Below are 40,715 nucleotides of genomic sequence, written 5' to 3'. Positions count from 1 at the left end.
TTATTATTCTCTTTGGCAATGTCCTGCAATAACTGACTGACATTATCATCGGTTGTAAAGGTAATCGTTTGCATGTTATTCACCTTAATTATTTGATAGCTAATTGTTGGGTTACGCTATCGCTAACCCAACCTACGACTGCGTTTCCTGTAGCCAAGTTAGCACATGGTTGTTTGGTTGAGGTTTAGTTAATTCGGAAATAACGCAGGTATCCAACAGATATTTCATAAAAGAATATCCTTTATTTTTCTATAACTTCAATGCCTGCGGGTAAATCAGCACGATTAATATCCACAACATAATCACTAAAACTACGTGCTGGTGTTCCATTTTCATTAGCACGATTAATTGTGATGAGGTCGAATAGTTTGTGTGACGGCGCGTTACCCAATTTGTCTGCATGTTTGAACACAATCAGTTTTTGCGTTGCCATTTCGCCCCGCGCTGCTGAATGGTCATGTTCAAACATTTCGGTAAGCGATTTCCATAAAATTTCTAAATCTTCTTCGGTAAAGCCTGTCTTCTCAGCAAGTGATGCAGAAACAAAACCATGAGCGCGGTATAAGCCGTAGGGGATGATATGTTTGCGTCCCATTGTGCGCTCTTTTTCTACATCCTTTTCGTTGGTAACAGCCATACGGGTTATAGAAATTTCTTGGGGGAAAACAGGATCAATGGAACGTGCAAATGCCATTTGAATCGGGCCTCGTACTGTGCCGGTATTCACTTCCGTACTCATCACTGCACCAAATGTACGAACATCAAAAAAATGGTCACACATAAATTGAGTTAAGGCTTTGGCTTTGTCCGCTTCTTTGGGCAGTTTTTTTTGTTCGTGCTTTAAACCTTGCGCGTCATACGCCAATTTGTTTTGGTTATTTAGCACGGCTTTTTCCTGCATATAAATCGCATAACCTGCATTGTCGCCTTGCGTTAGCTCGACATAATTGCGAATTTTACGTTTTAAACAAACATCGGTCACTAAGCCTTGGTTGGTTTCTGGGTCTAAACGGGGCATATTACCTGCGTCTGGGTCGCCATTGGGGTTGCCGTCTTTAATGTCAAACAGTAAAACAAATTCGTAGCGGTTGCTGAGTGCGGTCATGGTGTTTTTCCTTAAAAAATTAAAAAGTAATTACGCTTGTTAGTCAGTAGGTTGCGCTGAAATATCGGTATCTTCGGCGACTGGATTTTCAATTTCTTCACCCGTTTTCGTTTTGATCTTACGAGTGAAGCGTTGATGATAATAGCCAATCGCAAACCGCCCTTGGTCTTGCAGATTCAAATTTTTAGGGTAGGACGTTTCCATGCCTTCTTTAATTTGCCCGACTTGCCAATCCAAAGAACTAGCTAATTTTTGCCCCGTTATTGTTTTATCTTTACCGTAGGGATAAGAATCTGTTTTTCGGATTTTAGAAAGATGATTCATCATATTACGTTCCAACATCGGAAAAACCAGCGCGGGCGTGGCAGAAGCCGCACCCCAATAACGGTCACGAATCGTGGCTTTAATCTCTTCCCCTAATGCTTTTTTTTGCATCTCTTCAATCACTGCAAACAACCGCCCCATACGGTAAGCGGGATTTTTTTCTTCAATATCTAAACTCATGGGTATCTCCTGAGTGGTTTTCTTATTTAAACGAATTTCGCGGTTAATCACCGCTTTACATAAAGCTACACGGGTGAAACTAACTACGCCATCTAAACGCATCCGTAGTAATACTTGAGATAACAGACTTTGCGGATAAAGTTGTCCTGTAAAAATAGCACGCGCAAGATTGCCCGCTAGTTGTGGTGAAATTTTATCCGCATCGGTTTTTTGTTTGCCGTTGTCGTTATAAATAGGCGCGGTTGCATAAGTGAGCTTCCAAATTTCAGGCAAAGCAGAACCAAACTGCGGTTCAAGGTGTAAATCTTGATAATGTTGCCCAATATGCCGTGCCATTTCATCAAGCGTTGTGGCATACCAAAAGCGAATGGCAAGACGGGCGGCATTGGGCGAAATACCTAAAACATAAAATTTAGTCGCGGGGTTAAGGTCGGGGCGTAATTCTTTAAGAGGAATGCCTTGTGCAACTTGCTGTAATACCGTGGCTAAACTTTGGGTTTCTTGTCCATCGGTAGGGCTGGCGGTTTCTTCGGTATCAGGATTAATCAAATTACCTAAAAAATCTTCTTCGGCTTCTACAGCAGTCTGTTTATTGGCGGATTCTGCCCAAAAAACCGTTATGGCATCACCGATTTTTAAGCGTTGTTTATTATTTTCGCCGCGACGCAATAGATGATTTAGCGCAGTTACATATTTAAAAGCAGCGTCTGTACCAACGCTGGAGTTTTTTCCCTTTTTCAATCCGTAAGATTCAAACGCATCTTTGTTAAATGAAACCAGTAATGCCCCAGAAGATTGCGCGTTATCCACGCCTTTAATAGGATTGTGCAAATCAGCTATTTTTGTCGTTGTTCCCTCAATCAAACATTGTCCGTCTGAAAGCTCACTAAGATATTGCTCAAGTATGCTGTTCCATTGTTTTTTAAATTCGTTACAGGCGTGGACATATTGATTGCCTAAACTATTAACTCTAAAAACAATATTGCTGTCTAAAAAATCTTTTTTATTCCATTCAGCCTCATACTCTTGTTTATGCTCATTCCAAAAGGCGGGGAATTTTTGTAGCACTTGCAAGGCTTTGGAATTTGTTGCATCAAACGCTTGTACGTTTTTCCAAAAGTCCTGATATTTTTCATCTAATTTATTTGGCTTTTCAGAAACGCCTAAAACGTAAGCGGTGTTATCCCAAATATAATTGGCTTTTACGCCTGAGGTTCTGCCTTCTGGATAAACAGGCACAATTAACGGGTTAGGTTGACGAATAGTTTTATTTTTAACTTGTTGAGAAAGGCGTATATCCTCAATCTGATAAATTGAACCATCGTCATTCAACACAATGCAATAACTGATTTTTTCCCAACTCCAACCATAAGCAGGAAGTACATTGTCTTGCTTGGCAAGCCGTTCATAATAATTAACCAACGCGTGAAGAATCATGCCAATACCTCCGAGGGAGCAGGTACGGTGATAATGCCGTTTGTCATGCTGGCACGAAAAAAATGCGGGGTCATGCCGTTTTTAAAATCAATATCCCACAACATCCAGCCTAAATCTTTTTCGCCGTTAAGTTGTTCGGCGCACTTTGGAATATCTGCTTTGTTTTCAATGAGTTCAAAATTAGCCGTAAATTCGCGTGTGCCTAGATACGGCTGATAAAAACATTGTCCGTCTCTGGCTCTGCGCCTAACCATATCAATATGCTTGCCTTCGTTGTCGGATGCTTCGGCGTGTTCTGTGAGTTCAAAATGCGCCTCAATGACATAACAAACGTTTTTTAAAATCACCGAAGCGCGTTGTTGCCGATTATCGCCGTCATCGACATAAAAAATCAGTTCACGCAAATCACCTTTTTTCATCGCTGAAGTCACACTGCTTGGTTTTGTCATACTTGACACTTCATTACGGCGGATATTTTCAAAGCGAATCGGTTGTAAAACATGAATGCGGTCGATAATCCACCGAATCGCAGGTTTCCAATGAATCGCCTCCACAATGCCGCGAGCGGCTGAAGGTGTCATTACATCGTAAGAAACGCGCTCTACTTTCATTTCAGGTCGGGTAAAACAGGCATTATCGCCCCAAACCTTTAAAATAATGCCTTTACTCATACTGTCTCCTGTTTAATTTGTAAATCCACATCACCGATGTTTAGTCGGTGATGACTCTCTTTCTTAAACATTTGTAGTTTCAACCCACACTATCTTTTTTCAGATAGCGACACTCACTAACATGAAGCTAGTGAATATAATGCTGTATTACTTCAAAAATAGTAAAACCAACACTTACAACCCCCATAATGGTTCTTGTCATTTCAGTTTTTGAAATTTGACCAGAAAATGACACATCAAGATAACCATCACTTTTTTCTTCAACTTTGAACAAAACCTGCTTCATGTTTTTCTCGCTCAATTTAAGAAGGCAACATCTTATCACAAAGAAAATCTTCTACAAATGTTTAATAGATTCGCTCTACAAAACGCACTCCTCACCACTCATTAACAACGGATTTGCTTTAAGATTGAAACCGATGTCTTCTTCATACATATTATCGCTTTCCAATACTAGAAATTGGTCGCCAAAGCGTTGTGCCTGCACATATTTCAATGCACCTAATTTGATTAATTGCCCCGCTGAGTGTTGCGGCACAGAAATGGTATAAACCTGTAAGTTTCTTGCTAATTTCCCGACGCTTTCCCATTCAGGCAAGTTTTCCAATTGTTCAATGTAATCAATTGCCAAATGGTCATACGGTACGATGACGGTTTTCATGGTAGTGCTAATCATTTTGAATTTTTGCGCCATCCAATCAAACGGTAAGTTTTGTAATTTGCTGTCTTGAAGTGTTTTTAAAATACCGTGTTTATCTAATTCGCTGTTCTGCCCCATTTCTTTTTGCCAATAAACACGAGAGAAATACTCTTTAATCGCTGATAATCCTAACAAGTCGTCCTTAAATTCAGCTAACTCCATGACTTCTTTCATTTTACTGGCATAGGTTTTTAGTTCATGCGGTGGTTTATGGTCTGTTGCGGTAAAAATCCAAACATGACTGTCTTCTTTTTTATTTTTACTTTCACGATTACAACGCCCTGCCGCTTGTGCAATCGAATCTAAACCTGCGTCAGAACGCATAACACACGGAAAATCGACATCCACGCCTGCTTCAATTAAAGAGGTAGAAATCACTCGACAAGGATTGCCGCGTTTTAATGCAAACCTGATTTTTGCTAATACGTTTTTGCGATGAACCGCACACATATAGGTTGATAAATGAAATGAACCTTCTAATTCAACAATGCCTTGATAAAGCACTTGCGCTTGTCTTCTTGTGTTGACGATACAGAGAATTTGCGCCTCAGTGTGTAAACGTTGAATAATTGCCGCATCATCTAACTCACCGATATGTGACACAGAAACACGCTGAAAATCTTTGTAAAGCTGTTGCGGATTAATACCGTCCTTGCTATCCGATTTGGCTAATTCGCGTACATTTTGAAAACCACCTTTAAAGCCGTCTTCCTTCTCTAGCAAAGCAGGTTGTGTCGCGGTACATAACACTATCGAACAACCATAGTTTTTTGCCAATTCATCAATCGCCGCCATACAAGGGCGTAATAAATCTAAAGGCAAGGTTTGCGCTTCATCTAAAATAATGACGCTATTGGCAATGCGGTGTAATTTACGACAATCGCTAGGACGATTAGAAAATAACGATTCCATAAATTGAACCGCCGTTGTGACAATAATCGGCGCATCCCAATTCTCCATTGCCATGTTGAGCTTGGTTCTGCTGTCAGGATTTTTAATATCAACATCATTAAATGCGCTGTGATGTTCAATGATTGCGTGCTGATAGCTTTCACCAAACTGCTTACGAAAAACATCCGCGTTTTGTTCAATAATACTGGTGAACGGAATCACATAAATAACGCGCCGCTTTTGATAAGTTTCAGCGTGGTCAAGGGCGAATGCCATTGAAGTCAAGGTTTTGCCGCCGCCTGTTGGCACAGTTAAACTGAACAAACCTGCTTCAAGTGTTTTCGCATTGTGTCGCACAGTGGATAAAATGATGCTGCGTTTTTGATTTATATCGCTGTCATTTTGCTGGAAAGCATTGAGTGACTGGTCAAATTGAGTTTTTAATTCCGCAAGACTTGGATATTGTCCTCGTGCTGACAACGGCTTGTTTTCTGCGATTTGGCAAAATTTTTCAGTATCCAAGCGGTCAGCATCTACCAAACAAGAAAAAATCATGCGTGATAAAAAACTAACTTGAAAAAAATTTTTGATTTTTAAAGGTGGGGTGGGTAGTTTTTCAGGCAACAACGGTTCAATTTCAGTTTGCCACGTTGTTTTTAACAAAGGTAAATCGGGCTTTTCAAGCCGTTTTTTTAACTCGTTGAGTTTTTTGTCATCACGATATTCACCATTGGCAAGCCCCGCATGATGCCCTGCTATGGAATAAGCAACAAAATAGCCGCCATCCTTGTATTTCTTCAATGCGATTTTTGCACCATGAGTAGCGTGGTCAACTCGTGGATGCTTGCCTTCAAGTCGCTGTTGAAACTCTACTGTATATTTTCCTAAATCATGTAGCAACCCAGCAACTTTGCCATATTCAGCACAATTAAAAGCCTCAGCGAACCCTCCAGCTAGTTCACCGACATTTACAAGGTGATCTTTCAACAATTGCCAGTCGCTTTTATCGCTTAGTTTTGTCGAGTGTGCGTAAAAAACATTATCGGTTTCTTCATTGTAGACTGGTTGGTTAATCATCAATTACCCGCCTTAGACAGTATTTTGCCGCATAAACGCCCTTTGCCGTATTTACTCAGCGCTTCCCATACCCATTGTGCGCCAGCCGTTGAGTGATCTACTTTTCCTTTTTGTGCTTTGGCATCAACATAATCTGCGTTATCAGCGTCAAACAACCCCGTGCCAGACTTAATGTAATCCTGAAAAGACTTACTGTATTTGCCAAAATCATGTAGCAGCCCAATCAATTCACCTGCTTCAGGTACGTTAATTTTTACAGCGAGTGATTTGGTAATTTCAGCAACTTCTAATAAATGTTCAGATACTGTTTGTTCACTTTTATCTAAAGACCGAACATGGGCTATGTAACTTGTGTTTGAGTGGGTTGTTGTCATTAATGAGGGGCAATGAAGGGCTAGTGTGATTAATTGATGTTGAAGCAAAGAGAGATAGTGGCTGATGGGCAAAAATGGGGTTTCTAATCTCGCTAGCCCCCGCCTATCCCTTTTCCGTAAAATATTTTTTCTTATCCACTTAAAAGTCGCCCAGTCTGCACGATAGACACGGCAACTTTTGATAAAGGCTCTCCCTTACCTTAAAGATGGTTACTATAATTTCATATTTATTTTACAATTTCAATTATTTTTATTTATTAATTTATATTATTGATATATTGGCTTATTTTACTTATTAAATTCGGGTTTTTGTAAAAAAATAAGACACTATCGAAGCAATAGCGTAGCTCAACCTAAAAATCATCAATCCGGCCGTCCGTAAGGATCGGTTTCGGACAAAAAAAGGGTGCGGGAGGGGCTCTGAAAATGATTTGTTTTTGAAAGGGGGATTAACTGGGACAGATTTTCATTTATGAAGAAAAATGAAGTTTACAGAAAGTTTGTATGATGAGGGTACACACCCTCGAAAGTGAAGCCCGTCTGATTTCGTTGCTGCCCAAATTTGGTCTACGTACATTATAGATGCCAAGCACCTGACAATTATTCGACACTATAGATTTGAGAGCATCACAACTGCCGACAACTTATTTGCCAAAGTAGCTGATACACTGAGATTTAAAGTCGATGTGCTTGCTTGATTACGACAATCTAACCCTAGGATCAACCAGCGTATAAGAAATATCAGTCAACAACAGCCCAATCACATACAACACCGACCCCAAAAATACCATTGCCCGCACAATAGCAAAATCCTGGCTAGTAATGGCATCAATGGTGTAACTGCCTAAGCCTGGAATACTGAAAAAAGATTCCATAATCAAGCTACCCATAAACAAGGTGGGTAATACCACCACCACGCCGGTTAATATAGGAATCATGGTGTTTTTTAAAACGTGGCGAAACAATGTTTGCGTTTCGGTTAAGCCTTTGGCGCGTGCGGTGCGGACATAATCTTTACCGACTTCTTCCAAAAATAACGTTCTATACCATCTCACGCCCGATCCTATGCCAGAAAATGCACCAATCAACACCGGTAAAATTAAAAATTTAATAGCCGAAAAGCCATCATCATAACCAGAAATGGGCACCAAACGCAGTAATTTGGAGATAACAAACTGTCCACCTATAATGTAAAACAGCGATGAAATCGACATTAACATCACACACAACACCGTACCCACCCGATCTAAATAACTCTGGCGAAACAAGATCATTAACAGCGCAAAGGTGATATCCACCAGCAAACCCACGCACAACGTAGGCAAAGCCACCGCAAGACTGGGCAATGCGCGTTCTTTAATATCCGCACCAATATTTCTACCGCTGTCAGAAGCGCCAAAGCGAAATAAAAACAAGCCTACCGATTTTTGATAAAAAATAGTCTCGGTAAGCTTTTTCTCAGCCGCGACCTCAGAATTCCATAATAAAGGCAGATTATAGCCATGTTGCTGCTTCCAATTTTCAACGGCTTGCTCGGTCACGTTTTTTTGCCCCAATTGCATACGCGCCATATCATTGGGGCTGTTAACGATAAAAAACAGCACAAACGTTAAGATGTTGATGCCAATCAACAACGGGATGGCATACAGCAATCGGCGCAGGATGTAATTAATCATTGCAAAGGCTCTCTGGTGTAACGGCGACAAGCGTAAATGGCCGGAATGAGCATCAGGACAAACAGGACTGCGCCCAATACTAATGGCCAAAAAATGGGTTGATTCCAATCCTGTCTTTTTTGGCTTCGGGCGACACTGTCTATGCGCAGATATTTCAGCTCATTATTAGCCATAGAATTAGCCTTTAAATTTTGATACCAGCTGTGAAACAGTGAAAACCTCTTGGGATGGAAACCAAATGCTAACGGCGCATCGTGGCGAAGGATTTCCTGCATTTGCTGAATAATCTGGTAGCGTTGTGGGCTATTGTCCATATTTCGCATAGTTTCAAATAACTTATCAAACGTCGGATTTTGATAATTAACGGCATTTTCACCGCCGTATTTTACCTTGCCGTTACCGCCATACAGCAAAAAAAAGAAATTTTCCGGATCGGGATAATCGGCATTCCAGCCCCAGGTAAAAATTTGTGCATTGCCTGCGCGTATCTTTTCTTGAAAACGGTTGTAATCAGTCGCTCGGATAATAAATTTAATACCCAATTTTTCCAGCTGTTTACGATACCAGGTTGAACGTGGACGGTCATCAATACTGGCTAATCCGGTATCAAAATACAAAATCAGCGGCTCTTTAGTTTTAGGGTCAATGCCATTGGCATAGCCGGCTTCTAGCATTAATTGCTTAGCCACATCGATAGATTTGTGCTGCAATTTACCATCCTTCCAATCATACAGATAAGGATTGTGGCTGTGTTTGCTTTCATCGTAACCGTAAATGCCTGGCGGTAAAAAACCTTGTGCAGGCAAACCACGGCCATTCATAAAAATAGCGATATACTCGTCGTAATCAACAGCAATGGTAATTGCTTGGCGTAATTTTCTAGCTTGTTCGCTATTGCCGCCAACCGTCGCATCCAGCATGTTAAAGCCCATGTAGGAAATTGAGGTTTCCACCGTAGTTTGTAATTTAATGCCTTTTTCTAACATAGACGGTGTTAAAGCCACGCCGCCACTGCCGGTAAATTGTATGGCCTGGTCAAAACTATCTGAGGCAATGCCAGAGGCATCAAAATAGCCTTGTAGAAATTTAGTCCAATACGGGATGGTTTCTTTTTCCAGCATATAAACCACTTTATCAATAAACGGCAGCGGTTTTCCAGCATCGGCCAGCAAGCCTTTTTGCTGATCTTCGCTTTCGCCTTCAGTTGGATAAGTTTCGAGGTGATAGTTGGGGTTTTTAAGCAGAATCATGCGCCGATTCGGATTGTTTTCGGCCAATAAATAAGCGCCGCTGCCGATAGGAAACCAGTCCAGACTGATATTTTTTTCTGCAAGCCCTGGCTGATTGTAAAACACATCAGCTTCCCACGGCATGGGGGAAAAAAACGGCATCGCCAACCAGAAAATAAACTGCGGGTATTTGCCTTTAATTCTAACTCTGTATTGATAAGGATTAATGACAGTTACGCCCGACATGGGAATGTCTTTAATGGCATTTTTAGGCTGATTGCTCACTTGCTTGGAAAAATCATCAAAACCGACGATGTAATTTTTCATGATCTCGGCAATCGGCGATTGTACTTTAGGGTGCGCCAGCCGTTTAATCTGATAAACGTAATCATCAGCGATAAGTTCACGCGTGCCGGTGTTTTTAAAATCCTTTAAGGTATTTGAAGCGGCGATTTGTTCGGCAGTTAAATGGTGATACTGATAAGTGTCTTTATCAGTTTTCGCTAAAGCCGGATGCGGCTGGTAACGGATACCTTTTTGTAGTTCAATGACATAATCGGTAAATGCAATCTCGCTATCTTTAGCAGTTTTGTCCAGTAACTCACCTTTCGCGTTGAGATAGCGAATCTCCGGCATTTTACTGGCGGCCAGCGGCACCAGCTCATAAGGCCTTTTTAAATAATGATATTGAAACGGCGGTTCATAAATCTGTGCAATAAACGCGTATTCATTAGATGTATAAGAGACAGCAGGATCCAGGTGCTTAGGGCGCTCATCAAACGATTGATATAACACCGATTGCGTGCCTTCATCCTCGCTATAAGGATTATTGAGCTGCGAGAATGTGCATGGAGCATAGAAAAAAATGATGGGTAGCAATAGAGCTTTGCAATAGTGCATAAAAACCAAAGGCCAAATAACACATAGATTAAGCGAAATGACGCTAGGTTCGCTACTATAATCAATGCAAATCCGGTGCGACTTAAGATTTACCTGGCTTTGCATCTGCAAAATAACCTATTACGCGTGGCTTACACTATTTTTTGTCCAATAGGGATCACAAATTAAAATACCAGCAAATTGCGAAGGAATTGGCATAATATGCACGGCCAAAAGAAAACCCCAAGACCAAAACATCAGCTACTTGGGGCTTTAGAATAAGTCAGCCTATAAACAAGGGGAAATTAAGCTGACTAAACGCTGTTTTACAGCGTTCAGAAAATTGGAAAAGAAGTGATGACGAAAGTTCCAAAATGACGGACTTTTATTTTATACTAAAAATTGAACACTGTTAATTTTTAGGCTTCAACCGGTAAATAACAATGATTTGACCAATGGATTGAATAAGCTCAGCACCGGTATCCTGGCATATTTTCTCGCTAAGCGTCTTGCGCTCTTCGCGTTCTGCGCGTATCCTGATCTTTATAAGCTCATGGCTATTAAGTGCTAGTTCAATTTCTGCTAGCACAGCACCCGTAAGCCCAGCCTGACCAATCATAACAACTGGATTTAGCGTGTGTGCTTGCGCTTTGAATTTTTTCCTGTCTATAGCCTGCATTCTTTATTTCTCGGAACTCAAAATTTCATTTTACAACAGAATTACTTTTTATGGCGCACAGTAAAAGTAGCAATCGATGGCTACAAGAACATGCTCAAGACGAATATGTTAAGTTAGCTCAGGTACTTGGCTACCGCTCGCGTGCCGTATTTAAGCTTAAAGAAATCCACGAGAAAGATAATATCCTTAAGCCTGGCATAAATATCGTCGACTTAGGAGCAGCACCCGGGGGCTGGTCACAGTTTGCAAAACCGCTGCTTAACAATAAAAACAAACTAATTGCGTTGGATATTTTGCCCATGGAGCCGATAGATGGCGTTGACTTTATTCAAGGTGACTTCCGTGAAGAGCAGGTCTTTAACCAATTACTGGCAACGCTTGATGGCGCAACAGTCGATTTGGTAATGTCGGATATGGCACCCAACATGAGCGGTAATAAAGCAGTTGATCAGCCGAGCGCTATGTATTTAGGGGAACTGGCGCTTGATACAGCAAAAGCGGTATTAACTAAAAATGGAACTTTCCTGGTAAAAGTTTTCCAAGGGGAAGGCTTTGAGGCTTTTCATCAAGAGGTTAAAAAACTTTTTTCGGTCGTGCACATTAGAAAACCAAAAGCATCAAGACCGCGCAGTAATGAAGTTTATATTTTAGCCAAAGGCTTTAAATATCCTGCTTGAGTCCCTATATTTCAGTGTTGTTATAAGGTCTTTTATAAATTACCAATGGAGCCAAAATACCAGGTGCCTTGATAGATAAATAACGACAGTCAGGCAGTTAAGTCCTGATATAATCATTCAGTCTTTTAAAATATGAACCATAACAGGTTCGGGGCGTGTAAATTGAACGATACGACAAAGAATATAATCTTATGGGTCGTCATTGCTATTGTGTTGATGTCTATTTTTAATAATTTTGCCCCTCAGAATGAGCGAGGCGATGCACCATTATCTTATTCGCAGTTTATTCATGCGGTAAAAGCTGGGCAAGTCCAGCAAGTCATCATTGACGAACATGTCATTAAAGGCAGAATGCAGGGCGGACAAAACTTTAGAACCTATGCCCCATCAGATACGCATTTGGTTGATGATTTACTGGCAAATAATGTCGAAATTAAAGCCGTTCCACCTGAACAGCCTTCATTAATCATGCAGTTACTGGTGTCCTTTGGCCCCATGCTGTTGCTTATTGGCGTCTGGGTGTTTTTTATGCGTCAAATGCAAGGTGGCGGTGCCGGTGGCCGCAGCGCCATGAATTTTGGCAAAAGTAAAGCCCGCATGCTGGAAGAAGACCAAATCAAAGTCACTTTTGCTGACGTTGCAGGTTGCGACGAAGCTAAAGAAGAAGTCGTTGAAATGGTCGATTTTCTAAAAGATCCCGCCAAATACCAACGACTGGGCGGTAAAATTCCACGTGGCGCGTTAATGATTGGCCCTCCAGGTACGGGTAAAACCTTGCTGGCCCGTGCTATTGCCGGTGAAGCTAAAGTCCCTTTTTTCACTATTTCCGGTTCTGATTTTGTGGAAATGTTCGTGGGTGTCGGTGCATCACGTGTACGCGACATGTTTGAGCAAGCTAAAAAACACGCACCGTGTATTATTTTCATTGACGAAATTGATGCCGTCGGTCGCCAACGTGGCGCAGGCCTTGGTGGCGGTAATGATGAGCGTGAACAAACCTTAAACCAGCTATTGGTTGAGATGGATGGTTTTGATGGCAATGAAGGCATTATTGTCATTGCTGCTACCAACCGAGCCGATGTATTAGACAAGGCGTTGTTGCGTCCAGGTCGATTTGATCGTCAAGTTGTCGTTGGATTGCCTGACGTTAGAGGCCGCGAGCAAATTCTGAAGGTACATTTGAAAAAAGTCCCTGCCTCGGATGATGTCATCGTTAAATATATTGCTCAGGGTACACCGGGTTTTTCAGGTGCTGATTTAGCTAACTTGATCAATGAAGCGGCATTGTTTGCGGCCAGAATGAACAAGCGCATGATTAACATGAACGATTTGGAAAAAGCCAAGGACAAACTGATTATGGGTGTCGAACGCCACTCGATGGTCATGAATGAAAAAGAAAAGAAAATGACTGCCTACCATGAAGCCGGACACGCTATCGTCGGCAAATTGGTACCCGAACATGATCCTGTATACAAAGTCAGCATTATGCCGCGTGGCCGGGCATTAGGCGTTACCATGTTCTTGCCTGAGCGCGATCAGTACAGTGCCAGCAAACAGAAACTGGACAGCATGATTTCAAGCCTGTACGGTGGCCGTATTGCGGAAGAAATGGTCTTTGGTTGGGAACAAGTCAGCACAGGCGCTTCTAATGACATTGAACGCGCCACTGAATTAGCCCGGAACATGGTCACTAAATGGGGCTTGTCGCAACGTTTAGGGCCTTTGGCCTACAGCGAAGAAGAAGGTGAAGTATTCCTGGGTCGTTCGGTAACGCAGCATAAAACAGTTGCCGAAGAAACCTCGCATACCATTGATGAGGAAATTCGCTCCTTTATTGATCGTAACTATGAACGCGCCGAAAAACTACTCCGCGAAAACATTGATATTCTTCATTCAATGGCAGAGGCGTTAATCAAATATGAAACCATCGATAAATATCAAATCGATGATTTAATGGCACGTATACCGGTTAGAGATCCACAAGGCTGGGATGATACCCCTTCGCCTCATGGCGGTGTTAAAACAGATGAATCCAAGGATAAAGCACCTGAAAAATCCATTGGTGAGACTGCTAGACAAAACTAGTTCTTAGTAGTTTCACTATTAAAAAAGGGGAGATCATATCTCTCCTTTTTTTTGAATCAATTAAAGTTAAATCTAAAATATCTAAAATATCTAAAATAGAGATCATGGTCAGTGATATTGCATAACAGGGATTAAAATCATGACAAAAAAATATTTCGGAACTGATGGCATCCGCGGAAAAGTAGGCGAACCGCCCATTACAGCAGATTTTTTATTAAAACTCGGCTGGGCTGCGGGGCGCGTATTTGCCAACAAAGGCGACAATTTCGTGCTGGTAGGCAAAGACACGCGTATTTCTGGCTATATGTTTGAATCAGCACTGGAAGCCGGTTTAACCGCTGCCGGCATGGGTACGCACCTACTTGGGCCTATGCCTACCCCAGGAATTGCTTATTTGACAAGAACACTCAGAGCACAGGCTGGCATTGTCATCAGTGCCTCTCACAATCCCTATTATGATAACGGCATTAAGTTTTTTTCAAAGCAGGGTACAAAGCTCCCGGATGAAATAGAACACGAAATAGAATATTATCTCGATTCGCCCATTACTACGGTAGAGTCCTCAAAACTGGGCAAAGCCAGGCGTTTGTCAGATGCGGCTGGCCGCTACATCGAATTTTGTAAAGCCAGCGTCCCTGCGACAATAGACTTCTTCGGCATGAAACTGGTAGTCGATTGTGCTCACGGCGCAACTTACCATATCGCCCCGCATGTTTTTAGCGAAGTGGGCGCAGAAGTCATTACTATTGGCGCTGAACCTAATGGCATCAACATCAATGATAACTGCGGGGCAACCCAGCCAAAGCTGTTGGCTGCCACCGTGCTGGCCCATAAAGCAGATTTGGGTATCGCGCTGGATGGTGATGGCGACCGGTTAATCATGGTCGATCACAAGGGCGAAATCGTTGATGGCGATGAACTGATTTATATTATTGCCAAAGCAAAAGTCGATGCTGGCCAGATGACAGGCCCGGTAGTCGGTACCTTGATGACTAATCTAGGCATGCAACATGCCTTACAAAAACTAGATATTGAACTCATCAGGGCAAAAGTCGGTGACCGCTACGTTATGCAGTTGTTAGAGGAACATAAGGGTATTTTAGGAGGCGAAAACTCAGGACATATTATTTGTCTCGATAAAACGACAACCGGTGACGGCATTATTGCCGCGCTGCAAGTGATGGCTGAAATCCAAAACAGTGGTAAATCTCTGCATGAATTAAAATCGGGCATGCAAAAATATCCACAAATTCTAATTAATGTCAAAACCAAATCCACTATTAATCTGGATACCCATGAAGGCATTCAAACGGCAGTAAAGGCCGTTGAAAAAAAGCTTGGAAAGGAAGGTAGAGTGTTATTAAGGTCATCGGGCACTGAGCCATTAATTCGAGTAATGATAGAAGGACAGGACGAAGTAGCGGTCACAAATTATGCACATCACTTGGCTGATAAAGTCAAAGAGGCAATAGGTGCTTGAATTTATAACCGTTAACTTATATCATACTCGGATTTATTCTATGGGGAGTAACGATGCGTAGATCGCTAGTTGTAGGTAATTGGAAAATGAATGGAACGCTTGCCAGTGCCGAAGCGCTTGCACGCGGTGTCGTTGCTGGCCTGGGTTCAAATGCCGACGTTGCCGTATGCGCACCTTATGTTTTCCTACCCAGATTACATGAAATTTTGAAAGATACTGACCTTGCATTGGGTTCGCAAAATGTCGCTGATAAAGAATCTGGTGCTTTTACCGGAGAAATATCGGCAGCCATGCTAAGCGAAGTGGGCTGCAAATATGCGTTAGTAGGCCATTCAGAAAGACGCAGTTATTACGGTGATAGCAACGCATCCGTGGCTGCCCGTTTTTGTCAGGCGCAGTCTAAGGGTATTGTGCCTATTTTGTGTATTGGTGAAACGCTGGAACAGCGTGAGCAAGATCAAACCTTTGCTGTCATTGACGAACAACTTCAGGCGGTTATCGACGTGGCGGGTATTGCTGCGTTTGCAAGTGCTGTGCTTGCCTATGAGCCGGTATGGGCGATTGGCACGGGAAGAACAGCGACCGATGATCAGGCACAGGAAGTACATTATTATATTCGCCAATATTTGGCGTCAAAAGATCAATCCATTGCTGATAACATGCAAATTTTGTATGGTGGCAGTGCAAAGCCAGACAATGCCAAAGGCTTGTTTGCTATGCCTGACATTGATGGCGGACTCATAGGCGGCGCATCCTTAGATGCGGATTCCTTTTTACAAATTTGTCGTTCGGTTTAAGGCGCTTAAGCTGTTATGTATCAAGTAATTATTGCGGTTCATGTATTATTGGGATTGGGCATTATCGGTTTGGTAATGATGCAGCAGGGCAAAGGTGCTGACGCAGGTGCGTCTTTTGGCTCCGGCTCTGCGGGTTCTGTTTTTGGTGCGCAAGGCGCAGCATCGTTTTTATCCAGAACCACGGCCATTTTGGCGACCCTCTTTTTTATCACCAGCTTAGGCCTCGCTGTTATTAATGGCCATAAAGGCGCTGCTTACGATATTATGAATACGCCGGCAGTAGGCGACACACCTAATGTACCTGGTGTCTCCACTACGCCAAGTATCCCTAGCGTTCCTAGCACTCCAAGTGCTGATACAACCAGCACTGCGGATGATATTGTTAAGCCGCCGTCTATGTCGCAAACCGCAGCTGAAGCGAAAGCTGCAACACCTGCTGCTGTCGAGACTCCAAAAGAAGAGGTGCAGGCCGTTCCAGCAGCTAAGCCAGCAACCCTAGAGAAAATTGAAGTTCCTAAGGCTGAACCGATTAAAGCGGTAGACGATAAAGCAGTGGATAATAAAAAAGAACACAAAAAACACGACAAAAAATCCAGTAAACACAAAGAGAAAAACAAAGAGTAAACAGATATTGCCGATGTGGTGGAATTGGTAGACACGCCATCTTGAGGGGGTGGTGACGAAAGTTGTGCCGGTTCAAATCCGGCCATCGGTACCAAATTGTAATATCAAGCAGTGCCAAGTGATACCAAAACCCGCAAGTCGAAAGGCTTAGCGGGTTTTTTATTGTCCCACGCAGTACCACGCTGTATCATGAAAGCACCAACAAAGTGTTGGTGTTTATGTTGGTGCTTCCATTTACACCCCTATCAGACACCAACAAAACGAAACCAAACCCTTAAGCGGCGGTGCTTTCAATCATGCTTACCGATATTGAAATTAAAAAGGCCAAACCCAAAGACAAAGCTTATAAGCTTTCAGATGCCGGTGGCTTGTATTTGGAAATTACACCCAGTGGCGGCAAATTGTGGCGAATTGCCTACCGCTTTATTGGCAAACAAAAAACGCTTTATTTAAGCAACTACCCCGCCATTACCTTATCTGAAGCCCGAACCAAGTTAGACGAATTAAAAAGGCAGTTGGCGAATAATATCGACCCGTCATTACTAAAGCAGACAACAAAAACAGCACAACAGGTCGCAGCGGCTAACAGTTTTGAAATAATTGCCCTGGAATGGCATAAATCGCACATGAAAGGCAAAAGCGAGGGACATACCACCAAGGTGCTGACCAGATTTACTAATGATATTTTTCCGTGGTTAGGGAAACGACCCATTACCGAGATTGAAGCCCCTGAAATTTTAAAAGTGTTACGGCGGATTGAACAACGTGGAGCCAACCAATTGGCACATGACGCAAAAACCGTTATTGGGCAAGTATTCCGTTATTCCATAGCCACGGGTAGAGCAATAAGAAACCCGGTACCGGATTTACAAGGCGCATTATCGCCCGTCGTGGTTACCCATAGAGCCGCCATAACCGAACCACAACAGATAGGCGAACTATGGCGTGCGGTAGATGGCTATCGTGGAACATTTGTTACCAAGTGCGCTTTTAAATTGTCGTTTTTAGTCATGTTGCGGCCAGGCGAATTAAGAAAAGCCGAGTGGAACGAAATAAACCTTAAAAATGCAGAATGGCGCATTCCAGCGGCAAAAATGAAGATGCGTGACGAACATATCATTCCATTATCAAAGCAGGCTATAGCCATTTTTGAAGAGATTCAGCCACTCACCGGCGGCGGCAAGTATGTTTTTCCGTCGGTGCGTAGCAATGCCCGTCCAATGTCAGAAAACACTATCACCGGTGCATTGCGGCGGCTTGGTTACACAGGGGAGGAAATGACCGCACACGGTTTTAGATCAATGGTATCCACCCGATTGAATGAGGCGCATTTGTTCCATCCAGATGCCATAGAGCGGCAGCTTGCCCATGGTGACCATAACAAGATCAGGGCGGCTTATAACCGTGCGGCGTATTTACCGGAAAGGGCAAAAATGTTGCAATGGTGGGCTGATTATATTGATAGCTTACAGATGGATAACGTTATCCCTTTTCAGGGAAAGGCGGGGTAATGTGGGATGAGAGCGGGAGGCCGTCCCTCCATTCATTCTGTTCTTTGAACCATGACACGTGGAAGCCGATTTTCCACGCCTCGCTCTCAAAAATGTGTAGCAGGGCCGGATTCGAACCGGATAATGCCTCCGCTTTCGCGTATACAACCATTCCCGTTGGAAACACCCGCTACACTGTAATTATTGCATAAAACCAGTTTAACCGCGCCTAGCCCGACGGGGCAAAAGTGGGAATTCTTTCACCCATTGGCGCGGTTTCTTTCTGAAAGGTCAATCATTGGAAAGGAATGATGAAAAAAATCCCCGAATGGGCACCAAAAAGCCTTGTTGAGCACTATAAAAAATATTTAGAAATGGATAAGATTGAGTTCGGCATGCTTTACCGACTTATTACCGTTCCAATAATGAACGAGATATGGGAAAGTCTTTATGAATATAGGGTTCGTAGTTCATTGGACTCATACAACCGAACATTAGAAGCCAATGAAAATATGGCGATTAGATTGTTTTTTGCCGCTTCAGACGCTAATAGGCAATCACAAAGAAAAATTGAAACTAGAGCTGAAAATGTAAAAAAGTATACGGACATTGCTAAAGCAGCTAGAAATTTTAGTGAAAAAGTAAATAATTCAGTTCTTGATTCAACACCTTACCGCTACTATCCATTAGAAGCTATAAATACCATAATTGAAAATGATTTGAATCCTGAAAAAATGAACGGGCATTATTGCCTTTCTAAAGATATAGACGATTTTCACACGAAAGGCGGTATTTATAGCGAATTTAGAGCTAAAGACTTAAATGAAAATGATATTTGTGAACACTGGCGTGTAGCTGATAACACTAAAGACTGGTTTGAGCATTTAATAACGCCACAATACCCAACAATGTCTCAAATTCTTACTGAACTTGCTAAAAATGCTGATTTACTGGCAAAAGTAACGAGTCAAAAAGCAGCACTAAAGCCCAATAAATTACAGAAATCAACTGTATTTATCAGGTCACTATACGGCGAATTTTGGAGTAAAGAATTCGTGGGGGTACACCGACAAGAATTAGCGATTTTTTGCAGAATAGCTTTAAACGATGAAAGTATAGGAGATATAACCATAGATTCTGCATTAGATGGCTATAAGCTACCTAAATATTTATTTGCTACTCAATAAGGTTAAGTAATAAAAAAATATCGACTTAACAATTTTGTTAACTCACTGAATTTAATTAACTTGTCCATTCGATAAAGAAAAACAAATTTCCCATAATACCCCCTAGTTCTTTCAACAAGACCCATAAGGGGGTAACAAATGGCATACGCCAAAAAAGCAGCATCATTAAAACCAGCAGTAACCACCCAACCATCAAAACCGCAATTTAAACCCGATGAGTTACCAAAGTCGGGTTACATCCGCATTAATACCCTCGTTCAGTTCATACCCTTCAGTAAGACAACCATTTGGCGTAAATGCCGTAATGGAACATTCCCCGCAGCGATCAAGCTCTCAGACAAAATTACGGCATTCAGTGCTGAGGCTGTTCATGAGTGGCTCCAAGGCAAGGAGACTGTGTAATGGGCCGCAAAAGCACAGCAGAACTTTTCCCTGAACACGTCCAAAGCGCCTTGATCGAGCAAGTGTTATTGAGAGAAAAAACAAATCAAGAGATTAGCAATTGGCTCCTGAAGGTTCATAAAATCAATATGCCTAAAACCAACGTTTACCGATATGGTAAGGTTTTTATTGATAAGTATGATTGCCTTGTTCAGCTCGGAATGCCACCGAAAATCATTGTCGCTAACATTCTTCAAATTGAAGCATTGGGAATTGACCAGGTTAAAAAAGAGTTGGTAGCCAAGCTTACCGATAGAGGGAGGTTGTTTTCTTATCTGGATGATGAGGTGAATTCATGAAACAGGACAATAAAGCCAAGCAAATCGATCTAATTAAAGATGAATTATTAGCCGGTAACCGCGTAGATAGCATCCTAGCTTTTGAGAAATTCCATATCACCCGCTTGGCAGCAATCATAAAACGCCTGAAAGATAGAGGCTGGCAGATAGAAAGCCGCCAACAGCATGGCAACGGTATTGCAGAGTACTCGTTACCTGAAGGCTTTATTGCCCCAATTTCAGACAATAAAAAGAGGGCTTAAGCCATACCGCCTAAGCCCCCCAACTCTTTAAAACCCACGGCCATGATTTTACATGGCCTTTACAGGTACTTCAATGAAAATGTTGACACAGATTATATCCGCAGCTATGATTTGCTCACTGCCCACACATTGGACAACACAGTATTGGCGTACTGGAAACTATAGGCGCATAGCCGCCTTAAATGCGGCTTTTTTATGCGTAAAACAATCCCACACCCTATCTATTATGTCGGGTTTGGATGAGCATACGAAAGTATGGCCAGCTCCTATAGGCTGGTACGCCAACTTGTTCAAATCCGGCTCCATAATTGGCGTTATGCAGTCGGTTTATCCCTTCACTATAGGATTTACCGCTATGAACATATCACCCGTCCAAACCTCTGGACAAACCCACCCAAGCACCAAATTAGATTCACGCTTTGAAATCTTCCAGCATGGCAAACTTATTGCTGAGGATGTAGACGGCACACGAGCATTAAGGCTTAAGCGCCGCTACCCTGCATTGATTGTTAAATTTGCTGGCATGATAGGCGGTGTGAAATGAGAGCCACATCACCTACGGACACCACTGCCAAAAATTCCCACACACAAGACCACCACGGCGCAAACTGCCTTGAACCACTACAAGACACCGGCAGCTTTAAAATTACCCAGCCACGAAAGGTGTCACTCGTTGAACTACTCCAACAGCAACATGTGGAACGCAGTCTTGACCTGCTACCGCTAGAGGTTGATCTGTTATTGATGCGAATTGCCGCCGGTGGCCATTCCGGTCAATATTTAGCGGATGCTTTCCTCAGTGCCTACCGTCACACCCCTTTTAAACACGGCCTTGGTGAATTAATCAAGCTGGATACTGAAGGTTTCAGATTGTTTCATGAGGTTTTGCATATCAGGCACGTTAAAGGCTGGAATGACGACAACCTTTATCAAATTGAACTGCAAATTAAAGCCATTATCGGGGGTGTCCAATGAAAACCTTATCTTCAGAACAACTGGAACAAATCCAGCACTTACAGTATTGCCTAAGATCAATCAGTCAACTCCTAGATCCCAGTGACGACCTGAAAACCGTTGACAGGGACGGCCTGTACTTCTTAATCAGTTTTTTATCAGGCAAGTCCCTAGAAAGCACACAACAGCAGCGTTGCTTAAGTGCGGTGAATGACTTACTGGTTTCAGGAAGCGACCACAGCATTGATCATGGCGACCTTTCCGTTTTACTTGGCTGTCTGGCTAGCCAAATGGATAACATTCTGGCAGGTGGTTTATGAGCGGTGAAGTTCCTTTATTCAGCTACAAACCCACCACACCAGGTGTCATTATGGATGCCAGATTCATGGGTAAAAGACGCATGGCCGAACAAAGTGTACTCGGCGGTTTAATGCTGGATAACTCGAAATGGCCTGAAATACAGTCGATCGTTACAGAGGATGATTTTTTCGATAACAGGCACAAGATCATTTTTAAAGCTATCAAGCGGCAATTGCAAGCCAATCAACCGGTGGATGTTATTATCATCAGTGACGTTGAAGGGCTTGAGCTGAGTTACATTGGTATGCTGGCCAAAGATACCCCAAGCGCGGCCAATATTGTCAATTATGCCAAGATCATGAAGACAGAAGCCGAGCGGCAGCAAATAGCCGAAACACTGACCCATGCCCTGGCCAATATCCACAAAGGCGATGAACCGGAACAAGTACTTAAGATTGTTATCGAACAGGCTGAAAAAGCCATAATTAACACCCAAAAAGGCGGCTTTATGTTTACCAGTATCAACAAAATTTCTGTAAAACCGATTGAGTGGCTCGTTGACGACTTTATTGAGACCAACTCCCTGGTAGAGGCGTTCGGTGCGCCTGAATCTGGTAAAAGCCTATTGGCGATTGATTGGGGGTTATCGGTTTCGGCCGGCATTCCATGGCGTGGCCACAATACCCAGAAAGGCGCGGTGTTTTATATTGCCGGTGAAGGACACAACGGCCTATCACGGCGCTTTAGTGCATGGGGGCTTAGCAATGGCGTTGATCTTGATTCACTGGACTTCTACCCAAGCTTACAGGCGGCGGCTTTTTATAACAAACAGTCAGCGATTAGCGTTGAACGTGCCATCAGCACTATTGCCAGTAAAAATGGCATAGCGCCCAAGCTGATAATCATCGATACCTTAGCCCGTAATTTTGGCGGTGGTAACGAAAATAGCACTGAGGACATGAACCTGTTTATTGTCCATATTGACGCGCTGAGGGCTAAATTTAATTGCACCGTGTTACTGGTTCACCATACTGGCCACGGCGCAGGGGAAAGGGCGCGCGGTTCCAGTGTTTTAAAAGCGGCGGTCGATACCGAGTTCAGCCTGTCAAAAAACAACGGGAACATCATTAATTTAAATTGCACCAAGATGAAAGATGCTGCCCACCCAGCGCCCAAGTCATTCACCATCAGTTCTATTGATCTGGGGATTGAGGATGACAAAGGCCACGCGGCTAATGGCCCTGTACTGTCTGAAACAATGTACACAGCACCGGAACCTAAAGATAAACCATTAGCTGATAATCAGGTCATGGCGCTAGACGCACTGGAAAGGCTAACAGAAGAACACAGGCAGAACTTTATTGATTTGGGAAAAAATCCCGATGAATCCAAAGTGACTGAAAAACTTTGGCGTGAGCAGTTGGGGGAGATGAAAGCTTACGAATACCGCAACATTAAAAATGGCCTGTTAAAACGGGATTTAATAAGCATTGATGATGGTTTTGTATATCTGATTTAGTACATGCTTAAATGTGCGTGCGTGCGTATACCTATATAGTAACACGCACGCACGCACACTTAAAACTAGCCACAAAATAAACCAGATGTTGTCGTGTGTGTATGTTTATACCTATATAGTAAAACACACGCACACACGCTCAAAACCATCCACCAAAACAAACCAGATGTTGTCGTGTGTGTATGTTTATACCTATATAGTAAAACACACGCACACACGCTCAAAACCATCCACCAAAACAAACCAGATTGCCCCATTCAATACCGGTAATCGCCAACCCATAAAGCGACGGTACACAACAAAAACCACTGTAACCCAGTGGTTTTTTTAACCCCCATAATCCTTATTGAGTACAGCCGCCTGTGTACAATAAGAAACGAGGCAAACACCATGCTTAAACGAATGACCAAAAACAGGACGCTACTATTGAAAGTTTTATCTTCTGAATTGCCAGATTGTGGAGGACAACCGCCGTATTCAGCCAGTAGTGTGCATTACACGCTCAACAATGCTTTCGAGTACACATGGGACGGTTACGGCAATATGGCAACACTGCCCAGCATTCGGCAAATACACCGTACCTTACGCGATTTATGGCACGAGGGGCTTATCGTTGCCAGCCGTGAAAAAATTGACGGGATACGCGACGGCTTGCCTTATTGGGAAATGAGTTTCCAGCTATCCACCGACGTGGAAAGCAACTGGATAAAAACAGAATGTGACCGGGTATTTAATGCAGTAAAAAAAGCTAAACACGGCTTTAACTTATTTGGAAGCGTGTTAGACAGGGGATTACCTAGCCATGAGGTTGAAGTGCTACGACTACGCGCCAAGGCATTGATACAGAAAACCCACCCCGATAAGGCGGCAGGGTTTGAAGACCAATTCAAGCAGATGAAACAGTGTATTGACGCGATACGGGACGGGATACCGGAACCCATGCCCACCCATGCGGCACAGGATCAGGCGCAGTCGAAACGAATAAGGTAAGCATTGAGAAAAAAACCGAATCAATGAGTCAAGCAAAGAATCTGTACACCGGTTTTAGCGGGCGCGTGCGCGTTTTACTATATAGCTATACGCCCGCACGCCCGCTTAAAACTAGCCACAAAATAAACCAGATGTTGTCGTGTGTGTATGTATTTTACTATAGAGGTATAAACACACACACGCTCAACACTAGCCATAAAAAAACCGAATCAATGCCATAATTGCAACGTAGCGGTTGTTTCCAATGGGAACGGTTGTATGCGTTAGCAATAGCGCCTTCATTATCCGGTTCGAATCCGGCACCGCTGCACCCTTTATCTTCTATACATCCCTGTTAGCAAACCGCGCTCTGATCTTTAGCCCCAGCAACGCTGTATTCTCACATTTTACCAATACAGGTTGCTTTCGTAAGTTTTCAAAAATTCATATCATCACTGTAAATTAATCAACAACGCAGCGGATTTATGACTTCTTCCCCCATTGGCAACAAAGACAGCAGCTTTCCTGGTTCAGCACCGTTGGAAATAGCCAGGTCGTTAACAGCTGCGGGGATTCCTGAAAAAATAGCCCACATTGCGGCCTATGAAACCCTGTTGCAGGCCTCGCGTAAATTCCAGGGAACCTATGTACGTTTAAGCAGGCCCACACTAGCCCCCAATCCTTTCACCTTATCCTTGTTAAACGGGCTTATAGATTCCTTGTCCAATAACGGCATAGAGGCCAAACAGGCCAAAGCATCAGGCAATCAATCTGTCAGCCACCTTAGAAAGCTAATGGGCGGTGAAGACTGGATGATAAGCCGGTAATGGCGGAAGAAAACTTCTAAATTAAGGTTCACCTAAACCATTGCTAGCAAAGCACTATTACAAAATGAGTCCGCACCTAAGTTAACAAGCGGCGGGGATTCCCGAACAATAGTTAGCATTGCAGAGGATGAACCAACGTTAAAGGCCCCTATGTCGGTTTAAGAAGGCCAGCTTAGCCCCAACAATTTCACCTTATTTCTGTTAAACAAACTCACAAAACCACCGTGAATTAACCGCTGAGTTCTGCCTGTTCAATTCAATATCCATAACATAAAAATGTTATAATTAACTGATTACTAAGGAGAAATAAATGGAAACCAATACCAGCCCACTGCCGGAACACTACCCTCAACAGTTGATTGAGTTCTACGATATATTGTTTGATGAGCTAAAAACGAATGCCAATAACCCACCGGCAAAACTAGCGTTTTTATTGACCGAACGCATAAAAAACCATTTCAGGAAATCGCGTATTTATATCCCTGAAGGCCGTGAAATGAAAAAAAACGCACTGGATGAGCAAATTTTCCAGCGCTACAACGGGCGCAACATCAATGAACTTGTTAAAGAGTTTGAAATGTCAGAACCCGCTATCTATAAAATTATAAAAAAACACAGAATCCTGACCGCTGAGCGGCAAAAACAAAAACGAGGCGCTATTCAATGACTTTATCAAGCCACATCACCCACCTAATGAGAAAAAAATGCCCAAGCTAAACGATACTGAAAAAACCATTGCCGAGATAGATCAGCTTGAAGCGGATATCAAAGATATCGATACCCAGTTGTTCAGGTTAAGCACCGAACGCCAGAAGGTTGGCCAAAACAAGCTGGAGGCACAGAATATTCACCGTTCGCTTGCCAGCAGAATAGCACCCGCTGAAAAAGCCAGATTTGACCAGGCATTAAAACAGGCCAGTGAATTCAGTGCCGAGCTGATACGCATGGCCGATGAGGCTGAACGGCTTAGCCAAACCCGTGACAACCACCACAAACGGCTGTTATCCATCAAAGTGCTGGCCAGCAAGCCCGAACTCATTGGGCAATTTGAAAGCCTGAAGGCCGATCTTGAAAAACAGGAACCGATCAATATTGCCCTTGCCAAACAGGACGGGATTATCCAGGATGCCACCCAGAGAGTTAACAGCGCGTCAGACTTAAATTCACAGCGCTGTCTGTTGATGGCCGAATCAGCCACCGGCATCGACAATACGGATAAGATTGCCACCATTGATTTAAAAATTGCAGACGTTGAAAAAGGCGACCACGCCATTAACTCAGCCAAAGACCAGGCCGCCAAACATGCCCGTGAAACCTCGGACGGCTTACGGGCAATGCTGGATGCGCTTGCCGTATCCATAGCCAGCAAAAAAAGAACCCTGGCCTTTATTTACGATGCCTATCTGGTTGCACTGGCCACCGCCGAGGCTGAAAAATACAAGGAAGCCGCCGCCGTGCTGGAACGCAGCCTTCAAAACGTTATTGCCATCGACCATGAAATTAAACGGCTAGGCATCAATTCAGGTTCGGGATTTTTTGACTACAAAAACGTGACGCGGATCCCTGCACTGTCCAACATGACGCCCCCAAGCGGCGAATATTTTTCTTTATACCCTGAAGGTGGCCTGACTGAAGATTACAACGTGTTGCTGGACGAGCTGTTGTTACAAAATGGCATCGTAGAACGGATTTTATAGCGGTATGTGTGAGGATGTGGCGGAACTAGCGGAAATTAGGGCACATCTACGGCATTGGTTGCGGCGCTTGTATTTATTATTGTGCCATATTGAGCCATACCATTTCACCTTAGCAATGCTTTTTTGTTGGTGTTTTTGTTGGTGGTTTAAAAAATTAATTTTTTAATGTTTAACACTATCAATATGTTAATTGTACAATTAGGTTCAGGCCATCTTCAAAGAAATGCAAAACCCGCAAGCTGCATAGCTTAGCGGGTTTTTTATTGCGCAATTAACACCGTGTGACGGATAGACTCAATGACAGGGAAAGCCTGTCTCAAACAATGATTCTAAGTTCGATAAGAAGCTTCATTTTGTAAAAACCACGCATAAGTATCTCGCAGCCCGTTTTCCAGTGTAACGGAGGCTTGCCAGCCCAAATTTTTCAGGCGTGACACGTCCAGCAGTTTACGGGGCGTGCCATCGGGTTTATTGGGGTCAAACTTCAGTTCGCCTACAAAACCAACCACACGTGCAATGGTTTCCGCCAATTCACGAATAGTACAGTCAATACCTGTACCCACATTAATATGGGATAGCATCGGCGACGTATGGTTCTGATAGGTTGTATTTTCCAACTCCATCACATGCACACTGGCTGCCGCCATGTCATCAACATACAGAAATTCGCGCATCGGTGTTCCAGTCCCCCAAACTACCACTTCTTTGTCACCCCGACATTTAGCTTCATGGAAGCGCCGCAGCATTGCAGGGATAACATGGCTATTTTCAGGGTGGAAATTGTCGTTTTGGCCATATAAATTGGTAGGCATAACACTACGATAATCGCGCCCGTATTGCCGATTGAACGATTCACACAGTTTGATTCCGGCAATTTTAGCGATGGCATAGGGTTCGTTGGTAGATTCCAGCGTACCGGTAAGTAGCGCGTCTTCCCGCATTGGCTGTTCTGCAAGCTTGGGATATATGCAAGAGGAACCCAGAAACAGCAGCTTTTGCACACCCGCCTGATGAGCCGCTTGGATAATATTACATTCCATCATTAAGTTAGCGTAGATAAACTCGGCAGGATACGTGTTATTAGCAACAATGCCACCTACCTTGGCCGCAGCCAAATACACCTGATCAATCTGTTGAGACTTGAAAAAATCTTCAACGTCTTTTTGCCGGGTCAGATCGAGTTCTGCATGCGTACGGGTAATAAGTTCAAGATTATCCCGTTGCTGGAGTTGGCGGATGAGCGCAGAACCGACCATACCGCGATGTCCGGTAATATAAATTCTTTGTTTATTCGCGCGCATGAGTCACCTCAAAACCATTGTCTTGCAATAACTTATGGCGTCTAGCCTGATCTAAATCATGGGCGACCATTTCGGTAACCATCTCCTTTAACGTGGTTTGCGGCACCCAGCCCAATTTTTCTTTGGCCTTAGTAGGGTCACCGAGTACTGCACACCGGTGGCAATCACAAAATCTTCAGGCTGTTCTTGTTGTAGCATCAGCCATTGCATTTCTACATAATCTTTGGCATGACCCCAATCGCGCAGCGAATTCATGTTACCCAAATACAGGCAGGCATCAATACCCAACGCAATATTGGCAAGGCCACGGGTAATTTTACGGGTGACGAAGGTTTCACCACGGCGTTCGGATTCATGGTTAAACAGGATGCCGTTGCAGGCGTACATGCCATAGGCTTCGCGGTAGTTGACGGTAATCCAGTACGCGTACAGTTTGGCGACAGCGTAAGGTGAGCGCGGATAAAAAGGCGTGGTTTCTTTTTGCGGGGTTTCCTGCACCAAGCCATAAAGCTCAGAAGTGGACGCTTGGTAAATACGGGTTTTCTTTTCCAGACCGCAGATGCGCACGGCTTCGAGAATACGTAACGTGCCGAGTGCATCGCTGTTGGCGGTGTATTCAGGGCTTTCAAACGACACCGCAACGTGGCTTTGTGCGCCAAGGTTGTAAATCTCATCCGGCTGCACTTGCTGAATAATGCGGATTAGATTAGTGGCATCGGTTAAATCACCGTAATGCAGAATAAAATTGCGGTTATCAACATGTGGGTCTTGGTAGATATGGTCGATGCGCTGGGTATTGAAGGCGGAGGCACGGCGTTTAATACCGTGAACTTCATAGTCTTTTTTTAGCAGAAACTCGGCGAGGTAAGATCCGTCTTGACCAGTAATGCCAGTGATGAGGGCTTTTTTCTTGTGCATGGTTATTGGCTAATAGTGTGAAAAATCAGGATGAAATGTGAGCGTACCTTACCTGGCGCTCATCAATAATGGTATCTGCAAGCGATTATTGTAATTCTCTCGTCATCTACTGAATAAACCAATCGGTGTGTATCATCAATTCGCCTGGACCAATAACCACTTAGATTTTCCCTAAGTGCCTCAGGTTTGCCTATGCCATCGAAGGGAGTCCTAACACTGGCATCGATCAGTTTATTTATGCGTTGTAATGTTTTTTTATCTTGAGTTTGCCAAAAAATATAGTGTTGCCAAGCAATATGTGTCCATTCAATCTTCCTCTGCATCGATCAATTCCCTTTCAAACACTTGGCCATTTCGATGTTGCGCTATAGATTTGGCCAAAGCTGCGGCATTTGCAGGAGATTTTAATAAGTAAACAGTCTCCTGCCAGGCATCAAACAATGATTGCGGCATCATGACAATGTTATCGGCATCGCGTCGGGTGACTAAGAGAATGTCTTGATCATTGACAATCTGATCACAGGCATCCTTAAAGTGTGTTCGCACATTGCTAAATGTATTTTGTTGCATAGTTAATCCTCATCTAAATTTACAAGATATGAAATATACACTTGAGCTATAAACAGATCAAGTCAAATACTTTATCGCTCAGCAAAAAATAATGAGGGCTTTTTTCTTATTTGTCCTCTAACTTCCTAAATAAAGTGTGGTAAAGAAAAATAGGCGCTGATATTCCCATTCTTCGCCATAACCGACGCGGCTCTTGCAATAATCGCGGCAACCATTCCAGCCCAAAACGCTGAAATAGTGGATGTGATCGTTGAACTTTTCCGGTATAAAAATCGAACACAGCGCCAATGGCAGCAACAAAATGTACATTAAGCCGGTCTTTGTTTTGAAAAATCCACTTTTCCTGTTTGGGTGCTGTCATCCCCACCCATAATACGTCAGCGTTTGAGATATTAATGGCATTAATCATATCGTCTAGTTCTGTGGGAGAATATTCGGGTTTAAAGGGTGGGGAGTAAGTACCTGCCACCTGAATGTTAGGGTAATCTGTAGCCATTTTTAGCCGAATATTTGCCAATGTTTCTTGGGTAGAACCCAAAAAGAACACGCTAAAACCCCCTACTGCATTTAACCGTTCGTGCAAACCAAAAAAGACATCCGATCCAGTAACGCGTTCTTTAATTTGTCCTTCCATGTTGCGCCGATCATTTGAAGCACGACGATTACTCAAAACAGGGCGTTCAGGCCCAGCACGACGGTCACGCCAAGCTCGGCGATCACCTAAAACACGAGAAGCCATTAAGATGCCAACGCCATCGGGTACAAGCCAATCCGCGCCATGCAATGCGTTGGAGAATGCTTCGTCGTCGCACGCTAGTACGTAAGAATGTGGGTTAAGGCAGGCAAGCCATACACAAACATTTTTGCTTGCCGATGATTGTTTGGACTGCGTTAGTTTATTTTCAATTGCGTTTACGCAATTATGGACAGACTCATAGTTAACTTTATAGCCTAAAAGGCTTTCTTTCATTTCATACTTATTTGTTTGGGAATGTGCATCATGCTGAATTCGTGGATTAGCGTTCAATTTTGTCCTTTGTTTTAACTTGCGGCGGGTTGTATATAGTCATAAGCAGGGTGTAGTTAGATTCTTCGGTATAGTTCGCTTCAAAGGCTTTACGGGCATTGTGTGCTAATTGTTCTAACAACTCCGGATTCTGCCATGTAGCCTTTACCGTCTGGTAGAGCGATTCGGGATTACCTGGCTCAAAGTTAACACCTGTCAGGCCATGCTTAACAATACTGGGCAAAGGACCGAGATTGGATACCGCGGCCGGCGTACCAAAAGCAAACGCTTCGCGCACCACCATTGGAAAGCCTTCAAAACATTCAGAAGGCAATATTAGCAAGCTGCATTGAGCAATGTCATGTTGTGCCTGCTCGCTAGTAAGCTGACCTAAAAAACGGATCGGTAAACCTTGAGCTAAGTTTTCCAGATGGCCACGTAATTCACCATCCCCAATAATCCGTAATTCTGGCGCGTTTGTACCCCAAAGTGCCCACGCTTTAACTAAGCTTGCAACGCCTTTTTCTGCGGTTAACCTGCCTGCAAATACTACGGTAGGTAACCGTTTTGCCCACGCTATAACCGGTGGGTTGCCAGGGTAAAAGTTGGGCTTAACAAAAACCTTGTGTGCAGGCAAACCTCCGTCAACCATGCGTTCGCGCTGAAATTCGGTTAAGGCTACGAATGCGTCCACTTTCCCAGTCCAGGTATCTAGTCCTCGGTGTAACGCTACGCTGGCGGCCAGTGGCAAGGTGGCTACACGGCTATTGCGATAACAACCGTGCTTAATGGCTGGCCAAACACTGTGGCGATCTAGACAGTCCGTACACACTTTGCCGTCGCGCATGGGGATTGCAGCGGGACAGAACAAGCGGTAATTATGCAGGGTCAGCACACGCCGAGCGCGGTTTCCAATGGCATGAAAAATAGCAGGCGATAACATGGGAAAAGTATTGTGAACGTGTACTACATCGGGCTGAAATTCTTTGACTAGCGTTGCTATGGCACGATAGCTTTGGGTATTCCAAGGTGTTAATGCGCCACCTATCAATTTACCAATTGCACCTTGGGCACGTAAGGTATCGCTGTGGCGGGTGAATTCCACCAATTCGTGGCCACGGCTGTGTAGCAGTTCTCGTTCCGCATCAAATACTTGGTTTTCACCGGAAGGGGCGGCAGAGCCGTAATAGTTATGGGCGAGCAGGATTTTCATTTTGCATTTTTATGAACTTATAACCTGAGGATAGTATTAGAATGGGGAGGTTCATTTTATTATTAGGCAGTTGCTTTTTTAAAATTAAACACTAAAAATTGCGGTTAATTTATAGGTATTCTTTGAGATAATCTGGCATTTTTCTCAGTTTTAAGAACGGCATAACCAAACCCCAAAATGGTGTAATGCAACATGCCAAAAAATGAGGCATACACTAAAATATTATCGGTATACATCACCATCATAAAAGGAATGAACGCTGATAGTCCTGCCATAAATAGCAATTTAATGTTTTTATCCTTAGTTTTTCTCTGCGCTCTAATTCCATGCCAAAGCGTTAATAATATACTTACCAATAATATAATTACTCCTAAAATGCCGTAATCAAAATAAGTAAGTAGCCAATCGTTATGCGGATAGCCAACAGGAGCAAAGGCATACGTTAATGTCTCCCCTGCCCCTGTACCATGCCCTAATAAAGGTGCATTCTGCGCCTCGTTGTATAATCTTTCCCACATGGCACTGCGCCCTGATGTGGCGAAATCATCACTCCTTCCCACATCGGATAATTTGCCCTCTCCAGAGAAAAACATTTTTTCCTGTACTTGCGGTAGTTGAAAAATCCCAATGCCTCCGATACAAATTAATCCTAAAAAAAATAATCTTCGGGTTAATGTGGTTGAGGTAAAGGCTAACGGAAAAGTAAGTAAGGTATTCGCAATAACTGTACGCGTAACTGATAGCAATGGAATACCACCTAAAATAAGCCACAGTTGCAAATCTTTTAACTCTTTAAACATCAAATACCGGTTGGCAAAAACCACACAAAGCAGCAAAACCAACATGTTTTCGGCAGCAAAAGCTCTAAAACTAAGTAAATTGCCCCATGTCAACTGACATACTATTAAGCAGTAAGAAAATAATCTTAAAACATCAAAAAACCTCATTACTAACATAATAGATGGCCGATAGGTAGAAACAGCCATACCCACAGCAAGTGGCGTTAGTATTTGAAGACTGCGTTGGATGGGTATAACCCGTGGGTCAATTAGACGATAATCCACAAAAAATAAGTGTCCGATTAATAAAAATAGCCACGGTAGCCAGATAATTACAGGGAAGCTAACTCTTTTAACGCGTTGGCCGATAATAAAACAACTCACAATTAACGGTACAAACCACGATATACCCGACATGTTAAAACCAAAAACCTGTCCTTTTACACCTATCGATACTAATGAAAAGAAAAGAACTACCTTAATCATTAAGGGCAGTTTCTCTTGTGCTTTAGTATTTACCTGCGTTGAACTTACTTTCAAGGGCATGGTATTCATTATATAGGTGGGCTTAGTTTTATTTATTGGTGAGCTTCACAATTTGCTTTATTTGAACCACTAAACATTAAATTTTTATTTAACTGGTATAGCCCATAGGAAACGAAGAAGGTGACAGGTAAATATAAGAAAACATTCTCCGGAAACTTTGGAAGGTACTGATAAATTAACATTCTAATAGGGCCGTGTACCATGTAAAGCTCTAGTGTCATCGCGGCAATTATTGAAATAAAGCTAGTTATTAGTGTAGGTTTAAGAAGTATATCTAAAACAAAGTTAGACTTACTGATCTTTAAAAAATAATAAAGAAGTGGCAAAATAAGCAGTTGTTGTATAAATTGGAAACCACCCAAAATTTCTTTGTACATTAGTATTTTATGAAAGTAAATCAGAAAGACTAAAAAAAATAAAATACAGTAATCAGAAATTCCTTTATAAGAAATTTTATTATTAATTGAAGCAAAATAAATTCCCAACAAAAAAATTAGGGCATAAAAAATTAGCTTAAATGTCATAGTGCTCTCAATAACTAAACTCGAATAATCAGAAAACTGACTATAGGAATAGATATACAGCGTCACCAAAAATGCAAAACCGATCTGTAATTTTTTTATGCTATAGTTTTTAATAAAGACAAACCCCATCAAATAAAATAACATCAAGGCTTGTAAAAACCAATACGCGGGTGGCGGATAAAATATGACGCGTAATAAATCTAACGGATTTTTTAAATTAAAATTAAATTCTTCTATAATCCCAACATACCCAGCAGGATTAGTAAAATAATTTAAAACGGCTATCGGAATAATCAATACAATAATATTAATCCAGATTGGCGGATATATTCTTTTAATTCTTTTTGCAAAATACGTAGTAAACGTTTGATTTCTTTCTTGTTCACTCAATAATAAACCATAAGATGACAACATAAAAAATAAAGCATTACCTATTGCTCCACCAGTCGCTAATTGTGGAATTGGATATAATATGTCCATGTGCGAATTAATAACTAAAATAATAGCTATAAATCTTAATAATATAGCTCCATTACTCGAATCCTTACTGATTTTGGCTATCATATTTGCCTTGTATAAATAACAAAAATAAGCTGAAATAAATTAACACTGCTTTAAAAAACATATTAAACAGCAGCTTTTATGATTTGATTTCGAAGCATTGAATCAAGCTTATTACCCCAGCCAAAAGGCACAAAGGCTATAATCAGCGCATACCAATTACGCATCTGCTTAAACCCAAAACGAACTGCATAAACCGCATATTTACGAGCCAGTTTTATGTCCATAAACCACATTGCCATAACCGATTGCATGCGATACCAAAGCCCAATATAGTCCGATAAACCCGCTATATCCGGATATATCTGAGCTAATTCCCGCAATGCTTTTCCCACTACATCCTGTGAACTCGGACGGCGTTCGATACCAGACCGTTGAAATACCGCATGACATGAGGTGTCATAGGCAAGCCCATACACGCAGGCCAATCGCGCCCAAGTTAATAAATCCTCGCCACTTGCAACTCCAACCGGAAAGCCGCCAATTTGCACAATGGCGCCTTTATTTACCGCTACAGCCGAAGTCCAAACTGGTGGTTCCGACTGTATTGCAACGTTAAAATAATCTTTCAGCACGCCCCGAGAAAATCCCGCCGCACTGTTATTAAACCGTGCTTGTGATGAAGATCCGTTAGGCTCTTGAATGAAGTAAGAAGTCGCAAACCACTGTGCCTGGGGGAAATCTTTTTGTAGGGCAAGAATACTTTCCAGAAAGGTCGGTAACCACACATCATCGGCATCCAGAAAAGCAATTAAGTCTGTGCGGGACTCTGCAATTCCTTTGTTTCTGGCTGCTGACACACCTGCATTTACCTGCAATACCAACCTGATCCGTGGATCCTGTAGGGCGCTGACCACTGCGATCCCTTCATCAGTAGAGCCGTCATCGACCACAACAAGCTCCCAATTGCTCACGGTTTGATCCAATACGCTCGCAATACTCTGGGCTACAGTCGCTGCCTTGTTATAGAGTGGCATTACAATACTGATGCGAGGCTGTAGCTGTTGATTATTCATCACGGTACTCATTTCACCATACCGCCACATTGCCTTGCCAAGCCAGTGCAAGCTTGCGGGTAAACCAACCTACTTGTTTACGTGGAACCATATTAATCAGTTGTAAGGTACTTTTTACGTGTTCTGCCATAGAATAAGCCAAGTGCACAGATTCCAGCTTGGCGAGCAAGTCAGTACGCTCAACAGAAGTCAATGCCAATATTTGCGAAAGCACAATCTGCAATGCCTCAACATCCCCTGGCGGCGACATCATCCAGTGCATATCTGCTTGATATGCACTTTTAAGCGCACCGACCGTATCGCTGCCCACCACCAAAGTACCCGCTTGCCAAGCTTCATTCACCACCAGTCCCCATTGCTCGAAAGCACTGGGCACTACAACTGCGACACTGTGCTGCATCCATGCTCTTGAGATTGCATTATCTAAAGTTCCCAGCCATTTAATTGAATCTTTTATGCCTTCTTGCTGAGCATTAGCTTCTAATCTTGCTCGTTCTGGCCCATCACCGATAACAACCAGTTTAAGGTCAGGATGCTGTAACTGCGCAAATGCATGAATTAAAACATCAAGATTTTTGCGAGCAATCAAGCGCCCTACGTACAATAGATAGGGCGACTGCAAAGCACATAACGCTGCTGTTTCTATACAGACATTATTGTCATTGTCTGCAACAACATCAACTGCGTAGTGTTGACGGTCAAACGGAATACTCAAATCATTAAAATAATTACCATGCAACAGCGAAGGAAAAAAACCGCCGTCATAACAGCGGTACAGCAAGCGCTTAACTATACGTTTAACAGAACTCTGGCGTTCCGTTAAGCTCCAGGCATCATCCATTAATACCAGCCTTCCTCCATGATTCACCTTGTAATGCATAGCCCCGGCACCTTCCGCAAAAGCCGGAGCAGGCGAAAAAACAATATCAGGATTTAATACCTGTAACCGTAATGCTACCTTGGCGGCCACGGCTTTCTTATCCAATTCCAGATAATCTTTTCCTGGGAACAAGCATTCAATAGATAGACTTTGATTTTTGTTTTTACCAGCTGGTGCGCTAATGGCACCATAGCTACTGTCAAAGTCCGCGACTTCTAATGCAACAGCTTGCCTGCCTTGTTTAGCTAAAGCTGAAGCCACCGCAAAAAATCGTGCGTGGTGATAAGGCAACATGCGTTGATATACAAATACCACCGGTTGGTTGGTACGCGGAAAAACAGTCTTTTGGGCGAAACGTAAAAAATTGGCTGCCATACTATCAATAGTTCTAGAACGTGATGTTATTAAAGCACCTGCAGAAAACGTAGCACGCTGAGCTGGGTTATTGATGAGCTCGGCGCAAGCGTCTGCCAAATGCTGAACACTGTCTTCGACAATCAAGCCATTAACGTTATGCTGTACGTAAGCCACTTCCGGACTGTGATCGACTCGTTTTGGCAGCACGATGGGTAAACCTACTGCCATTGCATCCAGCACATTCAAACCAGCCACCCCAGACACAGCCAAACAATTGGCCGCAGCCAAAGCTACGTAAAGATCGCGCCCATGTAATGGACCCGTAATAATTAACCAGGGAAAACTTGCCGCAAGGCTTTGTAGCAAGGGCAAACTATCGCCGCCACCTATTACAATTACTTTAGCGTCGGGTACTTGTTTACGTAGCGCTTCGCCTATTTCAATGACGACTTCAGGACGTTTACGCGCATACCAACTGCCCAAAAAAACAATACACGGAAACTGTCCCAAGCCATGCTTCTGGCGAAACGCTAATACTTCCGGGTGTTGTGAATACAGTCCTTGAGCAGCTGTCGTGTCTACTGCGTTTTCTGTTACACCCAGCCGATCTAATGGATACCCAGCCTCACCCATAAACTTCAAACATGCGTCGGTATATAGCAAATTGCGATCTGCAATCCGGAACAACCAAAGGCGCAATTTTTCATAGCGTTTTGAGAAGCTATCGGGTTGAAAATTGATGCCATGCCCCCACGTCAGCACCTGACGACCCAGTAAGCGACGCAGAACAAGTACAGCCAGATTAGACAAGCAACGTGCGCTATCGGGAACAATCACCACATCTGCGGCTATTAATTTGCGCCATGGCAGAAATTGAAATTCAATTGAACCTAGCCTGTCAGGTAAAGAAACGCAACGCACCCAATCTACCCAATCAAGTGATCCAGAGGTTCCACGCCGCTCAAATATAGCGTGTGGTAATGACACCCAAAGTGAAAAACTATGCCCCTGTGCTATTGATTGTTTGCGTAACTCGTCAAATAAGGCTTGTCGATATCGCGGCAATACCCGCTGAATGAATACAATTTTCATAGTGAGTTGCGCCGCAACAAGGGAATAGATTCACTCATAATTGAATACCGGTTTGCTTGGCAATGGTAAAAATGGCGGGCGTGTATTGACGTGTCGGGTAATCCACCAGCACATCAATTTTCTGCTCACCTAGTTTCATTTGGAGTTTCGTTAATAAAGCCATCTCCGCCCGTACAATCACGGCAACATCGGCTTGCTGTGTTTCAATCAGCAAATCAATATCCCCACCCCGTTTGTTATCATCCACCCGCGAACCAAACAGCCAGACATTGGCTTCCTCACCAAAGGTTTCGGCAACAGTAGAACGAATGGTGGCTTGCTGCGCTGGGGTTAATCTCATGGTTTAATCCGTTTCCACATAGTCATCAATTAGTCAATTCACTAACAAACGCTACCATGCGTTGGCGATAGATACTTATGTCATAGTGCGCGGCAACCTGTTGCACCCCTGCCTGCCCCATTTGCATCCGTAACTCGCCATTAACTCCAAGATTTACTATTGCCTCAGCTAAGGCCGTCGCATTGCCCACTTCAAATAACAGTCCGGTTTTGCCATCAATAATCACCTCGGTTAAGGCATCCACCCTGCTTGTCAGCACAGGTACACCCGCTGCCATGGCCTCCAGTGCACTCAAACCAAAGCCTTCTTCCCTGCTGGGTATTACCGCCACATCAAAGCCTTTGGTGGCGCTATAAATGGCATCGCGGGTTAAGCGTCCGGCAAAATGTACTAGGTCAGCAATCCCGAGTTGTTTGGCTTGCAGTTCCAGATTACAGCGTTCGTCGCCGTCGCCAACTAACACCAGTTTTAATTGCGGTAACTGCTGATAGGCTAAAGCCACTGCTTCCAGCAACACATCCGCACCTTTAATGGTAGCCAACCGACCCACAAAACCCAGCACTAAAGACTGCTTAGGCCACCCCAGCTCGACTCGCCAATCACGCGTATTTGCCGCTTGTGCGTGAGCTAGATTAAGGGTATTCGGTATTACCGTCACCTGCGCTTGCATCCCTGTACCCTTAAATATGCCATCCGCCGTGGTCTGCGATACACATACCAAGCGCGTTAACCAATGCCGTGTTAGCCAGCGTAAACGCTTTATTGCTGGCGGTTGAAAGTGATGCGCTGCCACATGCACCGCTGCCACTAAATGCCTTGTCAATAATCTGGCAATCAGCAACGGCAACAAGGTTGGGGTCATGTATTGCAGCCAAATTATCCGGTAACGGCCACGTAGCAAAACGCTAAACAAACGCCACATTAAGATCCACTGTCTATAAATACCTTGGCCACGGACCGCCCCTAGAGCAATTATGTTTATATTTGCGCTTTGAAACGTTTGCAACATAACCGGATCAATTTCATCAAAATATACGATGACATCAACCGGCATAGCTTGTGCTTTAAAGGCCAGTGCGGTTTCGTATGTGGCAACTTCTGTGCCACCGGTTAACAGGCATGGGATGAGTATGGCAACGGGTTTTTGCGTATTTGGGTTAGCGACGCTCATATCCCAAATATATTTTCAGTACGGTAAAAAATGGTTGTACGTGATAGAGACACTTCTTGAGGAGCTAAACCGTTGAATGAAATTTCTTTAAAACCATGCTCTGCCATTAGTGCCTTTATTTCTGGCCAGTCTGATCCATCAGTGTTATCCCATATCACTACACCTGTTTCTGAAAGAAAAGGAAGTCCAGCTTTTGCACAGTTAATGCGATGTGCAAGGGGATCTACAATTAATATGTCAAAGACTTCTTTACCTACATGCTCATCGGAAAGGTTTTCTGGCTTGGCAAGCTCAATCAGCCGGACATTTTCCGGAACAAAGTCTTTTACAATTGCCGCCCAATTCGGATCGTTTTCTATACTGGTTACTGACTTTATTCGGTGTGCAAGCCAAACCGTTGAACCACCCGAACCAAATTCCAGACAAGACAGTGATGGTTTTAAACGCTCTTCCACAAAATCAATGACACCATAACTCCACCACGGAATAGGGTTTTTAGCGGCATCAATGGAGCGTTTTGCTGTAAAAGATAAGAACCAACCCCGCTTACGAAGATAGCTTTTAGGATGGATCTGTAATAGTAGACCACCTAGTCTTAAGAAACGAATAAGAGTCCACAAGTAGTTAGAAAAACTTTTATACATAATTTATAAATATTTTAATTTTAGTTGTTAATTAAATAGACAAATTTACCACCATAATTTTTACCAGCAGATGGCAAAAAAACAAAGTTGCTACCTTGAAAATTAAATTGATAGGCTTCCGGAATTATGGTTGAAATAAACCCTATACCATAGGCTTTAACCTTAAATCTGCGCCTAATGGCCCATGCTGCTTTTAGGTAGTTTTTATATAAAAATACTAATAATTTCATAACTGTTTATTTTGGTAAAAATTAGTTACAGGAGTCAGCGTTGGTTGATCGCTGCAAGTTGCTGTTTTAGCCACTCGGTTAAGTCACTCAGCTCAGTCCAATCAAAAATAACTTCTGTTAATTCTTCCAGTTTTTCAACCGGTAATGTTTGTAATTGCGCTAATGATTGGTCAAGTTCGGGGTGAATGCCGAATTTTCGTCTTAATAAGCGCGTCACTAAAGAAATACATTCTTCTTGACGTCCTTCTTGACGCCCTTCTTGACGCCCCTCTTGTCTTAGTATTTGTGCCAGTCCCATTATTTCACCTTCTTCGTTTAGGTAATGTGTTCGGAATTCGATGATTTCCTGCTCACTAAGATCCGCATAAAAATCGATAAAGTCAATATATTTACGTTGTTTGTTAGGGTTCGGTTCAATTTGCAGCAATCCTAGTTGTGCAGCTAAATATATTTCTAGCCGCTCTTGTTTAGGGTAGTGCATATTGGGCAGGTTTAGCCGGGCGATTATATTGTTGCTGTCTTTATAATCGTTGGCTGACAAGCGCTTTAAATCGCAGGCCAGATAGCGAAACTCTAAATAACTGTGTCTATCGCCACCCAATCGCAAACTTTTTTTCCGTGTTCCGGAATTTAAAAATATGACCACCGGAATGACACGTTCGGTTTCCATAAGTTCTGCCAGATCCAGACAATAATGCGCAAGGCGATGAATTGAAAACCGACTGCCTTGCGTTTCTTCTTCGATGACAAATAGAAT

General features: G+C 43.1%; 41 protein-coding genes, 1 tRNA gene and 1 pseudogene. 19 read left to right on the top strand and 24 right to left on the bottom strand.

The features are described 5' to 3' along the window. Positions 1-241: 241 nt before the first annotated feature. From cas7c to yhbY, 9 genes are all read right to left on the bottom strand, one after another. Positions 242-1,105, bottom strand: coding sequence for a type I-C CRISPR-associated protein Cas7/Csd2 (cas7c, locus tag ACHZC4_RS04745; RefSeq protein WP_394752673.1), 864 nt, complete (start codon positions 1,103-1,105; stop codon positions 242-244). Positions 1,106-1,144: 39 nt separating this feature from the next. Then, positions 1,145-3,046 (bottom strand): type I-C CRISPR-associated protein Cas8c/Csd1, encoded by a 1,902-nt coding sequence (cas8c, locus tag ACHZC4_RS04740; RefSeq protein WP_394752672.1) that lies wholly within the window; start codon positions 3,044-3,046, stop codon positions 1,145-1,147. Further along, complete coding sequence (gene cas5c, locus ACHZC4_RS04735) at positions 3,043-3,717, bottom strand: type I-C CRISPR-associated protein Cas5c (RefSeq protein WP_394752671.1); 675 nt, start codon at positions 3,715-3,717, stop codon at positions 3,043-3,045. Before cas5c ends, cas8c begins: the two co-directional genes overlap by 4 nt. 127 nt (positions 3,718-3,844) lie before the next feature. Continuing rightward, positions 3,845-4,003, bottom strand: a complete 159-nt coding sequence (locus ACHZC4_RS04730; RefSeq protein WP_394752670.1) for a hypothetical protein — start codon at positions 4,001-4,003, stop codon at positions 3,845-3,847. Between the two features lie 75 nt (positions 4,004-4,078). Then, positions 4,079-6,385, bottom strand: coding sequence for a CRISPR-associated helicase Cas3' (cas3, locus tag ACHZC4_RS04725; RefSeq protein ID WP_394752669.1), 2,307 nt, complete (start codon positions 6,383-6,385; stop codon positions 4,079-4,081). Further along, positions 6,385-6,759, bottom strand: coding sequence for a CRISPR-associated endonuclease Cas3'' (locus ACHZC4_RS04720; protein ID WP_394752668.1), 375 nt, complete (start codon positions 6,757-6,759; stop codon positions 6,385-6,387). Before ACHZC4_RS04720 ends, cas3 begins: the two co-directional genes overlap by 1 nt. A gap of 698 nt (positions 6,760-7,457) precedes the next feature. After that, the gene (locus ACHZC4_RS04715; protein WP_394752667.1) at positions 7,458-8,435 is read right to left on the bottom strand and encodes an ABC transporter permease; all 978 of its coding nucleotides are present in this window, start codon (positions 8,433-8,435) and stop codon (positions 7,458-7,460) included. Then, complete coding sequence (locus tag ACHZC4_RS04710) at positions 8,432-10,564, bottom strand: ABC transporter substrate-binding protein (protein ID WP_394752666.1); 2,133 nt, start codon at positions 10,562-10,564, stop codon at positions 8,432-8,434. The genes ACHZC4_RS04715 and ACHZC4_RS04710 overlap by 4 nt, the downstream gene beginning before the upstream one ends. 391 nt (positions 10,565-10,955) lie before the next feature. Next, entirely contained in the window at positions 10,956-11,222 is a 267-nt protein-coding gene (gene yhbY, locus ACHZC4_RS04705) for a ribosome assembly RNA-binding protein YhbY (protein WP_394752665.1), read from the bottom strand. A gap of 50 nt (positions 11,223-11,272) precedes the next feature. Here yhbY and rlmE point away from each other — a divergent pair, with 50 nt between their 5' ends. The 19 genes from rlmE to ACHZC4_RS04610 all read left to right on the top strand — a co-directional run bounded on the left by rlmE (position 11,273) and on the right by ACHZC4_RS04610 (position 26,810). After that, complete coding sequence (rlmE, locus tag ACHZC4_RS04700; protein ID WP_394752664.1) at positions 11,273-11,899, top strand: 23S rRNA (uridine(2552)-2'-O)-methyltransferase RlmE; 627 nt, start codon at positions 11,273-11,275, stop codon at positions 11,897-11,899. A gap of 132 nt (positions 11,900-12,031) precedes the next feature. After that, positions 12,032-13,984: an ATP-dependent zinc metalloprotease FtsH gene (gene ftsH, locus ACHZC4_RS04695; protein WP_394752663.1), complete on the top strand. Its 1,953-nt coding sequence runs from the start codon at positions 12,032-12,034 to the stop codon at positions 13,982-13,984. Between the two features lie 139 nt (positions 13,985-14,123). Continuing rightward, positions 14,124-15,464, top strand: coding sequence for a phosphoglucosamine mutase (gene glmM / locus ACHZC4_RS04690; protein WP_394752662.1), 1,341 nt, complete (start codon positions 14,124-14,126; stop codon positions 15,462-15,464). Positions 15,465-15,517: 53 nt separating this feature from the next. After that, positions 15,518-16,261, top strand: a complete 744-nt coding sequence (gene tpiA / locus ACHZC4_RS04685) for a triose-phosphate isomerase (RefSeq protein WP_394752661.1) — start codon at positions 15,518-15,520, stop codon at positions 16,259-16,261. A 15-nt stretch (positions 16,262-16,276) separates the two neighbouring features. Beyond that, the gene (gene secG / locus ACHZC4_RS04680; RefSeq protein WP_394752660.1) at positions 16,277-16,885 is read left to right on the top strand and encodes a preprotein translocase subunit SecG; all 609 of its coding nucleotides are present in this window, start codon (positions 16,277-16,279) and stop codon (positions 16,883-16,885) included. A gap of 9 nt (positions 16,886-16,894) precedes the next feature. Next, a tRNA-Leu gene (locus tag ACHZC4_RS04675) sits at positions 16,895-16,979 on the top strand. 202 nt (positions 16,980-17,181) lie between these two features. Next, positions 17,182-18,396, top strand: a complete 1,215-nt coding sequence (locus ACHZC4_RS04670) for a tyrosine-type recombinase/integrase (protein WP_394752659.1) — start codon at positions 17,182-17,184, stop codon at positions 18,394-18,396. Positions 18,397-18,683: 287 nt separating this feature from the next. Then, positions 18,684-19,562: a hypothetical protein gene (locus tag ACHZC4_RS04665; RefSeq protein WP_394752658.1), complete on the top strand. Its 879-nt coding sequence runs from the start codon at positions 18,684-18,686 to the stop codon at positions 19,560-19,562. A 138-nt stretch (positions 19,563-19,700) separates the two neighbouring features. Next, complete coding sequence (locus tag ACHZC4_RS04660) at positions 19,701-19,964, top strand: helix-turn-helix transcriptional regulator (RefSeq protein ID WP_394752657.1); 264 nt, start codon at positions 19,701-19,703, stop codon at positions 19,962-19,964. Next, positions 19,964-20,302, top strand: a complete 339-nt coding sequence (locus ACHZC4_RS04655) for a hypothetical protein (RefSeq protein ID WP_394752656.1) — start codon at positions 19,964-19,966, stop codon at positions 20,300-20,302. Before ACHZC4_RS04660 ends, ACHZC4_RS04655 begins: the two co-directional genes overlap by 1 nt. After that, the gene (locus tag ACHZC4_RS04650; RefSeq protein ID WP_394752655.1) at positions 20,299-20,544 is read left to right on the top strand and encodes a helix-turn-helix domain-containing protein; all 246 of its coding nucleotides are present in this window, start codon (positions 20,299-20,301) and stop codon (positions 20,542-20,544) included. Before ACHZC4_RS04655 ends, ACHZC4_RS04650 begins: the two co-directional genes overlap by 4 nt. A gap of 73 nt (positions 20,545-20,617) precedes the next feature. Beyond that, positions 20,618-21,088 carry a hypothetical protein gene (locus tag ACHZC4_RS04645; protein ID WP_394752654.1) on the top strand — a complete coding sequence of 157 codons (471 nt, stop codon included), beginning with the start codon at positions 20,618-20,620 and terminating at the stop codon, positions 21,086-21,088. Further along, entirely contained in the window at positions 21,085-21,519 is a 435-nt protein-coding gene (locus tag ACHZC4_RS04640; RefSeq protein WP_394752653.1) for a hypothetical protein, read from the top strand. The genes ACHZC4_RS04645 and ACHZC4_RS04640 overlap by 4 nt, the downstream gene beginning before the upstream one ends. Continuing rightward, complete coding sequence (locus ACHZC4_RS04635; RefSeq protein ID WP_394752652.1) at positions 21,516-21,818, top strand: hypothetical protein; 303 nt, start codon at positions 21,516-21,518, stop codon at positions 21,816-21,818. The genes ACHZC4_RS04640 and ACHZC4_RS04635 overlap by 4 nt, the downstream gene beginning before the upstream one ends. Next, a complete protein-coding gene (locus tag ACHZC4_RS04630) occupies positions 21,815-23,317 on the top strand; it encodes an AAA family ATPase (RefSeq protein ID WP_394752651.1) in 1,503 nt (500 codons plus the stop codon). Before ACHZC4_RS04635 ends, ACHZC4_RS04630 begins: the two co-directional genes overlap by 4 nt. 390 nt (positions 23,318-23,707) lie before the next feature. Beyond that, a complete protein-coding gene (locus ACHZC4_RS04625; protein WP_394752650.1) occupies positions 23,708-24,307 on the top strand; it encodes a hypothetical protein in 600 nt (199 codons plus the stop codon). A 464-nt stretch (positions 24,308-24,771) separates the two neighbouring features. Further along, complete coding sequence (locus ACHZC4_RS04620) at positions 24,772-25,113, top strand: hypothetical protein (protein WP_394752649.1); 342 nt, start codon at positions 24,772-24,774, stop codon at positions 25,111-25,113. Between the two features lie 310 nt (positions 25,114-25,423). Next, a complete protein-coding gene (locus tag ACHZC4_RS04615) occupies positions 25,424-25,780 on the top strand; it encodes a Mor transcription activator family protein (protein WP_394752648.1) in 357 nt (118 codons plus the stop codon). A gap of 37 nt (positions 25,781-25,817) precedes the next feature. Beyond that, on the top strand, positions 25,818-26,810 hold the full coding sequence (locus tag ACHZC4_RS04610) for a hypothetical protein (RefSeq protein WP_394752647.1): 993 nt from the start codon (positions 25,818-25,820) through the stop codon (positions 26,808-26,810). A 329-nt stretch (positions 26,811-27,139) separates the two neighbouring features. Here the strand turns inward: ACHZC4_RS04610 and ACHZC4_RS04605 are convergent, their stop codons facing one another. From ACHZC4_RS04605 to ACHZC4_RS04535, 15 genes and pseudogenes are all read right to left on the bottom strand, one after another. Further along, a complete protein-coding gene (locus tag ACHZC4_RS04605; RefSeq protein ID WP_394752646.1) occupies positions 27,140-28,111 on the bottom strand; it encodes a GDP-L-fucose synthase family protein in 972 nt (323 codons plus the stop codon). Then, positions 28,098-29,029: pseudogene (gmd, locus tag ACHZC4_RS04600) on the bottom strand (GDP-mannose 4,6-dehydratase). The gene ACHZC4_RS04605 and the pseudogene gmd overlap by 14 nt, the downstream one beginning before the upstream one ends. Positions 29,030-29,091: 62 nt before the next feature. Further along, a complete protein-coding gene (locus tag ACHZC4_RS04595) occupies positions 29,092-29,352 on the bottom strand; it encodes a Txe/YoeB family addiction module toxin (RefSeq protein ID WP_394752645.1) in 261 nt (86 codons plus the stop codon). Then, positions 29,336-29,599: a type II toxin-antitoxin system Phd/YefM family antitoxin gene (locus tag ACHZC4_RS04590; RefSeq protein WP_394752644.1), complete on the bottom strand. Its 264-nt coding sequence runs from the start codon at positions 29,597-29,599 to the stop codon at positions 29,336-29,338. Before ACHZC4_RS04590 ends, ACHZC4_RS04595 begins: the two co-directional genes overlap by 17 nt. A gap of 106 nt (positions 29,600-29,705) precedes the next feature. Continuing rightward, positions 29,706-30,569 carry a WecB/TagA/CpsF family glycosyltransferase gene (locus ACHZC4_RS04585; RefSeq protein WP_394752643.1) on the bottom strand — a complete coding sequence of 288 codons (864 nt, stop codon included), beginning with the start codon at positions 30,567-30,569 and terminating at the stop codon, positions 29,706-29,708. Between the two features lie 46 nt (positions 30,570-30,615). Next, positions 30,616-31,818: a glycosyltransferase family 4 protein gene (locus ACHZC4_RS04580; protein WP_394752642.1), complete on the bottom strand. Its 1,203-nt coding sequence runs from the start codon at positions 31,816-31,818 to the stop codon at positions 30,616-30,618. A gap of 104 nt (positions 31,819-31,922) precedes the next feature. Continuing rightward, complete coding sequence (locus ACHZC4_RS04575) at positions 31,923-33,152, bottom strand: O-antigen ligase family protein (RefSeq protein WP_394752641.1); 1,230 nt, start codon at positions 33,150-33,152, stop codon at positions 31,923-31,925. Between the two features lie 23 nt (positions 33,153-33,175). Further along, positions 33,176-34,231: an acyltransferase gene (locus tag ACHZC4_RS04570; RefSeq protein WP_394752640.1), complete on the bottom strand. Its 1,056-nt coding sequence runs from the start codon at positions 34,229-34,231 to the stop codon at positions 33,176-33,178. Between the two features lie 62 nt (positions 34,232-34,293). Then, positions 34,294-35,256, bottom strand: coding sequence for a glycosyltransferase family 2 protein (locus ACHZC4_RS04565; protein ID WP_394752639.1), 963 nt, complete (start codon positions 35,254-35,256; stop codon positions 34,294-34,296). 1 nt (position 35,257) lies between these two features. Further along, complete coding sequence (locus ACHZC4_RS04560; RefSeq protein WP_394752638.1) at positions 35,258-37,573, bottom strand: glycosyltransferase family 4 protein; 2,316 nt, start codon at positions 37,571-37,573, stop codon at positions 35,258-35,260. A 34-nt stretch (positions 37,574-37,607) separates the two neighbouring features. Next, a complete protein-coding gene (locus tag ACHZC4_RS04555; RefSeq protein WP_394752637.1) occupies positions 37,608-37,913 on the bottom strand; it encodes a nucleotidyltransferase domain-containing protein in 306 nt (101 codons plus the stop codon). 25 nt (positions 37,914-37,938) lie between these two features. Beyond that, complete coding sequence (locus ACHZC4_RS04550; RefSeq protein WP_394752636.1) at positions 37,939-39,084, bottom strand: glycosyltransferase family 4 protein; 1,146 nt, start codon at positions 39,082-39,084, stop codon at positions 37,939-37,941. Then, on the bottom strand, positions 39,081-39,728 hold the full coding sequence (locus tag ACHZC4_RS04545) for a class I SAM-dependent methyltransferase (RefSeq protein WP_394752635.1): 648 nt from the start codon (positions 39,726-39,728) through the stop codon (positions 39,081-39,083). The genes ACHZC4_RS04550 and ACHZC4_RS04545 overlap by 4 nt, the downstream gene beginning before the upstream one ends. Positions 39,729-39,748: 20 nt before the next feature. Further along, positions 39,749-39,958 carry a hypothetical protein gene (locus ACHZC4_RS04540; protein ID WP_394752634.1) on the bottom strand — a complete coding sequence of 70 codons (210 nt, stop codon included), beginning with the start codon at positions 39,956-39,958 and terminating at the stop codon, positions 39,749-39,751. A gap of 34 nt (positions 39,959-39,992) precedes the next feature. Then, the coding region (locus tag ACHZC4_RS04535; RefSeq protein ID WP_394752633.1) for a DUF4351 domain-containing protein at positions 39,993-40,715 on the bottom strand (723 nt) is incomplete at its 5' end.

The organism is Crenothrix sp., assembly GCF_043729335.1.
Classification (GTDB): domain Bacteria; phylum Pseudomonadota; class Gammaproteobacteria; order Methylococcales; family Methylomonadaceae; genus Crenothrix.
Note: the sequence above shows the minus strand (reverse complement) of the source record. Positions and strands in the feature narration are given on the sequence as shown.

Bases quoted from the DNA above. Each gene is read 5' to 3' on its own strand.
- ACHZC4_RS04590 (WP_394752644.1), bottom strand. From the start codon at position 29,599: ATGCAACAAAATACATTTAGCAATGTGCGAACACACTTTAAGGATGCC.
- ACHZC4_RS04670 (WP_394752659.1), top strand. From the start codon at position 17,182: ATGCTTACCGATATTGAAATTAAAAAGGCCAAACCCAAAGACAAAGCT.
- ACHZC4_RS04550 (WP_394752636.1), bottom strand. From the start codon at position 39,084: ATGAGCGTCGCTAACCCAAATACGCAAAAACCCGTTGCCATACTCATC.
- ACHZC4_RS04605 (WP_394752646.1), bottom strand. From the start codon at position 28,111: ATGCGCGCGAATAAACAAAGAATTTATATTACCGGACATCGCGGTATG.
- ACHZC4_RS04595 (WP_394752645.1), bottom strand. From the start codon at position 29,352: ATGCAGAGGAAGATTGAATGGACACATATTGCTTGGCAACACTATATT.
- ACHZC4_RS04710 (WP_394752666.1), bottom strand. From the start codon at position 10,564: ATGCACTATTGCAAAGCTCTATTGCTACCCATCATTTTTTTCTATGCT.
- ACHZC4_RS04630 (WP_394752651.1), top strand. From the start codon at position 21,815: ATGAGCGGTGAAGTTCCTTTATTCAGCTACAAACCCACCACACCAGGT.
- ACHZC4_RS04625 (WP_394752650.1), top strand. From the start codon at position 23,708: ATGCTTAAACGAATGACCAAAAACAGGACGCTACTATTGAAAGTTTTA.
- ACHZC4_RS04620 (WP_394752649.1), top strand. From the start codon at position 24,772: ATGACTTCTTCCCCCATTGGCAACAAAGACAGCAGCTTTCCTGGTTCA.
- ACHZC4_RS04660 (WP_394752657.1), top strand. From the start codon at position 19,701: ATGGCATACGCCAAAAAAGCAGCATCATTAAAACCAGCAGTAACCACC.
- ACHZC4_RS04615 (WP_394752648.1), top strand. From the start codon at position 25,424: ATGGAAACCAATACCAGCCCACTGCCGGAACACTACCCTCAACAGTTG.
- cas7c (WP_394752673.1), bottom strand. From the start codon at position 1,105: ATGACCGCACTCAGCAACCGCTACGAATTTGTTTTACTGTTTGACATT.
- ACHZC4_RS04580 (WP_394752642.1), bottom strand. From the start codon at position 31,818: ATGAAAATCCTGCTCGCCCATAACTATTACGGCTCTGCCGCCCCTTCC.
- ACHZC4_RS04635 (WP_394752652.1), top strand. From the start codon at position 21,516: ATGAAAACCTTATCTTCAGAACAACTGGAACAAATCCAGCACTTACAG.
- yhbY (WP_394752665.1), bottom strand. From the start codon at position 11,222: ATGCAGGCTATAGACAGGAAAAAATTCAAAGCGCAAGCACACACGCTA.
- ACHZC4_RS04570 (WP_394752640.1), bottom strand. From the start codon at position 34,231: ATGATAGCCAAAATCAGTAAGGATTCGAGTAATGGAGCTATATTATTA.
- ACHZC4_RS04655 (WP_394752656.1), top strand. From the start codon at position 19,964: ATGGGCCGCAAAAGCACAGCAGAACTTTTCCCTGAACACGTCCAAAGC.
- ACHZC4_RS04585 (WP_394752643.1), bottom strand. From the start codon at position 30,569: ATGAAAGAAAGCCTTTTAGGCTATAAAGTTAACTATGAGTCTGTCCAT.
- ACHZC4_RS04665 (WP_394752658.1), top strand. From the start codon at position 18,684: ATGATGAAAAAAATCCCCGAATGGGCACCAAAAAGCCTTGTTGAGCAC.
- ACHZC4_RS04645 (WP_394752654.1), top strand. From the start codon at position 20,618: ATGAAAATGTTGACACAGATTATATCCGCAGCTATGATTTGCTCACTG.
- ftsH (WP_394752663.1), top strand. From the start codon at position 12,032: ATGAACCATAACAGGTTCGGGGCGTGTAAATTGAACGATACGACAAAG.
- cas3 (WP_394752669.1), bottom strand. From the start codon at position 6,385: ATGATTAACCAACCAGTCTACAATGAAGAAACCGATAATGTTTTTTAC.
- ACHZC4_RS04610 (WP_394752647.1), top strand. From the start codon at position 25,818: ATGCCCAAGCTAAACGATACTGAAAAAACCATTGCCGAGATAGATCAG.
- ACHZC4_RS04640 (WP_394752653.1), top strand. From the start codon at position 21,085: ATGAGAGCCACATCACCTACGGACACCACTGCCAAAAATTCCCACACA.
- ACHZC4_RS04560 (WP_394752638.1), bottom strand. From the start codon at position 37,573: ATGAAAATTGTATTCATTCAGCGGGTATTGCCGCGATATCGACAAGCC.
- ACHZC4_RS04540 (WP_394752634.1), bottom strand. From the start codon at position 39,958: ATGAAATTATTAGTATTTTTATATAAAAACTACCTAAAAGCAGCATGG.
- ACHZC4_RS04575 (WP_394752641.1), bottom strand. From the start codon at position 33,152: ATGAATACCATGCCCTTGAAAGTAAGTTCAACGCAGGTAAATACTAAA.
- cas5c (WP_394752671.1), bottom strand. From the start codon at position 3,717: ATGAGTAAAGGCATTATTTTAAAGGTTTGGGGCGATAATGCCTGTTTT.
- ACHZC4_RS04715 (WP_394752667.1), bottom strand. From the start codon at position 8,435: ATGATTAATTACATCCTGCGCCGATTGCTGTATGCCATCCCGTTGTTG.
- cas8c (WP_394752672.1), bottom strand. From the start codon at position 3,046: ATGATTCTTCACGCGTTGGTTAATTATTATGAACGGCTTGCCAAGCAA.
- ACHZC4_RS04730 (WP_394752670.1), bottom strand. From the start codon at position 4,003: ATGAAGCAGGTTTTGTTCAAAGTTGAAGAAAAAAGTGATGGTTATCTT.
- tpiA (WP_394752661.1), top strand. From the start codon at position 15,518: ATGCGTAGATCGCTAGTTGTAGGTAATTGGAAAATGAATGGAACGCTT.
- glmM (WP_394752662.1), top strand. From the start codon at position 14,124: ATGACAAAAAAATATTTCGGAACTGATGGCATCCGCGGAAAAGTAGGC.
- ACHZC4_RS04555 (WP_394752637.1), bottom strand. From the start codon at position 37,913: ATGAGATTAACCCCAGCGCAGCAAGCCACCATTCGTTCTACTGTTGCC.
- ACHZC4_RS04720 (WP_394752668.1), bottom strand. From the start codon at position 6,759: ATGACAACAACCCACTCAAACACAAGTTACATAGCCCATGTTCGGTCT.
- secG (WP_394752660.1), top strand. From the start codon at position 16,277: ATGTATCAAGTAATTATTGCGGTTCATGTATTATTGGGATTGGGCATT.
- rlmE (WP_394752664.1), top strand. From the start codon at position 11,273: ATGGCGCACAGTAAAAGTAGCAATCGATGGCTACAAGAACATGCTCAA.
- ACHZC4_RS04545 (WP_394752635.1), bottom strand. From the start codon at position 39,728: ATGTATAAAAGTTTTTCTAACTACTTGTGGACTCTTATTCGTTTCTTA.
- ACHZC4_RS04565 (WP_394752639.1), bottom strand. From the start codon at position 35,256: ATGAGTACCGTGATGAATAATCAACAGCTACAGCCTCGCATCAGTATT.
- ACHZC4_RS04650 (WP_394752655.1), top strand. From the start codon at position 20,299: ATGAAACAGGACAATAAAGCCAAGCAAATCGATCTAATTAAAGATGAA.